This is a genomic window from Acinetobacter sp. YH12108, assembly GCF_013419055.1.
Lineage (GTDB): Bacteria > Pseudomonadota > Gammaproteobacteria > Pseudomonadales > Moraxellaceae > Acinetobacter.
Genome location: NZ_VPAW01000001.1, coordinates 170,601 through 228,271, shown reverse-complemented (window position 1 = coordinate 228,271; position 57,671 = coordinate 170,601). Strand labels below are relative to the sequence as shown.

Annotated in this window: 51 protein-coding genes, 7 tRNA genes and 1 riboswitch (2 of these 59 cut by a window edge); of the genes, 29 read left to right on the top strand and 29 right to left on the bottom strand. The window is 43.8% G+C overall.

The genetic code is table 11. From position 1 onward, the window contains the following. From cpdA to FTU46_RS01175, 4 genes are all read right to left on the bottom strand, one after another. Positions 1-408: the 5' portion of a 3',5'-cyclic-AMP phosphodiesterase gene (cpdA, locus tag FTU46_RS01190; RefSeq protein ID WP_159124361.1), read on the bottom strand. 405 nt of this gene lie to the left of the window's left edge; only the first 408 of its 813 coding nucleotides appear in the window; the start codon lies at positions 406-408; the stop codon falls past the left edge of the window. After that, a complete protein-coding gene (locus FTU46_RS01185; protein ID WP_179992202.1) occupies positions 405-1,040 on the bottom strand; it encodes an NUDIX domain-containing protein in 636 nt (211 codons plus the stop codon). Before FTU46_RS01185 ends, cpdA begins: the two co-directional genes overlap by 4 nt. A gap of 79 nt (positions 1,041-1,119) precedes the next feature. Continuing rightward, positions 1,120-3,015: a phosphomethylpyrimidine synthase ThiC gene (gene thiC, locus FTU46_RS01180; RefSeq protein ID WP_180104181.1), complete on the bottom strand. Its 1,896-nt coding sequence runs from the start codon at positions 3,013-3,015 to the stop codon at positions 1,120-1,122. Between the two features lie 88 nt (positions 3,016-3,103). Next, a riboswitch (TPP riboswitch) is annotated at positions 3,104-3,232 on the bottom strand. Between the two features lie 96 nt (positions 3,233-3,328). After that, complete coding sequence (locus FTU46_RS01175) at positions 3,329-4,366, bottom strand: hypothetical protein (RefSeq protein ID WP_179992200.1); 1,038 nt, start codon at positions 4,364-4,366, stop codon at positions 3,329-3,331. Positions 4,367-4,647: 281 nt separating this feature from the next. Here FTU46_RS01175 and FTU46_RS01170 point away from each other — a divergent pair, with 281 nt between their 5' ends. The 4 genes from FTU46_RS01170 to FTU46_RS01155 all read left to right on the top strand — a co-directional run bounded on the left by FTU46_RS01170 (position 4,648) and on the right by FTU46_RS01155 (position 9,505). Further along, on the top strand, positions 4,648-5,997 hold the full coding sequence (locus FTU46_RS01170) for a TolC family outer membrane protein (protein ID WP_180104180.1): 1,350 nt from the start codon (positions 4,648-4,650) through the stop codon (positions 5,995-5,997). Between the two features lie 98 nt (positions 5,998-6,095). Further along, entirely contained in the window at positions 6,096-6,815 is a 720-nt protein-coding gene (gene phoU, locus FTU46_RS01165; protein ID WP_180015027.1) for a phosphate signaling complex protein PhoU, read from the top strand. A gap of 402 nt (positions 6,816-7,217) precedes the next feature. Further along, positions 7,218-8,555, top strand: coding sequence for a glycosyltransferase family 2 protein (locus FTU46_RS01160; protein ID WP_257224572.1), 1,338 nt, complete (start codon positions 7,218-7,220; stop codon positions 8,553-8,555). Next, positions 8,552-9,505: a hypothetical protein gene (locus tag FTU46_RS01155; protein ID WP_180104179.1), complete on the top strand. Its 954-nt coding sequence runs from the start codon at positions 8,552-8,554 to the stop codon at positions 9,503-9,505. The genes FTU46_RS01160 and FTU46_RS01155 overlap by 4 nt, the downstream gene beginning before the upstream one ends. Before the next feature lie 75 nt (positions 9,506-9,580). On the opposite strand, the gene FTU46_RS01150 is transcribed toward FTU46_RS01155, so the two are convergent. Next, positions 9,581-11,383, bottom strand: coding sequence for an ABC transporter ATP-binding protein (locus FTU46_RS01150; protein WP_180015031.1), 1,803 nt, complete (start codon positions 11,381-11,383; stop codon positions 9,581-9,583). A 160-nt stretch (positions 11,384-11,543) separates the two neighbouring features. On the opposite strand from FTU46_RS01150, the gene FTU46_RS01145 reads away from it, so the two are divergent. After that, a complete protein-coding gene (locus FTU46_RS01145) occupies positions 11,544-12,164 on the top strand; it encodes an alpha-ketoglutarate-dependent dioxygenase AlkB (protein ID WP_180104178.1) in 621 nt (206 codons plus the stop codon). A gap of 233 nt (positions 12,165-12,397) precedes the next feature. On the opposite strand, the gene ruvX is transcribed toward FTU46_RS01145, so the two are convergent. Together ruvX and FTU46_RS01135 are read right to left on the bottom strand one after the other, a co-directional pair. Further along, complete coding sequence (ruvX, locus tag FTU46_RS01140; RefSeq protein WP_034705889.1) at positions 12,398-12,841, bottom strand: Holliday junction resolvase RuvX; 444 nt, start codon at positions 12,839-12,841, stop codon at positions 12,398-12,400. Continuing rightward, on the bottom strand, positions 12,834-13,388 hold the full coding sequence (locus FTU46_RS01135) for a YqgE/AlgH family protein (protein ID WP_180104177.1): 555 nt from the start codon (positions 13,386-13,388) through the stop codon (positions 12,834-12,836). Before FTU46_RS01135 ends, ruvX begins: the two co-directional genes overlap by 8 nt. A 644-nt stretch (positions 13,389-14,032) precedes the next feature. On the opposite strand from FTU46_RS01135, the gene FTU46_RS01130 reads away from it, so the two are divergent. The 4 genes from FTU46_RS01130 to FTU46_RS01115 are packed head-to-tail and all read left to right on the top strand — an operon-like array spanning position 14,033 to position 17,456. After that, positions 14,033-15,391 carry a COG3014 family protein gene (locus FTU46_RS01130; protein ID WP_180104176.1) on the top strand — a complete coding sequence of 453 codons (1,359 nt, stop codon included), beginning with the start codon at positions 14,033-14,035 and terminating at the stop codon, positions 15,389-15,391. A gap of 19 nt (positions 15,392-15,410) precedes the next feature. After that, positions 15,411-15,812: a YcfL family protein gene (locus FTU46_RS01125; RefSeq protein ID WP_180053818.1), complete on the top strand. Its 402-nt coding sequence runs from the start codon at positions 15,411-15,413 to the stop codon at positions 15,810-15,812. Between the two features lie 12 nt (positions 15,813-15,824). Further along, positions 15,825-16,424: a penicillin-binding protein activator LpoB gene (gene lpoB, locus FTU46_RS01120; protein ID WP_180016615.1), complete on the top strand. Its 600-nt coding sequence runs from the start codon at positions 15,825-15,827 to the stop codon at positions 16,422-16,424. A gap of 51 nt (positions 16,425-16,475) precedes the next feature. After that, positions 16,476-17,456, top strand: coding sequence for a CsgG/HfaB family protein (locus FTU46_RS01115; protein WP_180053817.1), 981 nt, complete (start codon positions 16,476-16,478; stop codon positions 17,454-17,456). A gap of 71 nt (positions 17,457-17,527) precedes the next feature. On the opposite strand, the gene recN is transcribed toward FTU46_RS01115, so the two are convergent. Then, on the bottom strand, positions 17,528-19,189 hold the full coding sequence (gene recN, locus FTU46_RS01110; RefSeq protein WP_180002783.1) for a DNA repair protein RecN: 1,662 nt from the start codon (positions 19,187-19,189) through the stop codon (positions 17,528-17,530). A gap of 436 nt (positions 19,190-19,625) precedes the next feature. On the opposite strand from recN, the gene FTU46_RS01105 reads away from it, so the two are divergent. From FTU46_RS01105 to FTU46_RS01095, 3 genes are all read left to right on the top strand, one after another. Beyond that, the gene (locus FTU46_RS01105; protein WP_004787221.1) at positions 19,626-19,949 is read left to right on the top strand and encodes a pyrimidine/purine nucleoside phosphorylase; all 324 of its coding nucleotides are present in this window, start codon (positions 19,626-19,628) and stop codon (positions 19,947-19,949) included. Between the two features lie 142 nt (positions 19,950-20,091). Continuing rightward, the gene (gene rlmB / locus FTU46_RS01100; protein WP_005233526.1) at positions 20,092-20,841 is read left to right on the top strand and encodes a 23S rRNA (guanosine(2251)-2'-O)-methyltransferase RlmB; all 750 of its coding nucleotides are present in this window, start codon (positions 20,092-20,094) and stop codon (positions 20,839-20,841) included. A 45-nt stretch (positions 20,842-20,886) separates the two neighbouring features. Further along, positions 20,887-21,804, top strand: coding sequence for a DMT family transporter (locus tag FTU46_RS01095; protein WP_180002781.1), 918 nt, complete (start codon positions 20,887-20,889; stop codon positions 21,802-21,804). 38 nt (positions 21,805-21,842) lie between these two features. On the opposite strand, the gene coaE is transcribed toward FTU46_RS01095, so the two are convergent. From coaE to pilB, 4 genes are read right to left on the bottom strand one after another with little or no spacing between them, the layout of a single operon-like run. Further along, on the bottom strand, positions 21,843-22,448 hold the full coding sequence (coaE, locus tag FTU46_RS01090; RefSeq protein WP_180104175.1) for a dephospho-CoA kinase: 606 nt from the start codon (positions 22,446-22,448) through the stop codon (positions 21,843-21,845). 1 nt (position 22,449) lies between these two features. Next, positions 22,450-23,310, bottom strand: a complete 861-nt coding sequence (locus FTU46_RS01085; RefSeq protein WP_180104174.1) for an A24 family peptidase — start codon at positions 23,308-23,310, stop codon at positions 22,450-22,452. Further along, positions 23,310-24,539, bottom strand: coding sequence for a type II secretion system F family protein (locus tag FTU46_RS01080; protein WP_180104173.1), 1,230 nt, complete (start codon positions 24,537-24,539; stop codon positions 23,310-23,312). Before FTU46_RS01080 ends, FTU46_RS01085 begins: the two co-directional genes overlap by 1 nt. A gap of 30 nt (positions 24,540-24,569) precedes the next feature. Beyond that, positions 24,570-26,279 carry a type IV-A pilus assembly ATPase PilB gene (gene pilB / locus FTU46_RS01075; RefSeq protein ID WP_180104172.1) on the bottom strand — a complete coding sequence of 570 codons (1,710 nt, stop codon included), beginning with the start codon at positions 26,277-26,279 and terminating at the stop codon, positions 24,570-24,572. 278 nt (positions 26,280-26,557) lie between these two features. Between pilB and tpiA the strand changes: the two genes are divergently transcribed. The 11 genes from tpiA (at position 26,558) to FTU46_RS01020 (ending at position 33,826) form a co-directional block, all read left to right on the top strand. After that, complete coding sequence (gene tpiA, locus FTU46_RS01070; protein WP_180104171.1) at positions 26,558-27,349, top strand: triose-phosphate isomerase; 792 nt, start codon at positions 26,558-26,560, stop codon at positions 27,347-27,349. Positions 27,350-27,362: 13 nt separating this feature from the next. Further along, positions 27,363-27,692, top strand: coding sequence for a preprotein translocase subunit SecG (gene secG / locus FTU46_RS01065; protein ID WP_159122712.1), 330 nt, complete (start codon positions 27,363-27,365; stop codon positions 27,690-27,692). 53 nt (positions 27,693-27,745) lie between these two features. Beyond that, positions 27,746-27,830: transfer RNA gene (locus FTU46_RS01060), tRNA-Leu, on the top strand. A 53-nt stretch (positions 27,831-27,883) separates the two neighbouring features. Further along, positions 27,884-27,960 (top strand) — tRNA-Met (locus FTU46_RS01055). A gap of 81 nt (positions 27,961-28,041) precedes the next feature. Continuing rightward, positions 28,042-28,118 (top strand) — tRNA-Met (locus tag FTU46_RS01050). 71 nt (positions 28,119-28,189) lie between these two features. After that, a tRNA-Met gene (locus FTU46_RS01045) sits at positions 28,190-28,266 on the top strand. 88 nt (positions 28,267-28,354) lie between these two features. Further along, a tRNA-Met gene (locus FTU46_RS01040) sits at positions 28,355-28,431 on the top strand. 224 nt (positions 28,432-28,655) lie between these two features. Continuing rightward, complete coding sequence (rimP, locus tag FTU46_RS01035; RefSeq protein ID WP_179992192.1) at positions 28,656-29,180, top strand: ribosome maturation factor RimP; 525 nt, start codon at positions 28,656-28,658, stop codon at positions 29,178-29,180. Positions 29,181-29,215: 35 nt separating this feature from the next. After that, on the top strand, positions 29,216-30,700 hold the full coding sequence (gene nusA, locus FTU46_RS01030) for a transcription termination factor NusA (RefSeq protein ID WP_004787201.1): 1,485 nt from the start codon (positions 29,216-29,218) through the stop codon (positions 30,698-30,700). 10 nt (positions 30,701-30,710) lie between these two features. Continuing rightward, positions 30,711-33,422 (top strand): translation initiation factor IF-2, encoded by a 2,712-nt coding sequence (gene infB, locus FTU46_RS01025; RefSeq protein WP_180011351.1) that lies wholly within the window; start codon positions 30,711-30,713, stop codon positions 33,420-33,422. Further along, entirely contained in the window at positions 33,422-33,826 is a 405-nt protein-coding gene (locus FTU46_RS01020; RefSeq protein WP_054580942.1) for a ribosome-binding factor A, read from the top strand. Before infB ends, FTU46_RS01020 begins: the two co-directional genes overlap by 1 nt. A gap of 80 nt (positions 33,827-33,906) precedes the next feature. Here the strand turns inward: FTU46_RS01020 and FTU46_RS01015 are convergent, their stop codons facing one another. The 11 genes from FTU46_RS01015 to FTU46_RS00965 all read right to left on the bottom strand — a co-directional run bounded on the left by FTU46_RS01015 (position 33,907) and on the right by FTU46_RS00965 (position 46,972). Continuing rightward, positions 33,907-34,305 (bottom strand): Na+/H+ antiporter subunit G, encoded by a 399-nt coding sequence (locus FTU46_RS01015; protein ID WP_005233541.1) that lies wholly within the window; start codon positions 34,303-34,305, stop codon positions 33,907-33,909. A 10-nt stretch (positions 34,306-34,315) separates the two neighbouring features. Next, positions 34,316-34,591, bottom strand: a complete 276-nt coding sequence (locus FTU46_RS01010) for a monovalent cation/H+ antiporter subunit F (protein ID WP_004787192.1) — start codon at positions 34,589-34,591, stop codon at positions 34,316-34,318. After that, on the bottom strand, positions 34,588-35,106 hold the full coding sequence (locus tag FTU46_RS01005; protein WP_180011358.1) for a Na+/H+ antiporter subunit E: 519 nt from the start codon (positions 35,104-35,106) through the stop codon (positions 34,588-34,590). The genes FTU46_RS01010 and FTU46_RS01005 overlap by 4 nt, the downstream gene beginning before the upstream one ends. Continuing rightward, positions 35,106-36,914 carry a monovalent cation/H+ antiporter subunit D gene (locus FTU46_RS01000; RefSeq protein ID WP_180104170.1) on the bottom strand — a complete coding sequence of 603 codons (1,809 nt, stop codon included), beginning with the start codon at positions 36,912-36,914 and terminating at the stop codon, positions 35,106-35,108. Before FTU46_RS01000 ends, FTU46_RS01005 begins: the two co-directional genes overlap by 1 nt. Further along, complete coding sequence (locus FTU46_RS00995; RefSeq protein WP_004787185.1) at positions 36,914-37,279, bottom strand: Na+/H+ antiporter subunit C; 366 nt, start codon at positions 37,277-37,279, stop codon at positions 36,914-36,916. Before FTU46_RS00995 ends, FTU46_RS01000 begins: the two co-directional genes overlap by 1 nt. Positions 37,280-37,283: 4 nt before the next feature. Further along, entirely contained in the window at positions 37,284-40,121 is a 2,838-nt protein-coding gene (locus tag FTU46_RS00990; RefSeq protein ID WP_180104169.1) for a monovalent cation/H+ antiporter subunit A, read from the bottom strand. 437 nt (positions 40,122-40,558) lie between these two features. Next, entirely contained in the window at positions 40,559-41,953 is a 1,395-nt protein-coding gene (locus FTU46_RS00985; protein ID WP_180104168.1) for an AAA family ATPase, read from the bottom strand. Positions 41,954-41,992: 39 nt separating this feature from the next. Further along, entirely contained in the window at positions 41,993-43,495 is a 1,503-nt protein-coding gene (locus tag FTU46_RS00980) for an AAA family ATPase (RefSeq protein ID WP_034590271.1), read from the bottom strand. 19 nt (positions 43,496-43,514) lie between these two features. Continuing rightward, positions 43,515-44,297, bottom strand: coding sequence for a bifunctional phosphoribosyl-AMP cyclohydrolase/phosphoribosyl-ATP diphosphatase HisIE (gene hisIE / locus FTU46_RS00975; protein ID WP_180104167.1), 783 nt, complete (start codon positions 44,295-44,297; stop codon positions 43,515-43,517). A gap of 215 nt (positions 44,298-44,512) precedes the next feature. Continuing rightward, positions 44,513-45,400, bottom strand: a complete 888-nt coding sequence (locus FTU46_RS00970; protein ID WP_004787173.1) for an SDR family NAD(P)-dependent oxidoreductase — start codon at positions 45,398-45,400, stop codon at positions 44,513-44,515. A gap of 294 nt (positions 45,401-45,694) precedes the next feature. After that, positions 45,695-46,972, bottom strand: a complete 1,278-nt coding sequence (locus tag FTU46_RS00965; protein WP_159122704.1) for an O-acetylhomoserine aminocarboxypropyltransferase/cysteine synthase family protein — start codon at positions 46,970-46,972, stop codon at positions 45,695-45,697. A gap of 319 nt (positions 46,973-47,291) precedes the next feature. Here FTU46_RS00965 and ettA point away from each other — a divergent pair, with 319 nt between their 5' ends. After that, positions 47,292-48,953 carry an energy-dependent translational throttle protein EttA gene (gene ettA / locus FTU46_RS00960; protein WP_005233568.1) on the top strand — a complete coding sequence of 554 codons (1,662 nt, stop codon included), beginning with the start codon at positions 47,292-47,294 and terminating at the stop codon, positions 48,951-48,953. 43 nt (positions 48,954-48,996) lie between these two features. On the opposite strand, the gene FTU46_RS00955 is transcribed toward ettA, so the two are convergent. From FTU46_RS00955 to FTU46_RS00930, 6 genes are all read right to left on the bottom strand, one after another. Next, positions 48,997-49,407 carry an SEL1-like repeat protein gene (locus FTU46_RS00955; protein WP_180104166.1) on the bottom strand — a complete coding sequence of 137 codons (411 nt, stop codon included), beginning with the start codon at positions 49,405-49,407 and terminating at the stop codon, positions 48,997-48,999. A 317-nt stretch (positions 49,408-49,724) separates the two neighbouring features. Beyond that, the gene (locus FTU46_RS00950) at positions 49,725-50,066 is read right to left on the bottom strand and encodes a hypothetical protein (protein WP_004787163.1); all 342 of its coding nucleotides are present in this window, start codon (positions 50,064-50,066) and stop codon (positions 49,725-49,727) included. A gap of 143 nt (positions 50,067-50,209) precedes the next feature. After that, positions 50,210-50,285, bottom strand: a tRNA-Glu gene (locus FTU46_RS00945). Positions 50,286-50,321: 36 nt separating this feature from the next. After that, positions 50,322-50,397, bottom strand: a tRNA-Ala gene (locus FTU46_RS00940). A gap of 57 nt (positions 50,398-50,454) precedes the next feature. Beyond that, positions 50,455-51,963: a glutamate--tRNA ligase gene (gltX, locus tag FTU46_RS00935; RefSeq protein ID WP_180104165.1), complete on the bottom strand. Its 1,509-nt coding sequence runs from the start codon at positions 51,961-51,963 to the stop codon at positions 50,455-50,457. 139 nt (positions 51,964-52,102) lie between these two features. Next, on the bottom strand, positions 52,103-52,408 hold the full coding sequence (locus FTU46_RS00930; protein WP_180104164.1) for a hypothetical protein: 306 nt from the start codon (positions 52,406-52,408) through the stop codon (positions 52,103-52,105). Between the two features lie 390 nt (positions 52,409-52,798). On the opposite strand from FTU46_RS00930, the gene FTU46_RS00925 reads away from it, so the two are divergent. From FTU46_RS00925 to ftsI, 5 genes are all read left to right on the top strand, one after another. After that, positions 52,799-53,803 (top strand): sulfate ABC transporter substrate-binding protein, encoded by a 1,005-nt coding sequence (locus FTU46_RS00925; protein WP_180104163.1) that lies wholly within the window; start codon positions 52,799-52,801, stop codon positions 53,801-53,803. 242 nt (positions 53,804-54,045) lie between these two features. Further along, on the top strand, positions 54,046-55,065 hold the full coding sequence (locus FTU46_RS00920) for a sulfate ABC transporter substrate-binding protein (protein WP_159122700.1): 1,020 nt from the start codon (positions 54,046-54,048) through the stop codon (positions 55,063-55,065). A gap of 190 nt (positions 55,066-55,255) precedes the next feature. Beyond that, positions 55,256-56,167 (top strand): 16S rRNA (cytosine(1402)-N(4))-methyltransferase RsmH, encoded by a 912-nt coding sequence (gene rsmH, locus FTU46_RS00915; protein WP_180104162.1) that lies wholly within the window; start codon positions 55,256-55,258, stop codon positions 56,165-56,167. Positions 56,168-56,177: 10 nt separating this feature from the next. Continuing rightward, positions 56,178-56,510, top strand: coding sequence for a cell division protein FtsL (gene ftsL, locus FTU46_RS00910; RefSeq protein WP_034702206.1), 333 nt, complete (start codon positions 56,178-56,180; stop codon positions 56,508-56,510). Positions 56,511-56,525: 15 nt separating this feature from the next. Then, positions 56,526-57,671 carry the 5' portion of a penicillin-binding protein PBP3 gene (gene ftsI / locus FTU46_RS00905; RefSeq protein ID WP_159122698.1) on the top strand. The gene runs 678 nt beyond the window's last position, so the window shows 1,146 of its 1,824 coding nt (coding positions 1-1,146); it begins with the start codon at positions 56,526-56,528; its stop codon lies off the right edge, out of view.

The window sequence follows — 57,671 nt, the reverse complement described above, 5'->3', positions numbered from 1 at the left end:
CTGCTCTACCCAACCATCTATCCGATCCTGGACTGCACTATTTAGTAAAATCAGGGTCCAGTTGCCAAAATGAATCGCATGAGCCTGATCTCGATCCTGATAAAAAGGAAAGACCTTGATGTCATCATGATTGCCCGGAATCTGGTAATAGGGCACCTGGCAAGACTGGATATATTTTAAATAACGTGTATAGGTTTCTGCGATCGGCACCTGTGCCAGATCACCGGTATGTACGAGTGCATCCATTTCTGGAAAATTGTGCTGAATATGCTGCATGACTTCATGGAAGCTCTGCTCGGGATTCATATTCGCGAATTCCAGATTGGGCTGATCCATCAAATGGGTGTCAGAAATCTGGATAATGGTCCATTCTTGTGTCGATGCAGGATTGAATTTTTCCGATGTCATGTCTGCCCCCTTAAACCTGACGGGACAGCCTGTTGATGCTGTTGTAGCCATTGTAAGGCCATAATCACAGGTGCATTTCTAAGGCGACCATTACTCAGCAAGGTCGGAATATCGGCATAATCCAGAATGTGCAGCTGGATATTTTCCCCTTCATCCGGCATACCAAAAATACCGCCTTTTTCAGGCAGTTCAGTCTGGGCGACATAAAGATGAAACAGTTCCGAGCAGGCACCGGCAGAAGGGTAGAAACTGAAAAGATGCTGTAAGGAATCAACAGTGCAGCCTGACTCTTCGAAAGCTTCGCGGCGAATACAGGTCTCAGGCGTTTCATCGCCATCCAGTACACCGGCAATGACTTCTAGTTGCCATGGCGTATCCTGATCATCCAGTCCGCCAATACGGAACTGTTCAATCAAGCCGAATTTTTGCTGTTGATCGTTATACAGCAGTACCCCAGCGGCTTCAGGACGATGGATGAGCTCACGCTGCAATGCAGGTGTATAAGATTCCTGATGGAAGACACGATGACTTAACGTGACTTTTTCCACCTGAATAAATCCCCGATATAAAAACTCACGGGCCTCTATCCTAAAATCTTTTTTATTATAAGAGGCTTGTTTAATAATATTCATAACTCAGAAAAGGATGAAATAACTTATTTTTTTCATCCTATCTGAGATTTTTATGAAAACAACTGTTTTTTTTACGGTTTTACACCTTGTGGTACAATTTTTGACCAGAGCTGTGGAAATCGTTTTTCATCTGGTTGAGGCCGGCTTCAATCTCTGCCTGCGTTACAGCCGGGGTTTCATCAGCAGATAACTGGCTGGCATAATCCCGCACATTCTGGGTGATTTTCATTGAACAGAACTTTGGTCCGCACATTGAGCAGAAGTGAGCCGATTTATGTGCCGCTTTGGGCATGGTTTCATCATGCATGCTGCGTGCTGTGTCCGGATCTAGACTCAAGTTAAACTGATCTTCCCAACGGAATTCAAAGCGGGCTTTGGACAGGGCATTGTCACGCGCTTGTGCTCCCGGATGACCTTTGGCCAAGTCGGCAGCATGTGCGGCAATCTTGTAGGTAATGATGCCGTCTTTCACATCTTTCTTGTTCGGCAAGCCTAAATGTTCTTTCGGTGTCACATAGCAAAGCATTGCCGTACCGTACCAGCCAATCATCGCGGCACCAATCGCCGAAGTAATGTGGTCATAACCCGGTGCGATATCTGTGGTTAACGGCCCAAGGGTATAGAAAGGGGCTTCCTTACAGACTTCCAGTTGTAGGTCCATATTTTCCTTAATCATATGCATCGGTACATGGCCAGGACCTTCGATCATCACCTGTACATCATGTTCCCAGGCACGATGCGTTAGTTCACCTAAAGTCCGTAGCTCGGCAAATTGCGCTTCGTCATTGGCATCCTGAATACAGCCCGGACGTAAGCCATCCCCAAGGCTGAAAGACACATCATAGGCTTTCATGATTTCGCAAATTTCATCGAAATGGGTATAAAGGAAGTTTTCCTGATGATGTGCCAGACACCATTGTGCCATGATCGAACCCCCACGTGACACAATACCAGTCAGACGATTCGCGGTCAGTGGTACATAACGCAATAACACACCCGCATGAATCGTAAAGTAATCCACGCCCTGTTCAGCCTGTTCAATCAGGGTATCTTTAAAAATTTCCCAAGTCAGGTCTTCGGCTACACCGTTGACTTTTTCCAGTGCCTGATAAATTGGCACGGTACCAATTGGCACTGGTGAGTTGCGAATAATCCATTCACGGGTTTCATGGATGTTTTGACCAGTCGATAGATCCATAATGGTGTCGGCACCCCAGCGGGTTGCCCAGGTCATTTTTGAAACTTCTTCTTCAATGGATGAACCCAGTGCCGAGTTACCGATGTTGGCATTAATCTTGACCAGGAAATTGCGACCAATAATCATTGGTTCCAGTTCAGGGTGATTGATATTGGCAGGAATAATGGCACGGCCTGCAGCGACTTCCTGACGGACAAATTCAGGGGTGATTTCCTGTAAATTTTTGGCACCAAAATTCTGTCCCGGATGCTGACGCATATCGGTACCTTCCAGCTGACGCAAGTTTTCCCGAATCGCGATATATTCCATTTCCGGCGTAATAATGCCCTGTTTGGCATAGTGCATCTGGGTCACATTCTGGCCAAATTTAGCCCGGCGTGGTTTCTGAATATGGGCAAAGCGGATATTGGCAGTACGGATATCACGCAGACGTTGGCGACCAAACTCAGAACTTAAATCATCCAGCATTTCTGTGTCATTACGTTGTTCAATCCAGCCTTCACGCAGATTTGGTAGGCCTTTATTCAGATCAATTTCAACATTTGGATCGGTATAAACCCCTGAAGTGTCATAGACCATCAACGGTGCATTATATTCACCGCCCAGACCAGTCGGAGTTTCGCTGAGAGAAATTTCTCGCATGGGCACCTGAATATCAGGACGTGAGCCTTGCAGATAGACTTTACGCGAAGCAGGCAGAATGCGGGTCAGATCACGCGCTTCCTGTTCGTGTGGAGTAAGGGGAGTTTCAGAAGAAAGATTCGTTAACTGGCTCATTGCAATGATCCTTATGAATGACATCAACGAATCAAGCACGACCAAAAACGTGGACAGAATTATCTGAGTAGATAAAACAAGGGTAGTCGTTTTTAGATGGCTTGATTCCTACGCAGGTATTAACCTGATCAGGTTCAACGGTACTCACTATCAAATGGCCGAAAAGGCTGATTTAAGTGATCTCAGCGAGTTATTACTCGCGCTCCGTCAAGCGAGGCTAAATCTTAGCTTAGTTGGTATTTAAAAAGTAGCTTTAAATTGGGAGGAGTTGCTGATTTTCGGCTATCTCATCGATTTTTAAGAAAAGATTGTTTTAAAGACAGATCGCATCCTTAAAGCAGTCTTTACCATAGTTCTGTGAGGGTGGGGTGACTTGAGCATAATATAAAATCTGTTCAGTGCTGGAACGGTCACGATATTCCGCAGCTAAGGCACGCTGACGCTGTTCAGGATTCATGTCCAGAAACTCTAAAAATAATTGCGCCTGTGTCGATAACTTGGATTTCTGACCACGCGCTAGACCAATAATAGTTTCCAGATGGCTGGTTTCTACTGAATAACGGTCACGATAATCCTCAGAGATTGGCGATTGCTCGCTGCCTCTGAACAGGAAATAAGTATATTGTTTCAGCAGATATTCGGCATCGCGCTGATAGCTACTTTTCGGATAAGTTTGCAGATAATCTTCCCAGAATAAAGCGCGAGCGGCAATATTGGCAGCTTCAAGCTGTAAGCGTTTTTCGACCAAGACCGGTTCCATATTCTGCTCAGCCAGATTTTCAATAAATACCTTTTCGGCAGCTGGTAAATACGGCGCAAAGATACGTACCAGATATTCCGGGCTACGACGATATTGCAACGTGCCATTGCCCTGATCTAAGAGTTCTACATAGGCCTGACCTTTATGCTTCAATAAATACTGGTCGCGTGTGGTCAACTGTTCAAAGTGGCTTTGCTGAATAGTAGGATGCTGAGCCATATCTAAGGCATATTGCTCGAAAGCACGCTGCTGAAATTCGGTACGTTCCACATGCAGGAAGCGTTGATACATTTCTGTGGAACGCTGCATCAGGTGTTTCTGCTCGGCCAGTTCCATGAGCGGCAGACACACTTTAAGGTCCTGATTAATCTGTTCCAGTGCAAAAGTGGTGCGCTGTTCATTAATCTGGGACATGTTTTTTTCAATATTTTCACACATGAGGGTGAAATCGTTCGCGGGAGATTGAACGGTTTTAACCTCGGCCTGTTCCATTTCAACTTGCGGTTCTGAGGATTGCTGGCATCCGCCTACGAAAAGCAAGCTACTGAAAACAAAACAAACTTTGAATATCGAATGAATTCGCGTTAACACTATGCTTCAGGACTCTATATAGATGAAATCAGAAATAACTGCCTTACTGGGAGCTATATTGTATAGATCTAATTCAAGTTCTATGTGTAGTATTGTGAATGGCTTTGTTAAGCTAGGATGCAGGAAGGGGAAAATAGGAGGAATATTGAATAAAATCGTGGATCTATAAGAGAAAATTAATAAAAGTCATACGTAAAAAATCAAAAGAAATCTTTAGTATTGCTGGGTTTAAAGCGCCTTAATCTGATGATTGAAATGGCTGTAGGGGTGAAAACTATAAAATGAAATTAAAACTCATCGTCAGTGCCTGTTTATTGGGTGTCAGTCCGACACTGTTTGCGCTGGATCTGCTTGAAGCTTATCAGCGTGCCCAGCAGAATGATCCGAACTGGCAGGCGAATCTGTTGCAATACCAGTCGGACCAGCTCAATCTGGGCATTGCCAGCGGAAATTTATTGCCGACTGTGACTTTATCTGGAAATGTAACCCGTAAAAACCAGTCTGCTGATAATTCATCGATAGAAGGTTTGCCTGCCGAATTTGGGGAACTACAAGGTTCGAGTACGACCACGCGTCAGATTGCAGTCACTGCACGTCAGCCTTTATTCCGCTGGGATGCCTGGCAGGGTTATAAGCAGGTCAAAACCTCGGTAGAACTCAGTGAAGTTAATTTACGTCTGCAAAAGCAGCAGCATATTTTGCAGGTGGCAGAAGCCTATTTTAATGTTTTACGTCAGCAGTCTTTAACCACAGCTTATTTACAGGAAGAGCAGGCTTTATCAGAACAGTTAAGGATGATGAATGCCAAACTTCGAGAAGGGCTCGTGGCGAGAAGTGATGTCAGTGAAGCCAATGCCCAATATCAGAGTGCGCAAGCTAACCGGATTTCTACACAGGTGCAGTTGGTTCTAGCTCAGGAACAGTTGGCTCAATTGATTGGACCTTATCAGGAAAATCTGGCGGTTCTGCGTGAGGATTTCCAGTTCCAGAAACCTGTTCCAAGTAATATCGGTTCCTGGACCGAACTGGCACAAAACCAGAATCTGGAAATTTTGCAGGCACGTTTGCAGAAACGCTATTCTGAAGATGCCAAACGGGTGGAGCAGGCTGCTCTCTATCCTCAGGTTGAAGCCGTTGGAACCTATGGCTATTTGAAGCAGACCCCTGAAACAGTGTTATCAACCAATGGGGATTTTGACCAGATTGGTGTCGAAGTTAACTGGAACCTGTTTACCGGGGGCCGAACCCAAAAAAGTATTCGTCAGGCCAGCGTAAATGTGCAGCGAAGTGAAGCCCAACTGGATGCTGCCATTCGCAAAGCCAACACCGATGTCAAACAGTCTTATCTGCAGGTAGAAACGGATGAGGCCAAACTCAATGCACGTAAAGCAGCGATGCAATCTTCAGATATTGTGTCTCAAGCTTCCAGAGCTCAATATCAGGAAGGTTTAAAAACCATGGTGGATGTATTGCTGGCGCAGCGTAATGCCTTCTCTGCTAAGACTGACTATCTGAATGCTAAATATGATTATTTGCTGCATGTATTGCAATTACAGGCTTCAGTAGGACAATTGACAGAAAAGGAACTGGCAGAGATGAATGCCTGGCTCATTGAATATGACCGTTCTTAAAGACGACTAATGAGTTGTCATCAAACTTTCATGATGGTCATGCTTTAATGACATTTCATGATGTGTTCTTGCCTTTTCCTGTTCTGGAGTAGATTTCCTTGAGTCCCAATAATCCTGTGCTCAGTCATCATATTTCTTCGCAATTCAATGAAGAATTGCAGGATGTAAATACCAAGTTCATGACCATGGGTGGCATGGTAGAACAGCAGGTAGCCAATGCCATTCATGCGCTGCTGGATACAGATGCTGCAATGGCGGTTGAGGTGCAGTTTCAGGACAACACCGTGAACCGCCTGGAAGGTGAAATTGATGAGGCGCTCACCCTGATTTTGGCTCGCCGTCATCCTGCTGCTATTGATCTGCGCATGGTGCTTGCCATGTCCAAGGCCAATACCGATCTGGAACGGATTGGAGATGAAGCATCGAAAATTGCCCGTATTGCCCAGACTTTGTGTGAAGAGGGTGGTTCACCACGCGGTTATATGGAAACCCGACATATTGGTAATCAGGTTCGAGTGATGATTCATGATGCATTGGATGCCTTTGCTCGTCTGGATGTAGACCAAGCGCTGCGCGTAATGCAGGCCGATGCTGACATTGACCGGGAATATCAGTCCGCTACCCGTACCTTAATGACTTATATGATTGAAGATCCGCGGCATATTAGTCGAGTGATCAATGTACTTTGGGTACTACGCTCACTGGAACGCATTGGAGACCATGCACGTAATATTTCGGAACAGGTTATTTATATGGTCAAGGGCCTGGATGTACGGCATAGCAGTGTTGAAGAAATTGAACAAAAATTTCAGCGTTAAGCAAACCTAAATAATGATAAAAAGCCTGCATTGTGCAGGCTTTTTTTATTTCAAAAATATATTCTTGATATTGTGAAAGCTAGACAGGATAGGCGTTCCCTAATATTACTATGAGAAAAACCACATAAATAACAATTACTAATAATCGTTATAAATTTAATTAAAATAAATGTGAACTATTTATCAAAAAACATACAAAAGTTGTATATAATTTAGCAAAATGCGGGTTGATTTATGAAAATGGAATTATTTTCAGAAAGTGAAAAGATTTTTTCATGTGCTCATCAAACCAATAGATAAGAAAGAAAAACGAAGCTCTTTTGTTATCAGTCACATACTTCTGGTCTAAACCTAACCCTGCATTAATTTACTCAGTGAAATTATATATTTAAGAGAAAATTCATGATCATTGATGAAAGTCAAAGAGAAGCTTCCCGAATTTATTTTTCTGTGCAGTTAAAGTTTATGATCGCGTTAATGGGTGCGTGTTTTTGGACCGTATTTTCCATCTGGATTGCTCAGGACTGGTTGCATGATTTGAGCACTTATGTTGGTTACTTTTGGGCTATTTTTCTGATTTATGGTATTGCCATTATTCCAGGATTTATGAACTCATTTGCGGCATTAAGCCTGATGATGGACAGACGCCCTAAACGCCAGCCATTAGCAGTTTATCCAGGGATTACCATGTTGGTGGCTGCTTACAATGAAGCCGCGTCAATTGAAGACACTTTGGTCAGTATTAACCAGCAAAAATATCCGGGAAAATTACAGGTTATTGTGATTAATGATGGCTCTCAGGATGAAACCGCAGAGATTGTTCGCAAAGCAGAATCAAGATTTCCCTGGCTGACTTTACTAGATTTAAAGCAAAATGCAGGGAAGGCGCATGCCTTAAATGAAGGCCTGAAACTTGCCGAACATGATCTGGTGATTACCGTCGATGCGGATTCTTATCTCCATCGTATTGCTCTGATTAATATTGTTGAGCGCTATGTGGCAGATCCTCCAAATACACGTGCGGTTGCAGGTAAAATTCTGGTACGTAATTCGCGTACCAATCTGCTGACCAAAACTCAGGAATGGGATTATTTTCTGGGTATCTCGGCAACCAAACGCCTGCAATCTCTTTATCAGGGAACTCTGGTAGCGCAAGGTGCTTTCTCTATTTATGACCGTAATGCCCTGATTGAAGTCGGCGGCTGGCCTGAATGTGTAGGTGAAGATATTGTACTGACCTGGGCCTTGTTAAATGCAGGTTATCGGATTGGCCATTGTGAGGATGCCTGCCTGTTTACCAATGCACCGACGACGCTTAAAGTGTTTGTTAAACAGCGTCAGCGTTGGGCTCGTGGCATGATTGAGGCATTCATTAAACATCCTAGTATTTTAATCAAGCCAAGACTCTCTACATTTTTTATTTACTGGAACCTGTTTTTCCCGTGGCTGGATATTGCCTTTACCTTTGGCTTTATTCCGGGAATCATTCTGGCATGTTTCGGACATTACTGGATTGTCGGGATCATGACTTTGGTGTTATTGCCAATGGCATTCCTGTTGGGCTTTTTAAATTATTCGATTGAACGCAGAATGTTTAATGACCTGGAGCTTAAGGTTCGCAAAAACTTCAGTGGCTTTTTATTGTACGTATTGGCCTATAGCTTCCTGCTTCAACCTGCCAGTATTTTAGGCTATATGGATGAAGTGTTGAGAACACGAAAAACCTGGGGAACAAAATGAACACTATGAAAATCAGATATGTATGTGTTCCTCTGCTCATGAGTTTGAGTACTGCCAGCCTGGCCAATGGATTAAATGAAGATCAGACATCAAGTGAACGAGCGGCTGGAACGGAATTCTTTTTAAGTGACGATAGTGAAGGCTTCCAGACTCGTAAATTATCAGCGGAATTCTTGCCCGAATATGAAGATGCCGATCATTATCTGGGTGTACGTGGCAGTGCCTATCAATATAGGACAGATGACTGGAAACGCGATGGTCAGAAAGTCTCATTTATTGGGCGTGATATTGAGTCCGCTACAGCCAATGGCTGGAACTTGGAAGCAGGGTTGTTTGAGCAAGGTGATCATACTTTATTAACCTTTGATGGCAGTTACCGTACCGCACTTGCAAAAAAGACAGCAGTAGAACTTTTTGCCAATCGTGACTGGGTCGAAACCCAGCCTGCACTTGATGCTGGAACGAACTTTACTTTTGTCGGTGCTGCACTGGATCAGGGTTTAGGTGAACATGTCACTCTCGTGGGTTTAGCAGGAACACAGTTTTTCTCGGATGATAACCGCCGTGATCATGGCCGCCTTAGACTGATTTATCAGCCTTCACTGGATCTGGGTCTAACGCTTCAGGCTCGTTATCGTATGTATCGCAGCAGTGAAGAAGATGTGGGTAGAGAGTACTTCAACCCAGAAGATTATCAAGAATCGATGCTCGCTCTTGGCTGGCGTCAGCGTTTTGCTGGCTGGTCTGCAGGCTTAACGGCAGGCTTTGGCCGAGAAAAAATCAATCAGGATCCGAGCCAGTCTACCCGGCTATTTGAGCTTAATGTACAAAGTCCTGTTCGTGGCTCGCAATTTCTGCGGATGAATGCCGGATATAACCGCAGTGCTTCTTTCTATGGTCCGAATTACGATTATCGTTATATCAGGGGTGAATGGATTATGCGGTTTTAATACTGGACGATGAATCTTGATTTTAAGCGGTCTTTAAAGACCGCTTTTATTTTTTAGGGATAGTTGAATGAAGAGCTAACTATGCGTTTCTTCCTCTGCATCATCTTCAAAAGTCTTGGCAATTTTTTCAATATTCAGGCTCTTGGCCATTGCATCAAAAATTTCCTTATACACGCCGTCCTGATGATAAAGCGCGTCATGTTCACCGTGTTCGGCAATACAACCTTCTTTCATCACATAGGTATAGTCTGCATCAATAATCTGAGACAGGCTATGCGAAATAATAATCACGGTACGGCCTTGCTTGATCTGATCCAGACTCTGTTTAATTTGTTCTGTTGCAATGGCATCTAGGCTTGCCGTTGGTTCATCCAGAAAAATAATCGGCGGGTTTTTCAGGAACATCCGTGCGATGGCAATCCGCTGTTGCTGACCGCCGGACAGTTGCAGGGCATCGGAATCATAACCATCCGGTAGCTGTAAAATCTGTTCATGAATTGAGGCTTTTTGAGCAGCTGCAATCACCTCATCCATACTGGCATTGGTTTTGCCATAACGGATATTGTCAAAAATTGTGCCCTGGAAAATATGATTTTTCTGTAATACTAATCCGATATGATCACGCAGATATTGAGTGTCATAATCTTTTAAGTCGATCCCATCCAGCTTGATCTGGCCTTCCTGTGGTTCATAAAATTTATCGAGCAGACTGATCAAGGTTGATTTACCAGCACCAGATAACCCTACCAGTGCGGTAATGGTATTGGGACGAATCTCCATATTGATATCTTTTAAAGCATGATGCCCATTTGGATAATAAAAATTCACGCCACTTAGCTCAAATCGGCCTTTAACTGGCGGTTTTTGCTGTCCGCTTTGCTCAATTTCAGCATCCGCTTCCAGAATATTAAAGAAGCTTTCTGAATAGATCATGGCATCATTCACTTCATCATAAATCCGGTGCAACGAGCGAATCGGGGCAGAGACGTTATTAAAGAGCAGCACATGGTACATGATCATGCCGATACTCATCTGGCCATCCAGTACAAAATAGGAGGTCAGAATAATAATCAGGACTATGCCGATCTGTTCAATAAAGGTTTTTAAGCCATCAAACAGGAAGCTGGTTTGCCGGGTTTTCATCTGGTTATCGGTCAGTTCACGCTGCAAGCTCAGCTGCTTGTCTGATTCAATTGATTCCCGGTTAAAGGATTTGATGACCGTAATTGAATTGATGATACTGAGAATCCCTTGGCTCTTTTTTTCCCGGCCATCTCTCAGACTACGGCGCCATCCACCAAGTTTTTGTGCCTGTTTATAGGTGAGCCAGAAGTAGATCGGTACAATCGCTGTGGCGACCAGCCCGACATAAAAATTGGCATAGTACATCAATCCGAGCGCGACAATTGCACTGGTAAATAGAGGAAAAATATCAATGAAAAAGATCTGGACCAGTCGGGTGAGGGAGCCAATTCCGCGGTCGATCCGGGTCTGCAATTTTCCGGCCTGATTATTATCCTGATTAAAAAATGCCAGCCGATACTTTAAAAACTTTTCAATAATGCCTTGAGCCAGATCTTGGGAAATAAAAATCCGCAGCTTTTCTCCATAAAACTTCTGCCCAAACTGTACCAGCGCATTCACCACTTCCTTACCGAGTAAAATGGCAGAGATAGTGATCAGGATATGCCAGCCTTCATCTAGCCCTTGTCCTTGTTCCAGCAAAGCATTGATACTGTCGACTGCATATTGCAGGGTCAGTGCATTGACCTGAGCAGTAAAGGAACCGATCAGGGTCAGAATGAGGGTCGCAATCACCAGGAGCCGATAAGGGCTGACAAAGGGACGAAGTTTTAAAAACAGCTGCCATAAATTCATAAGCAATTATTTTTATTGTCAAAGTTGAATTTAGTCTAGGCAGGAATAAAGGTACTCACAAGAGTAAATGTTGTATTTATTTGTGAAATTAGATTGTAATTTCTCTGGATAAGTCTCAATCTTTTCAGCAAGATACTGAAATTTTTAGACTGATTTTAAAATGACTTTGGACCTGTTTGCGTCAGAACCTCAAATGAATTTATTACCCTTTGATGGGGTGGTAGAGGATTATGGCCAGATTTTAAATGAGCAGCAGAGCCAGCAATATTTACAGCATTTTTTAGCTCATCTGGCCTGGCAAGCGGATGAAGTCACTTTATTTGGCAAGCATTATATTACTGGGCGAAAAGTCGTCTGGTATGGCGATGAACACTATCAATATCATTATTCCGGAAGTTCCAAACAAGCCCATATCTGGACACCGGGGCTATTTCGGTTAAAGCAGTATATTGAAAAATTAGTGGGCCATTCCTTTAATTCCTGTCTGGCCAATTTATATGAAGATGGTTCGCAAGGTCTGGGCTGGCATAGTGATGATGAAGCGGCTTTATATCAGGGAACGTCACAGGAAAATGTGATTGCATCCCTCAGTTTGGGGGCAACCCGCAAGATGAGCTTTAAACACAAAACAGAGAATGAAACAGTAGATCTGCTTTTACAAAGTGGTCAGTTGATTGTGATGCGAGGACAGACCCAACACTACTGGAAACATTGTATCCGGAAAACGACTCGGGTTTTAGAACCTAGAATTAACCTGACCTTTCGTTATTTTTTTCCTTAGTTAAATCTCTTCATAAAATAAAAAATATTAGTCCATTCGTATTTAAAGTTCTTTCTCTCAGGGAGAAATTAGGATAAGGGAGTTTCTTTGCTCATTGTTGAATAATTAAAAAATGATTGATGAAGGCACTCTATTGTTTTTAGATTAAAAGTACCCCAATGAACTAAAAAAGAGATTCTTCAATTCAAAAAAAATAGCATCTCGAAAGATGCTATTACTGATATTTAAAAAATTTAAGGTTGCAGTCCAGCCGGATGCCGATACCAGCTTTCAATCAAGAGGGCAGCAGCAATACTATCCGCAGACAATTTTTTGCCACGACCTTGTGCCTGATAATGATCCAGTTCATCCCGTGCTTCACGAGTGGTCAGGCGTTCATCCACCATCAAGGTTTCAATATTGGTCTGATGACGTAAACGGCGGGCAAATTTACGTGCCCGTGTCGACAGTTCAGATTCACTATCATCCATATTCAGTGGCAGTCCCACTAAAAATAAGCCTGGCTGATGGCTTTTTACGATTTTCAGTAACTCATCCCAGTTCGGGATCCCATCTTTCATGGGGAATAAAGGGAGGGGATTGGCACTTTCAATCAGGGATTGGCCGACTGCCATTCCCATTTTCTGTGTACCAAAATCAAACGCCATAATAGTGTTTGGCGCGTTTACATCAGGCATGTCCAATCTCGGAAGATAACCAGGTTCGGTCTACGCCCATTTTTTTATAGGCAGCATCCCAGCGGTCGTTATAAGGTAAGTTAAAAATCAGGTCCATATCGGATTCACAGATCAGCCAGTCACCCCGGGCAATCTCTTCTTCAAGCTGATGTTTGCCCCAGCTCGCATAACCCAAGGCGATCTGATAGCGGCCTACGCCTTCATTATGCGCAATCGCATCCAGAATATCTTTAGATGTGGTAATACAAACATTTTCACCCACAGCAATAGAGGAATGCCAGGTCGGCTGACCGGTATGCAGGACAAAACCAGCCTCTGGTCGCAAAGGTCCACCTTGCAACACTTCATGGGGATTGACATTATCCGCCTCAATATCCAGATCATTCAGCAATTCTTTAATTTGAATGCCAGCAGGGCGGTTAATAATAATCCCTTGAGCGCCATCTTCATCATGACGGGCCAGATAAATGACCGTATGCGCAAAAAAATCGTCATTTGCATGGGGTGGCGCAATCAGACAACGATGAGTCAGATATTGTTTAGTCACCTGAGCGGCTCTCCAAAAGTCTATATCGTTTGTGATCGTGGTAGATGATTTATCAGGGCAAAAGACTGGATTTTCAATTTGCAAATTATCTATTCCTTTATTTACTTATCCCACAAAAATGCACCACTGACAACTTAGCTTTGTAGATACTGAGTATAAAAAAACTACAAATAGGTATTTTTTTTATTTTTTCAATAAATCAATAAAATCAGTTTTATTTTATTGAATGGTAAATTCTAGAGTGCATTTATTATTGACTAAGAATATAAAATAAATTCAATAAGGGATAAGTTTATATATTTTTAATTGTTTAATAATTAAACTAAATAATTAAATAAAAGAAAATATTAAATTTTATATTTAAAGCGGAGTGCTTTATTTTTTATTAATTTTTTATAAGTTATTTTATTAATGAATACATATAATGAGTTAAACTTATATAGCAATAATAGAAAAGATTTTTCATACTTAAAAACAATTATAATTTGTAAATTTCATTCAATATTGTTTAATTTAGGTAAATATAATGTGTTTATTCAGAGTTAAATTTTACACAATATATACATAAACTACATATTGAAACAATTTGGCTTTATTTGTAAGATGCGCCGATTTTTAATCTTCTATTATTTTAACGGATCGTTATGCATCATTTTTTTAAAGGGACTTTAATTTCTGCTCTATGTTCAGCATCTATTATTTCCCATGCGGCAGTATTCAAAACATATAATGAAGAAGGTAATTTTTTTCGTAGTCATTTAAATGCAGAACTGTCTGAAAATTTAATTACAGATTTCAAGAATAAAACTAATTCAAAAGATGGGGTTTTATATCTGTTAGAACAAGCCCGTTTATTACAGGTTAATCATCAATATGATCAAAGCCAGGAATATTATAAACAGGCTTTTACTTTGCTGGATAAACAGCAAAATCGTGCGAAAGTCAGTGTATCCCGTGTGGGCTTTAAAGCTCTGGCTTTGATGAGTAATGATTCAATCGTTCCTTATCTGGTGCCACCACATGAACAGGTACTGGCACATATTTCTCAGGCAAAAAACTATATTTTTCTCAAAGATTTAGAAGCTGCATCCGTAGAAATGCGGGTCGCGCAAGGCCTGCAGCGTGAAATTGAACTGGCTCACCAGAAAGAGCTGGAAAGAAAAAAAGATAAAGTTAAAAAACCGGCTACTGAAGGAAATCCGCTTAGCGCACTGGATGAAGCGTTTATAGGTTTGGACCCTATTGCAGGCAAGATTAAAAACAGCTACCAGAATGCGTATGCGTTCTACATGGCTGCCAATTTATGGGAAACCTTGGGTGAATATAATGATGCCTTGGTAGATTATAAAAAGGCCTATGAATTACAACCAGATGCGCAGATTGCCCAAGATGTAAAACGCCTGAATCAGTTAGTAGCAAAACCAAAAAGTGGCAGTGTGCCGGTGATTGTCTTTATCGAGCAAGGCATTGTGCCACAAAAGGTTGAAAACAAGATTGATGTGCCAACACCAGGCGGTCTGGTCAATATCGCTTTTGCGACTTATGAACCAAGCACCTATGTGGCACCGAAAAGCTTAAAAGTCAAAGTTAACAATAAGCCTATGCAAGACAGCTACGTGATTAGTGATATTGGCGCTCTGGCAGTTAAAGATCTGAAAGAAAAAGTAGTAGGCAATCTGACCAGTCAAATCATGCGTGCAAGCGCCAAATATGCGGCACAAAAACAGTTGGGCAATCAGCTGGGTATTTTGGGTCAGGTGGCCGGCAATGTGCTTAATATGTCAACTGAACGTGCCGACTTGCGTGGCTGGAGTACCTTACCAAGTAATGCTCAGATTGCCCGTTTAAATCTCGCCCCAGGCAATCATAAATTACAGCTCTCTAGCGGCAGTCTTTCTAGTTCGGCTGTCAATCTAGATGTCAAAGCCAATCAAACTGTTTTTGTCTACGCACATCATGTCAATGACAAGATTACTGCCAGCGTAAGCACCATCCCACATTAATAAAATCTAAGAGAACGATATGAAACATCAATTCAGCTTTGCAGTACTTGGTTTAGGGGCACTGTTAATGGTGGGGTGTACTGCACCGAATGCCTTGTCGACCCAGACCAATTCAAGCAATGAAATCAGCATCCGTACGATCACCAATAACCCGATCCTGAGTACGGAAGTATTTGTAGAACGCGTAAATATGAGTGCGGCAGGGGATTTGAAGCGCGCATCAATTGCAATCAAAAACCGTCGTTTTAATAACAAAGATTTTAGCTACAAGATCGTGTGGGTAGATGCGCAAGGTGCGGAAGTGAATCCTGAAGGTGCCATCTGGAAGCCGATTCAGTTAACTGGCCGTGAAACCAAAGGCGTGCAATCCCTGGCGCCAAATCCATCTGCTGTCGATGTTGTTGTGTACTTGAAAAAATAAGAGAGATTAAACATGAATGCAAAATTGATTTTCGCTGTATTGGCAGCAACGACTCTGGTTAGTGGCTGTGCGTCTACTGGTGCAGTGAGTTATGGCGATGCGCAAGCAGTTGAAACTTTGACGACTGACTTCGGTTCGACTGATCTGCAAATGATCGCAGCGAAAATGGTGGATGACATGCTGATGTTCCCGCCGATCGTACAGATGACACAAAACCGTCGCCCGGTGATTGTAGTAGATCGTATTCACAATAAAACTCAGGAACATATTGATACTGAATCCATTACTGACAGCATTCAGAACAAGCTGATCAACTCTGGAAAATTCCGGTTTGTGGATATGAAGTCTGTGAATGCGATGGCGCAACAACTGGCCTATCAAAAACAGAGCGGCATGGTGAATCAGGCAACCGCTGTACGGAGCGGTGGTCATATCGGTGCTGAATATATGCTAAATGGCAACTTGTCGAGCATTGTAAAAAATGCGGGCAGCAAGAGCGATGTGTATTACAAGTTCACCTTTAAATTGCAAAACCTGCAGACTGGAATTGTCGAGTGGACTGGCGAGAAAGAAATCCGTAAAGCAGGCAAGCGTTCGACTTTCGGCCTGTAATTTAAATTAAGGTTGCTGTGCTTTGGCACAGTGACCGCAGAAGAATTCATTATGAAAAAAATATTACTTGCAGGCTTATTGTCCGGATTGCTCAGTTCACCTGCTTTTGCAGCAATTAAGGAAGTGATCAAAGAAGCCAGCGGCAGTGGTTCTACACAGCATCAGGCCATTTCTGAAGCGTTATTGGTAGCGGTTCAATCAGTAAATGGTGCTTCGGTTTCTTCGCAGATGGATTATGAAGAAACCGTTTCTTTATCAGTGAATCATCAAGGCTGGACCTATACCGGCAAGGTATCCCCGGTCTTTAGTGTAGCCAATCAGGGCTCGGGTTCAGTTACTAAATTCCAGGTGCTCAGTGTTTCTGGAGCGAAGAATAATTATCGGGCCAAAGTTCGTGCTCATGTAGTTAAATTTGAATCTGCTGTGCATGATCAGCATTTACACCGGATCGCTGTTTTACCATTCCAGATGGCAGAAAAAAATAATCGACTGGCTGGTGGGGGATCTGCCCGTGAATTTAGTCAGGAATTATCCGATACACTGGGCACTTATCTGACCCAAAGCGGACAGTTAAGTGTGGTTGATCGTCACTATATTGAGGAAATGCAGTCTGAAACTGATTTCCTGTATTGGGATGGCGCACCACAGGAACTGGCACGCATTGGTCAGAAAGTTGGCGCAGATTATTTGCTGGTTGGTCAGATTAAAGATTTATCTAGTGCCAGTGAGCAGCAGATGTATGGTCTGAATGCTGGCGCGGCTCAGGTGAGTCTAAGCTGGCGGGTGATTGAAGCAGCGACCAGTAAAGTTGTTGCAGCCGGAATCTTTAACCGTACCTTGTCTAATTTAATGACGCAGAATATTTTGACGAACGATTTAAATGACAGTACTGCAGACAAAATTGCTCAAGGTCTTAATCCAGAGATTTTACAAGGTTTGAAATTGCAGCCTGTACAAACTCGTCAAGCTTATGACCAGTCACCCGGTTATGGAATGACACCAGGTTCTAGTGATCAACCAGTCAAATGGTAATTTTTGGCTTTAACTAAAAGCTGTTAATAAAAAATCCCTGCACTAGTCAGGGATTTTTTATTAAGCATAATTCATGCTTGCTGAAACTTTAACTGTCTTAACTGACGTGCATGCTGCAAGGTGGTTTCATTAATTTCCACGCCACCCGTCATACGTGCAAGTTCCTGTACAATTTCACTTTCTTCCAAATTAATAATGGTACTGCTGGCCGGATCAGTCTGGCGTTTTTTCACTAATAAATGCTGGTCGGACTGTGCAGCCACCTGCGCCTGATGGGTAATACAAAGAATTTGTACATGCTGTGCCAGATCAGCCAATAAGCGACCCACGATTTCCGCAGTTCCGCCACTGATCCCGACGTCGATTTCATCAAAGACCAATACTTCAGCTTCGGTTTTTTCTGCATTCATCACCTGCATCACCAAGGCGATACGGGATAATTCACCGCCTGAAGCCACGCGTGCCAGAGGTTGTGCTGGTATGCCCTTGTTGGCAGTAAACAGAAGCTGAATAAAACTCAAACCTTCACTTGATGGATGTTCCAAAGGCTCAAATTTAAATTCAAAATGCGCTTCAGGTAGGGCAAGCTGTTTCACCTGTTCGGTCAGTTTTTTCGCCAGCGGTTCGGCTGCATCACGGCGAATCTGGTCCAGATGTTGAGCTTTGCTTAGAAACTCCTGATAAGAGACCTCGACCTGTTCAGCCAGAGTTTCTGGGTCTTCTAGCTGATGCAATTGTTCAAGTTCAGTCTGCCAGGCCTCATATTCTTCTTTCAGCAATTCTGGCTGGGTGCGGTATTTGCGTGCTAAACGGTGAAACACTTCCAGTTTGGAATTCAGTTCTTCCATACGTTCCGGATCAAAGCTTTGCCGATCCATAAACTGGCGTAAGGTCGCCGTCGCATCTTCGAGTTCGCTTTGGGCATTCAGTAAAGAGGTATAAATCTGGGAAAGCTGCTCGCTACGACCGGCATGCGATTCCATACGGCGTAAAATTGAAGCCAGTTCCTGCGAAATATTCTGTTCACCTTCATCCAGGCCATTCAGGCTATAGACACAATCCTGCATGATGGCTTCATGATGTGAAAGGCGGTCAAATTCCTGCTCAATTTCCTGATAATCCGTCTGGACGACTTCTTCCAGTTCTTCAAGTTGCAGCTCCAGAGTTTCCATACGTTGCTTACGGGTTGCTTGTGCATCCAGCGCGGCCTGATGCTGGCGAATATTTTTATGCCAGGTGCTATAAGCGTCACGTACTTCCTGAGCTGGTGCATAAAAATTGCTATAGCGATCCAGCCAGTGTTTGGGATAAGGTGGTTCTAGAAGTTGCTGCTGACTATGCTGGCTATAAAGCTGAACCAGTAGTCGGCCAATTTCTTTCAGTTCAGACAGACTACTGGGACGACCATTGATCCAGGCCTTACTGCGGCCAGTGGCAAAGATCACCCGGCGTAAATGAATCTCCCCCGACTCATCATCCAGTTCATGCTCTTTTAACCAGCTCGCTTCAGGGCTGTCTTCCTGATAACTAAAGGTTGCTGTTACATCCGCTTTTTCGGTGCCATAACGCACATAATTGGTATCGGTTCGCTCCCCCAGACAGGCAGACAGAGCATCCAGTAACAGGGATTTACCTGCACCGGTTTCACCAGTAAGAACGTTAAAACCTTTATCAATATCAATAGCAAGATGCTCGGCCAAAGCAAAATTGATCAGAGTTAAATGTGTCAGCATAAACGCATCCGGGCTGCGAAAAGTTTGAATGAAATAGCATGTCAGTTGCTTCAGTCTAGCAACGCGGCTGTTATTATAAATCAGGATAAATCGATTTCATTCTATCTTAAATTTCAGGGATTAATACACGCTTATTTGAATGTTGTGTCACAAGAACCAAGATCAGGCCACCGAAGTTACAAAAGATATTTTCATTTTTCTGACATGCTTGAAATTTAAATTAAATCAGGTCGGAATATATTTTGCTTATAAATGGCGAGAAAAATCACGGCATTTTCCAGGATCTGCCGAAATCACTCAAACAGGCTGGAATCAAGGCAAGCAGGGCACCCAATAAATTCATTCAAGTCCGATAAACTTCGATTGATTAGTTGCGGGTGCACATTTAAACTACAGCAATCAAAATATTACAAAATGCTTTATCTGGAGAAATGGCATGTCAGCTCAGTTTGATCATGTATCAGTACTTAAAAAATCGAATGTGTATTTTGGCGGGTTATGCATCAGCCATGTGGTGCAATTTGAAGATGGCACTAAAAAAACCTTAGGGGTAATTTTACCTTCAGAAAATGCATTAACTTTTGAAACACATGTGCCTGAGCGTATGGAAATCATCTCAGGTGAATGCCGTGTGCAAATCGCTGACAGCGAAGAAAAAGAACTGTTCCGTGCTGGTCAGTCGTTCTATGTGCCAGGCAATAGCCGTTTCAAAATCGAAACTGATGATGTGCTGGACTATGTTTGCCATTTTGAAGGCTAAACAGACCTACAGATGAGCTGTAACCGATCAAGAAATTTTGTTCTGAATCGGTTAAACTAAGCTTAATACAGAATCCTGTGAAGTTGGCTTTGCAGGATTTTTCTTTTGCTGCCTATTTCCCAATTTATTTTCGAGGTCGTTCATGGCTAAACCTGAGTATTATTATGGCGTCCATTCAGTAGAATCACTGCTGGAGCTTGAGCCTGAACGTGTCTTGACTCTTTTTACCCTGAAAGGCCGTGATGATCAGCGCCTGAAACGTGTGCTGGAATTGGCTGAGCCTTTTGGCATTAGTGTCCAGCAGGCTAGTCGTGACAAGCTGGAAAAACTGGCTGGTTTGCCTTTTCACCAAGGCGTTGTGGCGGCAGTTCGTCCGCATCCAACCTTAAATGAAAAGGATCTGGAAGATCTATTGAAGCAAGATTCTCAAGTACTTCTATTAGCACTCGATCAGGTAACTGATCCGCATAATCTGGGTGCTTGTATTCGTACTGCCGCAGCGATGGGGGTAGCGGCTGTGATTGTGCCGCGTGACCGTTCAGCAAGCCTGACGCCGACTGCACGTAAAGTGGCAGCAGGTGGTGCAGAAAAAGTAAAGTTTATTCAGGTGACCAATCTGGCGCGTACTTTGGGTCAAATCAAAGATGAATTTAATGTACGTGTGGTTGGTACGATGCTGGATGAAAAAGCTTTACCTATCCAGAAATTTGATTTTACTGGTACAGGTGTATGCGTGGTGATGGGTGCGGAAGATACCGGTTTGCGTCCAATTACCCAAAGCCAATGTGATCAGACGGTTTATATTCCGATGGCAGGCAATCTGCAAAGTCTGAATGTGAGCGTGGCCACAGGTATGGCTCTTTATGAAGCCTGTCGTCAGCGTCAAGCTTAAGTCCTTTTTATTGTTTATTCATAAATACTGTTAAAGAAGAAGTCTATGTCTCCCCGAACGCAAGGTTATGCCTTTGTCTTAATTACCATGTGTATTTGGGGAGGTTTTACCTTAAGCACGCGTTTAAGTGCTCAGTGGGGGATTAGTGCCTGGGATCTGGTTGGATTACGTTTTCTATTGGCTTTTCTGATTCTGATGCCAGTCCTGATTTATAAGAAGGACACAGCTTTTTTATGGAGTAAGGAATCCTTTCTCTTAGCCATGATTGGCGGGGTGGGGTATTGCCTGACTGCCTATACGGCTTTCCATTATGCACCTGCAGCTCATGCCGCCGTATTTCTGAATGGCTGTATTCCACTTTGTACCGCAGTGGCTGCTTTTGTATTATTTAAACAGGGATTTGACCGACATACCTGGATCAGTATGGCGATTATGCTACTTGCGATTGGCAGTATGAGCTGGCTAATGTTCCGGGAGTCCGGTGTGGCCTTGGGACTAGGCGATCTGCTGTTTTTCATCAGTGCGATGTGGTGGGGGGTGTTTACTGTACTGCTACGTCAATGGAAACTCTCTGCCTGGCATTCTATGGCCAGTGTGGCGATCTGGTCAGCCATCGTTTATGTGCCAATTTATCTAATATTCTTCCCCAAACATCTGGATGCTGCTGAACCCTGGCAAATGGCTTCTCAAGTGCTCTTTCACGGTATTTTTGTGGTGATTGTAGCGACACTAACTTATGTGGAAGCAATTAAACGTTTAGGTGCTTTTAAAGCGGGCAGTATTGTGACTCTCGCACCATTTATTGCTGCCATACTTGCCGTACCGCTTCTAGATGAACCTCTAAGTCTCGCGATTGTCTCTGGCTTAGTGGGTATGGCAATCGGTGCCATACAGCCTTGGCGCTGGCTGATGCATCAAGACAGTCTCAGCCAAAAACTGGAACAACAAAAAAAGCAGTCCTAACAGGGCTGCTTTTTATTTTAACTCTGACTGAGTTCGGGTTAATGATTTTGAGCAGTCATCTGAAGATACTTTTCATGTAAAGGCGTGAGATGGGCATAAAGATGTTCCAGCTCACCATCATTCAGTACAATATCATCAGCCATAGCGCGTTTTTGTTCACGCGGCATTTGTGCGGCAATGATCTTCTGAATTTGCTCTACATTTTGTCCATCGCGCTGTGAAGCCCGTTGAATTTGCAGTTCAATAGCAGCATCAATTAATAACGTATGTTGTGTTAGTTCATGCTGATTTGTTTCAAACAATAAAGGAGAAACTAAAATCGCATAAGGACTTTGTGCTGCATGTAACTGTTGAATAATTGAATTGCGAATAGCAGGGTGGGTGATATTTTCCAGCGTTTTGCGTGCTTCAGGAGACTGGAAAATATGTTCACGTAAAGCACGGCGATTCAATGAACCATTCTCAAGCAAAACCCAATCGCCGAAAGCTTGCTGAATCTGCTGTAGGGCTGGTTGACCGATATCAACGACTTCACGGGCGACAATATCCGCATCTACGACAGCAATCCCTTGAGCTTCAAACCATTGGCTGGCAGCAGACTTGCCACTACCAATTCCACCAGTTAAACCGAGTACAAATTTCACTTTACTGACCTAAATAGATTTTCATGATCTGCTCACCCCATAAAAAGGCAATCCAGCCGGCAATGGCAATATAAGGACCAAAGGCAAAGGGCTGGTTTTCTTTACGGACTTTAAGCAGGATAATCCCAATAATCGCACCCACTAATGATGACAATAATACAATGAGTGGTAGGAGCATAGGACCCATCCAGGCACCTAAGGCAGCTAGTAATTTGAAATCTCCATAGCCCATACCTTCCTTGCCGGTCACCAGCTTAAATAGATAATACACTACCCATAAGCACAAGAAGCCAATGATATAGCCCCAGATGGCAGAACTAGGGGTAGTATAAATCCCATAACTATTAATACCCAGGCCGAGTGCAGCCAGCGGCAGGGTATAGCGATCAGGTAATAACTGGGTGTCGAAATCAATAAAGGTGAGGGCAATCAGGACATAGGTAAAAACCAGACCAAACAGCATCTGTATTGTAGGCCCGAATACTGCCACCACTATCAGTGCACAAGCAGCTGTCAAAAGCTCAATAAATGGATAGCGGATACTGATAGGATTTTGACAGTTACCGCATTTACCACGTAATAAGATCCAGCTAATCACCGGAATATTCTGATACCAGCGAATAGGAGTCTGACATTTCGGGCAGGTTGAAGCTGGTTTGCTTAAAGTAATTTTGCTCTCATCAATAATGGGCTGATCTGGATGCAAGAACAGCTGGCAATCTGTACGCCATTCCTGTTCCATCATTTTAGGGGTACGGTAAATGACAACGTTTAAAAAGCTACCAATACAGAGACTAAAAAGCCCAACTGCGAGATAAAGCGCAGTTGGGTTTTGACTGAAATATAAAATAAAATCTTGCATTAAACCACGGAACCCATTTGGAAAATTGGAAGGTACATTGCGATAACAAGGCCACCAACAAGGACACCAAGAATTGCCATAATCAAGGGCTCCATCATGGAAGTTAAACCATCAACCGCATTGTCGACTTCATTTTCATAATGGGTTGCGACTTTATCCAGCATGGCATCCAATGCACCTGATTCTTCACCAATTGCAACCATTTGTACGGCCATAGAGGGGAATTTATCGGTGACACGCATGGCAAATTGAAGCTGTTGACCTGTCGCAACATCTTCCTTGATTTTTAATACCGCCTCCTCATAGACCACGTTATTGGTTGCACCAGCAGTCGATTCAAGCGCATCAATTAATGGCACACCGGCAGCAAAGGTGGTCGCAAGGGTACGGCTATAACGGGCAATGATTGCTTTATAAACAAGGTCACCAAAGATTGGAGCCTTCAGTGCAGCTTTATCAAGTAAATCACGAAACTTTTTACTACGCTTTTTGGTTTCCAATAAAATTGTAATAACAATACCAATTGCAATAATTAAGATAAACCAATATTTTTGCATCCATTCGGACATATTGACTACCATTTTGGTAAATGCGGGTAGGTCTGCTCCAAAAGAAGAAAAGACATCCTGAAATACAGGAACAACTTTCACCATCAGAATAATCGTCACAATCAAGGCAACTACAATCACCGTGGCTGGATATTTCATGGCTTTTTTAATCTTTTGCTTTAACAGCTCACTTTTTTCTTTATAAATCGCGACACGATCCAGCATGGTTTCTAGAGCACCAGATTGTTCGCCAGATTCGACCAAAGAGCAGAATAGATTATCGAAATATTGTGGGTATTTTCGTAATGCTCCCGCAAAAGTATTTCCCCCTTCAACTTCGCCTTTAATTCCAAGCACAACCTCGCGCATAGATGGATTTTCTAAACCTTCTGCAACAATTTCAAAGCCTTGTACTAAAGGCACCCCGGCTTTCATCATAGTGGCGAGCTGACGGGTGAAGATGGTGATATCCAGTGTGGAAACTTTTTTCTTCATCAAACCTTCAAGAATATTTTTTTTCTTTTCTCGAATAGTTTTGATCGTGATGCCTTGTTTGCGCAAGTTCACTTTTGCCAAGGCCATATTTCGTGCCGGCAATTCCCCCTTGATCTTGGCGCCTTTGCGATCAACCCCTTCATAACTGAAGATCGGTGTCATCTGGCCTTTTTTTACTGCTGCCATAGCTTTATCCTTATTTTATATTCAGCACGATCATTCGCTGGTTACACGATTGACTTCCTGTAAAGAAGTCACCCCCTGCATAACCTTCACTAACCCTGATCGGCGTAAATTGTTAAATCCTGCACGTGCGGAAGCTTCAGCAATTTCAATGGCATTGCCATCTTCCATAATAATTCTTGAAATCTCAGGTGTTACCTTCATAACTTCATAAATACCGACCCGGCCCTTATAACCTTCACGACATTCATTACAGCCGACTGGCTCATAAATCTGAAATTCAGGGCTTTGTAAATCTGCTTCGGTAAAGCCCATCTCCAGTAAGCTTTGCTTTGGAATGTCAGCCGGTTTTTTACATTGTGAACACAAGCGACGGGCCAGACGCTGCGCAATCACCAGATTGACTGAAGTCGCGATATTGAAAGAAGGTACGCCCATATTACGTAAACGGGTCAAAGTTTCCGGAGCACTGTTGGTGTGCAGAGTTGACATCACCATATGACCTGTTTGCGCTGCTTTGATTGCAATTTCAGCTGTTTCCAGATCACGGATCTCACCGACCATGACAATATCAGGATCCTGACGCAGAAAGGATTTTAAAGCAGCTGCAAACGTCAGGCCAACTTTATTATTGACGTTCACCTGATTAATCCCTTGCAGGTTAATCTCGACTGGGTCTTCCGCAGTAGAAATATTGGTATCTTCACGATTTAAGATGTTTAAGCCCGTATAAAGGGATACTGTTTTACCGGAACCAGTAGGACCGGTAATCAGTAACATCCCTTGCGGTTTATCTAAGGCTTCCATAAATAATTCTTTCTGCTCAGGTTCATAACCTAAAGCATCAATTCCCAGCATGGCACTAGACGGATCTAAAATACGTAGAACCAGTTTTTCGCCAAACAGGGTAGGGAGCGAGTTAACACGGAAGTCGATGGCTTTGTTTTTTGAGAGCTTTAATTTAATACGGCCGTCTTGAGGCACGCGTTTCTCAGAAATGTCCATCTGCGACATGACTTTCAAACGCGACGCCAAACGGTTTGCTAGTTGTAGGGGCGGGGTTGCAATCTGACGTAAAACCCCATCGACACGATAGCGCACCCGATACATTTTTTCATAAGGTTCAAAATGTAGATCTGATGCCCCCATACGAATGGCATCAATCAGTAATTTATTAATATATTTAACAATCGGGGCTTCTTCACCCTTGTCTTTTTCATCTTCTTCTTTCGTCGGATCGGTTGTGTCGACATCGACATCCAGATCGAAATCATCATCAAAATCAAAAGTACTTTCTTCAGTAAAGTTTTGCTCAATCAGTTTTTCAAGTTTATTGTGTTCAACAATAACAGTTTCGATATTCAGTTTGGTTGCAAAGCGGATGGCATCCGTTGCTTCGATATTGGTCGGATTGCTCGTGGCGACATAAAGAATATTGGCGTTTTTATAAATTGGCAGAATACGATGCTTGGTAATCAGCTTTTCATCAATATCTTCACGCAGGATTTGTCCCGGATCATAAGCACCAATATCAAATAGAGGCTCACCAAATTCTACTGAGATCGTTTCAGCAATGGTAGTAGGGGAAAGATTATGATGACTGACCAAATAGGCCACGATATCTGTTTTTTCCTGTTTGGCATTGGCTAAAGCAGTCCGCATATCTTCAGCTGATAATACCCCTTCATCGACCAGGCGACGAATAAACCCCGTAAATCTTGGTGACCCCTGCAATGCTGTCATGCTTCAAATGCCTATCAATTCAATTTTTTTAATTTGCTATTCTAAAATTATACGTTTGTTATACAAAAATACCATAGCTGAGAATGCTGCAATCTTCGTGATATTCAGTAAAAGCTTGAACTGGTCGGAAGAACCGGGCATTTTTTTCAGTGATAACAAAAAATAACCATTTTGAATAGTCTAAACTGAGAAATAGGATGAATAAAACTATTCTTTAAATTTTACAATTCCGTGTAGAATGTGCCCAATTCAAGATATGTCAGTGAAATAGGTTATTTATGTCGGTTTCGACGATTACCCCTTGGGTGGTGGGCAACTGGAAAATGAATCCAATGCAGGCAGATGCCCAAGCTTTGGTTCAGAATTTAAAAGACTTGCTTGAGTCTGCACCAGTTTCAACAGAGAAATGTCATTTGGGTGTGGCGCCGACAACCCTTGCCTTAACTCAAATTCAAACTGCATTTGCTTCTGCTAATCGCCCTGTATATACCGTAGCACAAGATGTATCACGTATTGCAGGGACAGGCGCTTATACTGGGGAAGTGAGTGCTGAATTATTGGCTGATAGCCAGATTCACTATGTATTGATTGGACACTCTGAACGTCGTGAAATTTTTGCTGAAAGTTCGCAGATTCTAAATGCTAAAATCAAGAATGCCTTAAATGCCGGTTTAACCGTAATTTACTGCGTGGGCGAAAGTCTGGAACAGCGTGAAGCAGGGCAGGCGGAAGCAGTGGTTCTCCAACAGATTTGCGATATCGCGGCTGTGGTAGAAGATGAACAGTGGAAAAATATCGTGATAGCCTATGAGCCAATCTGGGCCATTGGCACCGGTAAAACAGCTTCTCCAGAAGATGCGCAGGCCATGCATGCCAAGATCCGTCAGGGTTTGAGACAGATTACAGGTTATGCTACGACTATGGCAATCTTATATGGTGGTAGTGTAAAACCGGAAAATGCAGTAGAGTTAGCAGCCTGTCCTGACATTAACGGGGCATTGGTGGGTGGTGCATCACTCAATGCTGAGTCGTTCCATCAAATTGCTCAAGCATTTGCAAATACACAATAATTAGGAGTTCAGCATGCAAACTTTTGTGCTGGTAGTACATATTATCTTAGCGATTTTGATGATTGTCTTGATTTTAGTTCAGCATGGTAAAGGTGCGGATGCAGGTGCATCATTTGGCGGCGGCGGTGCGGCAACGATCTTTGGTGCCTCAGGTTCGGGTAATTTCATGACCCGTTTGACGGCAGTTTTTACCGCATTGTTCTTTGTGACCAGTATTACTTTGGCGATTCTTGCCAAGAAACAAACCACGAATGCGTACAGTTTATCGTCAATTCAATCAGCACCAACTGCGCCTGCGCAACCGGTTGAAACTTCACCAACTGCACCACAAACGACCGAATAATTTTAATTAAACCTTTCTTTTTTTCAGTGATGCGACTAGAATGCGTCACAGCTGCGGTGGTGGTGGAATTGGTAGACACGCTACCTTGAGGTGGTAGTGCTTTCGGGCGTGGGGGTTCAAGTCCCCCCTTCCGCACCAACTTATAATCCAGAATATAAGTTGGTGTATGCAGCTAAAAAAACTTCTGTTGATGCGGGATGGAGCAGTCTGGTAGCTCGTCGGGCTCATAACCCGAAGGTCGTTGGTTCAAATCCAGCTCCCGCTACCAATCAATCCTTTTTTAAAGACGCAAACTTTTAAAAGGCAGCTTAAATCTGATTTAAGTTGAGAAGAATTATTTGCATGTTGTTGCGGGGTGGAGCAGTCTGGTAGCTCGTCGGGCTCATAACCCGAAGGTCGTTGGTTCAAATCCAGCCCCCGCTACCAATCCTTTAAAGCTGCAAACTTTAAAGGCAGTTTAGTGTAAAATATTAAGCTGAATGTTATTTGTATGCTGATGCGGGATGGAGCAGTCTGGTAGCTCGTCGGGCTCATAACCCGAAGGTCGTTGGTTCAAATCCAGCTCCCGCTACCAATTTTTCAGTAACAGATAACAAATATGCAGAATGATGTGGTTGTGATTGAAAAGTTCGCATCTTTTGTATATAATTTTTGCACGTTGATGCGGGATGGAGCAGTCTGGTAGCTCGTCGGGCTCATAACCCGAAGGTCGTTGGTTCAAATCCAGCTCCCGCTACCAAGTTTCTTAAAAGAGGCTCACAACTATGGTGGGCCTTTTTGCACAGTGGGATTTGAAAAAAGTTCAAATTGTGCATTAATTGGGGCGATTTACGCCCTTTTTTATTGGCTATCGTGTAGTGTCGACAATATTTGGTCAAATCTCCATGTTTCACTACTACTATAGTTTGTATTGGTTTGTAGTGGTCAAATAGATCATAAAATCGCACCAGATGACGAGAGTAAATGAAGCTATCAAATAAAACTCAAGCACTTCAGGACTTGATTGCACCAGCAGTTGAAGCCTGTGATGTAAATCTGTGGGGGATTGAATTCCTGCCACAAGGCAAACGTTCATTATTACGGATCTATATCGACAAACCGGTCGATGAAAATGCAGCACCTGTTGTCAATGAAGACGGCGAAGAAGAGCAGGGTCGTGGTATTGGGGTTCAGGACTGTGTACGTGTCACACAGCAAGTCGGCGCGATCCTGGATGTACATGATCCAATCTCAGGTGAATATTCGCTTGAAGTGTCTTCACCAGGTTGGGATCGTCCATTCTTCCAGCTGGAGCAGATGGCTCATTATATCGGACAAACGGTTGCGCTGCGTTTGATCAGTGCCGTCGATAACCGTCGTAAATTTCAGGCAAAACTGGTTGCAGTCGACCTTGAAAATGAAATGATTCAAGTTGAAGTAGAAAAGCAACAGATTTTGGATATCGACAGTCACAATATCGATAAAGCAAACTTGGTCTATCAAGATTAATTCAATTAATAAGAATCTGAACGAATAGGTGACTTATGGCACGTGAAATTCTTACCGTCGTTGAAACGGTTAGTAACGAAAAAGGTGTAAGTCGTGAAGCAATTTTTGAAGCGCTAGAACAAGCTTTGGTTGCAGCGACTAAGAAGAAATTCTACGAGGGGACTCACTCGGAAGAAGCTCGTCTTCGTGTAGAAATTGACCGTAAAACTGGTGATTATCGTACTTTCCGTCAATGGGAAGTGGTGGCTGATGAAGATCATGAAATGCCTGCCTGTCAGGATGCGATCTCTGATGTGGATCCGGCACAATGGTCGATTGGCGATATCCGTGAACTGGAAGTAGAATCAATCGATTTCGGTCGTATTGCTGCCCAGATCGCGAAACAGGTGATTGTACAGAAGATCCGTGAAGCAGAACGTGCACTGGTTGCTGATGCTTATGAATCTAAAGTCGGTGAGCTGATCTATGGTGAAGTGAAAAAACAAACCAAAGATGGCTTTATCATTGACTTGGGTGACAACGCAGAAGCGTATCTGGCACGTGAAGAGATGATTCCGAAGGAAATCCTTCGTCCGAAACAACGCGTAAATGCGATTCTATATAGCGTTAACCGTGAAGGCCGTGGTGCACAGTTATTGTTGTCACGTGCTAAACCGGAAATGCTGATTGCATTGATGAAAAAAGAAATTCCTGAAATTTCTGAAGAAATCATTGAAATTAAGGCCGCAGCTCGTCAACCGGGTGTTCGTGCTAAAATTGCAGTGAAAACCAATGACCACCGTATTGACCCGGTGGGTGCTTGTATTGGTATGCGTGGTACCCGTATCCAGGCTGTACAGCAAGAGCTCAATGGCGAGCGTATTGATGTGGTGGTTTGGTCGGATGATCCTGCGCAATATATCGCAAGTGCATTAGAACCAGCAGATGTATCTAGTATTGTCATCGATGAAGATGCACGTACTGCAGACATCATTTTCGCGACTAGTGATCAGCTAGCTCGCGCAATTGGTTCACAAGGTCAAAACGTTCGTCTGGCATCTGAACTGACTGGCTATAAGCTGGACATGATGCTGGAAGAAGAGTACTACGCACGTCAGCAAAGCGAAGCACAAAAATACCTGGATATGTTTGTTACACGTCTGGATATTGCTGAAGATTTGGCGATGGCGTTAGTAGAAATGGGCTTCACCTCGCTTGAAGAAATTGCTTACGTACCGCCAGAAACGTTTGATGAAATCGAACTGGATGCGGAACTGGTTGAACTACTGCAAAGCCGTGCGAAAGAAATTGCACTTGCTGATGCATTACAACAGCAAGAAAACGTACAAGCGCCAAGTGAAGAACTTGTTGCAATGGAAGGCATGACAGCAGAGATCGCGCAAGCTCTCGCAGCTCGTGGTGTGGTAACCGTAGATGACTTAGCTGACCAAGCGACTGATGATATCGAAGATATCGAAGGTCTCGGTGCTGAGAAGGCCGGTCAACTTATTATGAAAGCGCGCGAATCATGGTTTAACTAGGAGGTAGTATATGACGGACAAGTCGATTAAAGAGTTAGCACTCAGCGTGGGTCGCCATGTTGATAAGCTCCTAGAGCAGGTTCGTGAGGCAGGTTTACCACAGCGTAAAGCTGACGATATTATTACCACCGAACAACAAGATCGCTTAATGAATCATGTGAAAAAGACACAAGGTTCAGATGGCCATGCAGGACAAATCACGTTGAAACGTAAAACGACCAGTACTGCTAAAGTGGCAAGTACTTCAGGTAAGGCGAAAACGATTAATGTAGAAGTTCGCAAGAAACATACATTCGTCAAGCCAGACCCGGAACAAATTAAAGCAGAAGCTTTAGCGAAGGCTCAAGCTGAACAGCAAGCGAAAGCAGAAGCTGAACAGAAGTCAGCACCAGCTAAAAAACCTGCTGATGCACCTAAATCAGGTACAAACAATGCAAGCAAAGCGCTAGAAGCAATGCGTGCAGCTCAGAAACAAGAAACTGAGAAACAGGAAACACCTAAAGCAGCTGTTGTGGTAAAACGCAAATCAACTAATAAACCGATTGTGAAAGCAGCGGTTAAACAAGTTGAAACAGCAGAACAGAAAAAAGCGCGTGAAGCTCAAGCCGCTCAATTAAAAGCAGCTGAAGAAGCAGCACGTCGTAAGGCAGCTGAAGAAGCACAACAACGTACCCTTGAGCAAATGCGCAAGATGGCATCTAAGTATTCTTCTGAAGATACCACTGCAACCATTCGTGTGATTGATGATTCTCCACTTGCTGCTGGTCTAGTTGGCCAGGCATATGAAGACTCATTTGCGAAAGAAGACCGCGAAATTAAACGTGGTACTAACACTTCAAATACACGTTCACCGAAGAAAGGTGGTCGTCGTGGTGAAGAGCAGTCTTTCCGTGATAACTCACACAAACGCGGTTTGAAATCTAGCCAAGCGAACAAGCATGGTTTTGAAAAACCAGTGAAAAAACAGGTTTATGACGTTGAAATCGGTGAAACGATTGTCGTTGCTGACCTGGCTGCGAAAATGGCAGTTAAGGTTCGTGAAGTGATCAAGTCACTGATGAAAATGGGTGAACTGGTTACTCAAAACCAGGCGATCGATCAGGAAATCGCGGCTCTTGTGGTTGAAGAAATGGGCCATAACCCAGTACTGGTTTCTGAAACTGCAGTTGAAGATAACCTGCTTGAACAGGCTGAAGAAGCTCGTGGTGCGCAAACCACTCGTGCGCCAGTTGTTACGATCATGGGTCACGTTGACCATGGTAAAACATCGCTTCTAGACCGTATTCGTCGTGCCAAAGTGGCGCAAGGCGAAGCAGGTGGTATTACCCAGCATATCGGTGCTTATCATGTAACAACTGATAAAGGTATTATCACCTTCTTGGATACTCCGGGACACGCAGCGTTTACTGCAATGCGTTCACGCGGTGCCAAAGCGACTGATATCGTAGTCCTGGTTGTTGCAGCAGATGATGGTGTGATGCCACAAACTGCAGAAGCAATCGATCACGCACGTGCAGCGGGTACGCCAATCATTGTTGCAATCAACAAGATGGATAAAGACTCAGCTGATCCAGATCGCGTATTGAACGAATTGACCACCAAAGAAATCGTACCTGAAGAATGGGGCGGTGACGTTCCTGTAGCGAAAGTATCTGCACATACTGGTGCCGGTATTGATGAACTTCTTGACCTGATTTTAATTCAGTCTGAATTGCTTGAATTGAAGGCGTCTGAAGAAGGTGCGGCACAAGGTGTTGTGATTGAAGCGCGTGTTGATAAAGGCCGCGGTGCAGTGACTTCTATTCTGGTTCAAAACGGTACGCTGAAAGTGGGTGACCTGGTACTTGCTGGTTCATCTTATGGCCGCGTTCGTGCCATGACCGATGAAAACGGTAAGCGTATCAAGTCTGCAGGTCCTTCGATTCCAGTCGAAATTCTGGGTCTTCCAGAAGCACCGATGGCAGGTGACGAAGTTCTTGTTGTGAATGACGAGAAGAAAGCACGTGAAGTTGCCGATGCGCGTATGGATCGTGAACGTCAAAAACGTCTTGAACGTCAATCTGCAATGCGTCTTGAAAACATCATGGCGTCTATGGGCAAAAAAGATGTGCCAATCGTCAATGTGGTATTGAAAACTGATGTACGCGGTACATTGGAAGCACTGCATGTTGCATTGGCTGAGCTTTCAACGGATGAAGTAAAAGTACGTATCATCGGTTCGGGTGTAGGTGCGATTACTGAATCTGACGTCACACTTGCTGAATCTTCAGAAGCGGTTCTTCTTGGCTTTAACGTACGTGCCGACAATACTGCACGTCAGAAAGCAGATGCAGACAGTATCGACATTCGTTACTACTCAGTGATCTATCAATTGATTGATGACGTGAAAGCAGCGATGAGTGGTAAGCTTGCTCCTGAACACCGTGAAACCATCTTGGGTGTTGCTCAAGTGCGTGAAGTGTTCCACTCAAGCAAATTCGGTGCTGCAGCAGGCTGTATGGTGCTTGAAGGCGTATTACACCGTAACAAACCGATTCGCGTATTACGTGATGACGTGGTGATCTTCCAGGGCGAGCTAGAATCTCTTCGTCGCTACAAAGAAGTGGTGGAAGAAGTTCGTGCCGGTATGGAATGTGGTCTTGCGGTGAAAGGCTATAAAGACATCAAACCTCTCGACAAGATCGAAGTGTATGATGTGCAATTGATTAAACGGAGTCTTTAATGGCGGGTAGTCAACGTCTGAAGCGTATGGCGGATACGGTACAACGCGAGTTGTCTGAACTGATCCGTCAGGAGCTGAAAGATCCACGTCTGGGTGGTCTGGTGACCATCTCAGCCGTGAAGGTGAGCCCAGACTTAGGATATGCAGAAGTTTATGTCACAGTAATGGGTCGTGAACTTGGTGATGAGCAAAGTGAAGCGGCAAATAAAGAAACACTCGATGTCCTGAATAAGGCATCTGGGTTCCTGCGCCATGAACTGGGCCGTCGGATCAAGACACGTATTACGCCTCGTCTACGTTTCCATTATGACAAAACCAATGCATATGGTAACTATATGTTTGGTCTGATTGCTGAAGCAGTGAAGGATTTACCTCCTGCTGAAGACAAGAAAGATGAAGAATAAGCTTTTATAAAGCTCAATAAAAAAGCCACCTTAGGGTGGCTTTTTTATTGCTAAACTTTTTAAGTAAAACTGGCTAACTATTACTTTGAATCTTGATCATTCATTTTCTTTTCATAAAATGCACGACGGCGGGTTTTCTGCCAAGGCAATGGACGTTCTAGTGTTTCTGGCACTTCACCACTCATCGAGCGCAAACGTAAATGCAAGGCCGCTTGCGCCATCAGGTTGGCAGATACCGGTGCAGTAATGAAGGCAAACAGGGTAATCAGTACTTCAGCAAAACCTAAACGACCATAGATAGCCGAAAAAATAATAGAAGCGATCAGAAAGCTTCCCAGGCCTAAGGTACTGGATTTAGTCGGTGCATGCAGACGCATAAAAAGGTCGGGTAGACGTATCATCCCAATGCCACCCACCAGCATAAAAAACGCGCCAATCAATAAAAAAATCGAAACTAGTATTTCTAAAATTAAAGGCATTTAAAAACTCCTAGTCGATGACATGTCCAGTGGTGAAATAGCGGGCAAGGGCAGCGGTAGAAACAAAGCCCAGCATGGCCACCAGTAGGGCACCTTCAAACATGAAAGTGCTGCTCCAGTAGATTCCCAGAATCACCACCAGACAGGTTGCATTTAAAAATAGGGTATCCAGTGCCAGCAGACGGTCAACGATTGATGGGCCCATAACCAGCCGGATCAGACACAGTAACATGGAGATCGTGACAGCACCCAGACAAATCAGCAATGCATATGGCAGAATGGTCATGCTTCAGCTCCTGATTGTGCGCTAAAAATTTTAATCAATGGTTGTTCATAGCGCTGTTTAATAGTTTCAATTTCGGCCTCTTCATCATCCGTGCTTAAGGCATGGACCAGAATATCGCCACGGTCCTGATCAATCCCCGCAGAGACTGTACCTGGTGTCGTGGTAATAATCATTGCCAGCAACGTATTCACTTCTTCATGTTCGGTATCCAGCGGTACCCGAAACCATTTGGGATGCAGATTTTTGGTCGGTCCCAGCACCAGAATCGCTACCTTAATGTTTGCGACAATGATGTCCCAAACAACGATCCAAAACAGGCGCATCGCCGGGATCCACCGGATATTCGGTGTGTAATCAATGAAAGGGGCGACCATTCTCGGAATCAAGATCGCCAGAAATATTGACATAAGGAGTGTGCCGGCTTCCATATTATGGGCCAGCATGATCCAGCTCATCGCCACAATGACCGAAACGAAAGGATGTGGGAACCAGCGTTGAAGTAATGATTCAGCCATTAAAGTCCCTCCGCCGGTTTAAGTTGATTGTCGTCGTATTTGTTCTGTTCAATATACTGCTTATCAATCTGACGCTGTTTAAATTCAGAAATATGATCGCCATTTAAGGTATTTTCTGAAATGACATAAGGAATCAGGTGCGCATTTGGATCAGGCGTTTCACCACCGTATTTGGTTTCTGGTAAATAACCCGGATCAAATGGCTGTACACTGATGAACTTGCCTTCAGCATCACGTTTTAACAGTGCTGCTTCATAAATCGGATTGGTTTTAATCTGTGCTGCGGCCTGATAATTATATTGATAAATCGGTGCAGCAAAAACAACGTAGGCTGTCAGACTGAGCAATAATAGATAAATAACCCGGTCATTCCGTGCTGGTGCCTTGCTGGGCAAGGATTCATATTTGCTGAATTCTTCAGAATTTTCATCCTGTTCTGGTCGGCTTGAACGCCAGAACAGAATAAAACCGACCCGGGTAAAAGCCAGAATACTCAGTAAGCTGACCAGTAGAACCGTGAAGATAATCAGCATTTGATGCTCAGACTGTCCTGAAGCTTGCAGGATAAACACTTTACCGAAGAAGCCACTGAAAGGCGGCAAGCCGGCCATCATCAAGGCAATGATGAAATACACAATAGAAACCAGCTTATTCTGTTTCATCTGTGGGGCAATTTTAAAGTGATCTTTAAATTCACCGCGTTGTGAAGTAATCCAGCCACACAGGATATAAAACGCTGCGCCAATCAGGGTACTGTGCACCATATAATACAAGGCACCTGCCCAGGCTTGGGTACTGTTCATGGCAATCGCAATCAGAATGGTGCCGACTGAAGACAGGATCATAAAGCCGACAAAACGGCGTAGACGTTCAGTCCCAATGGCACCAAATGCGCCATACAGTGAAGTAATCACCCCAATGACCAGCAGACAGTTCATCAGGATCTGATGACTGTATTCATCATCAAATACAGTACCATTGACCCGGATAATCGCGTAGATCCCGACTTTGGTCATGATGGTAAACAGGGCAGCCACCGGAGTAGTGGCAACAGCATACGTTTTAGGAAGCCACAGGCCTACCGGTAACATGGCTGCCTTGATCCCGAACACCACAAATAGCATCAGTCCGCCCGCAACGGCCAGCTTATGCTCATCTCCTGCCAGAGTTGGCATTAGGCGGGCAACATCAGCCATATTCAGGCTGCCGACACTGCCATAAATCATGCCGAGCCCGATCAGGAACATGGCAGAAGCGAGCAGGTTAATAGCCACATAATGTACACCGAGCTGGAAGCGTGCCTTGCCTTGCCCATGCAAAAGTAAGACATAGGATGCCATTAACAGGATCTCGAAGAACACGAACAGGTTAAACAAGTCACCGGTCAGGAAGGCACCACTAAGCCCCATTAATAGAAAATGGACCATGGCATGGAAATAACGCCCGCGAATATCCCATTCTTTGCTGGCATACCAAACGATGGGCAAAGCGAGTGTATAGGTCAATACCAGCATCAAGGCAGAGAGCTGGTCCAGGACCAGCACAATACCAAAAGGGGCAGCCCATTCACTTAAAGTGTAGACACTGATCTGTCCTTGGCTGCTATTGATCAGATAGCCAATCGCCATAATCAAACCCAATAGGGTCGAAATATGACTCACGCCACGACGCCAAGGCTGACGCCAGTCGGTAATCAGAGAACCGGAACCTGGGTTACCTAACAGTACTAAAATAAAGGCAGTAAACGCCGGTAAAAGAATACTGAAAATAGGGGTGTGTTGATTCAAGAAGTTGAGAAGATCAGTCATTACGGCTCATCCTCACGTGGGTCATGTTGCGGTATCTCTTCTTTGGAATCAACGTGGTCTGTTCCTGATTCATAACGGCTACGTAAGGCCAGCTGTACAATAAAGGCGGTGGTAGCAAAACCGATTACAATGGCGGTCAGCACTAGCGCCTGAGGTAAAGGATCGGTGACCTGCGTGGCTTCGGTAAGCACTGCAGGCGAATTCATCTGAATACGGCCCATGGCAAATAAAAACAGGTTCACTGCATAACCAATCATGGCCAGTCCAAGGACGACCGGAAAGGTACGTGCCCGCAGAATCAGATAGATCCCGGTGGCAGTAAGTAGGCCAATTGCTGAGGCTAATAAAAGTTCTAAACTAATCATTCTATTATCCTCTTGGTACTGGGCCAGTCATACTGGAGTGACGGGAGTCACCCAGAACGGAAATCATCAGCATGGTTGCACCGACTACGGTGACATAGACACCGACATCAAATAGTGCAGCCGAAGCTAAATGCATATCGCCAAGTAATGGCGGATGGACATGAATATGGGCACTGGTCAGGAATGGACGTGACCAGAACCAGGCTGCGATACCGGTTAGGCCTGCAATAGTCAGGCCGACACCAATCCAGATTTCATAGAGACGTCCAGATTTAGCTCCCAGCATTTTTTCTGCATGATCCTGACCAATGGCAACGTATTGAATGATCAAGGCCAATGAGGTGACCAGACCGGCAATAAAACCGCCACCCGGAAGATTATGGCCGCGCATAAAGATATACAGACTCACCACCAGTGCTACCGGTAAAATCCATGATGCAGTAATTCGTAGCATCAAAGGGGAGGGGTTAAAACGGTAAGTCAGGCCTTGGGTAATAGTGGTGCCATGAGCACGCATACCGTCCATCAGACTCAGTACCCCAATGGCAGCAATCCCGAGTACAGTAATCTCGCCGAAGGTATCGAAACCACGGAAATCGACCAGAATTACATTGACGACGTTTGTACCGCCACCAAGCGGAATCGATTGTTGGATGAAGAACCAGGAAATTGAATTATGGTCACGTGTCATAACTAGCCAGGCAACTGTTGCAATTCCTAGACCTCCGCAGACTGCAATCACTGCATCTCGCCAGCGTCGGGTCGGGCTGGATTCATAAGGCGTTAATTGTGGCAGGAGTGACAGGCTCATTAGTAGCAGAACCGTCGTTACTACATCGACTGTAATCTGGGTCAAAGCCAGATCGGGTGCTGAAAAACCAATGAAAACCATGGTGACGACCAGACCGACCGCACCGCTGATCAGGATGGCTTTAATCCGTTCATGATGGAACCACAGCATCATCCAGCAGGCTGAGAACAGCAGTAACCATAGAACGATGGCCAGAACTGGTGCATGGGTCAGTTCGCGGCTACCGGTGTCGATCCCATTGACGACGAGTGGATAGCCCACCAGACCAATGGTAAACAGCACCGTCCACAAAATATAACTTTGCAGTTTGCCATTTTCAGTCGCACGGCGGAAACGTCTTGAATTCAGTAACAGATTTTTCAGGAACAGATCAAACAGTACACGACCTTGCATTTTGCCCAATTTCGGATCCAGATCAATTTCCCGAATTGCGCCGCCTTTGGCCAGTGCAAAATAGAAAATTGCACCGCCGAATATCGCGATGATACTCATCACCAAAGGCAGATTAATACCGTGCCAGAGGGCGAGGTGAGTTCCTTCAAAGGCGAAATTCTGGGTTGACGCTTGTGTGGTGCTATTTACAATCTTTTCGACCAGCAATCCTGGTAACAGACCAACTGCAATACACAGAAAAGCCAGTAAGATAGCCGGTGCACGCATACCAAATGGCGGCTCATGCGCATCTTTATTTGGGACTTGCTGGCCTAACGGACCATCAAAAAACACGCCATGTACCAGGCGAATCGAATAGGCGACAGCGAAAATCCCGGCCAGTGTTCCTGCAATAGCAGCACCGACCATGACTGGGCCACTTAAGTTTGCGACCAGTTCGGTAAAGAACATTTCCTTGGACAAGAAACCATTGGTTAATGGAATACCAGCCATGGAGGCGGCGGTGATCATAGTCAGTGTTGCGGTAAAAGGCAGCATTTGCCAAAGACCAGACAATTTTCGCAGATCACGAGTACCGGATTCATGGTCAATGATCCCGGCAATCATGAATAGGGCAGCTTTAAAGGTTGCATGGTTAATGATATGGAAAATTGCTGCTGCCACGGCCAGTGGTGAGCCAATACCCAGCAAACACATGATCAGGCCCAAGTGGCTAATAGTTGAATAGGCCAACAGACCTTTCAGATCTTCTTTAAAGATGGCAAAGAACGCTGCCACACACAGGGTAAATAACCCGATAAAAGTAACAATATTATGGAACAGTGCCGCGCCTGCAAAAATCGGCAATAAACGTGCGACTAAAAACAGGCCCGCTTTGACCATGGTGGCAGAGTGCAGATAGGCAGACACCGGCGTCGGTGCTGCCATGGCATTTGGTAACCAGAAGTGAAACGGGAACTGCGCACTTTTGGTAAAAGCACCGAGTAAAATTAATAATAATGTCGGTACAAATAGGGCATGCGCCTGAATCTGTTCGCCCATCATCAGAATCTGGTCAATCTGATAGGTACCCGTCATCTGTCCGAGCAGAATAAAGCCACCCAGCATAGATAAGCCGCCCATCCCGGTAATGGTTAGAGCCATGCGTGAGCCGCGTTGGGCCGCTTCGTAATTGCTCCAGTAACCAACCAGCAGAAAGGAAGAAATACTGGTGAGTTCCCAAAAGATCAGGAGAATCAGAAGATTATTAGACAATGAAATGCCGAGCATCGCTGCCATAAACAGCATCAGCAGGAAATACAGTTTACTCAGGGAGTTTTTAGGGCTGAGATAGTAATAGGCATAGATATAAATCAGGGTACCAATCCCACTAATCAGCAGAGCAAACAGCATGCCCAAAGCATCCAGCCGGAAACTGAAATCGATTCCAAGCTGGGGTAGCCAGGACCAGGTCTGGGTAATTACCGTTCCATTAAATACAGCAGGCGCCTGACTCAACAGTAATAAGAAACTGCTGAGGCTGACGGCAATTGCTCCTAAAGCCGTTACCCCGCGTGAAAATTGCTTCAGCCACGAGACAAGGGTTGTGCCTAATACTAACGGTAACAATATAATAATTGGCAGCACACTCGTATCCATTGTCGTGATATAGGTTAAGGTCAACCTAGGGTGAATCTTTATCTTTCAAGGATTACAGGACCGCAAAGAGCGACCCAAAACTTCTCGATCTTGAAAGCCAGAATGATATTCAAACAGAATAAAACAGTTGTATTGCGCAACTTATAAACGATAGCAAATTCCGATTTTACAACGAAAATTGCAAGTAAAACCGATCATATTACAGGATAACCACAACATCAATGTTTTTATGTAGAACTTGTAGATTATACGTAAGCTTGGTTTTGATATGGGGTGCATGCTTGAACATCTCGTACAAATTTGACCGAAAATAAAGATCAAACTCCCTGCATTTATTGATAAAAATTTATAACTTCTTGATCAGAAATGCAGAAAATCAAAACCTATTCTTGCATCCTGATTTTAATTTTTAAATTGCATTATCGTTTCAGCACTAGTTAAGAAGATTGAGGCAGGCTTTGTGAATTATCCTGACTCAATAGCTGTAGAAGTTCCTGTTGCTGTTCTGCGCTTAACTGATCCTGAATTAGTTGCAGAACAGACTGAGTCGTCAGGTTGACTGTTTCTGGTTCCTGAAGTGCATCTTCAACTTTTTCTATATCTGAATGATTTTGGCTCATCTCAAGCGGCAACTCTGCATAGAAATGATCATACTGAACCTGCATTGGATTCAGATGGATAGGATGCAGCTGTTTATTTTCCAGTTTTAAACACTGAAAATCCTGAGCCTGTTCCAGCAATTCCGGCCGATTTCCAGTCACAATAATCTGCAAGTTAGGAAACGCCTGATGCAGACGCGATAAAATGACGGCGGCCATATCTTGATCCAGTTGATGGTCAATTTCATCAATCAGTAAAATGCCAGTACCTTCCTGACAGGGAAATAAGCTGTGCGGATTAAGCAGACAAAGACGCCGTACAACATCTCCCACCAGTGCAATCCAGTTCCGGATACTGCTCGACAACTGCTGAAAGCTAAAGGTGTGATCCTGATAACGCACCATCAATTGCAGCTTGGGCTGGTAGTCCAGATAAATCTGGCTAAGTTCTGGTAGTACAATGGATAAAGCTTCACGCAAGGCAGTCAGGCTCGGTGTATGCATATGTGCTTTAGCTTTTTCAATTTGCTGGACCAGCTGATCTGCCTGTATATCATCCGATTGCTGTAGCGCCTGATCTAGAATCTGGTCAATGATCTTGGCACTTTGTGCATTTTCAATATCACTGATTTCACGAAACCATTCAAAGAAACGTGCAAAAGTCGTAAAAGGGATAGCAGTAATTTCATAGGCATGCGCAGTCTGAAAAATGGCCTGATTATTTTTGCTGAGTAAATTGATTTCATTGACGAAGCGTTCAGCCGGATAATAGGCGACCATAGGCAGACCGAGCAAAGGGTCATGTTGTCTTGCCTTTTGATAGAGATTCACCATGGCATCGAGTTGCTGGGTTTCCGCTTTGGCAAAGCCAATTCCCTGACTATTTAAGGTTTTGTATAACTGCCAGGAACAGGATTGGGCAGGGGCTGCTTCTCCCTGTGCTGATTCAGGCAATGATCCTAAATCATCATGAAAACGCACCTGGATATCAATTTTGGATTGCAGGCGGTTTTGCAGGATATCCTGATCCAGCATGCTTAAACCTGCGGTACGCAAGTCACGAAAACGTGCAGAAAACCAGGTCAAAGCCTGATAACTTAAGCGCAGCAAGGTGGTTTTACCCGAACCCTGATCACCCAGAATTAAAGTCACAGGTGATTTTTGCAAATCAAAATCGAGCTGGATATTGGAAAAGTGCAGAGCATGTTTGAGTTGTATTTTTTCGATGTGCATGGATCACCTGTAGCGTGATTTTTACATCTATGTTTTACCTTAGCCGACGGCTTGGCGCAGTGACTGTGGCATCCTGATTTTCAGTTGTTGAATGAGGTCATAAATGTGATGAATATTTAAGCTTACTTTAGCACGAGTACAGGCCACGTACAGCAGACGTAACTCTTCGTCACTAATTTTATGGTCTTTCTCATTCAGCTTGAACTGGTAGTCATCTTCAATATGAACGCGATCCCATTCCAGACCTTTGGCCTTATGCGCGGTAGAGATGATGTAGTCCGCTTGTCCGATTGGGGTGATTTTGGCGAGGGCAGTTTTCAGGGGATCAGTGCCATGTTCATCGACCAGTTTGACTAAAGGCTTGATATCACTGCCTTCATTGGTCTCACAGTATTCGTGTACATCATGCCATGAGTTAAACCAGGCCAGTTCAGGCACATCAACTACACGCTTGCCCTGTTTCAGCATCGCAGCGGCATCAACAAAACGGTTCAGTTTGACATGATCCGCTTGCAGGCTGACTTTATCGCCACGTACTAAACCGGCAAGTAATAGTTCCATAGCACGCGCATTGGTCCGGCATAGAATCGCATCGCGTAATTTAGTGTGCGGTTTATTGACCACTTTGGAATTTAAGTGCGGATTGCCGAGTAGGGGCACGGTTTCATTCAATGCTCCTAAAATCGCATTAGCATTCAGCGCAATTTCAGGCCCGAAACGGAAGGAAGTGGTCAGACGAGATTCGGGTAGCGGCAGCTGCTGCATGGCATTCACTGCGCCACGCCAGGCATAAATCTGCTGGTGCGCATCGCCGACATAGATGACCTGAGTGCTACGCTGTTTTAGCAAAATTCCCAGCATCAGTGGGTCGGCATCCTGTGCTTCATCAAACAGCACATAGTCGGCAGGAATATTGGGCTCAGACAATGCCCAAAGTTTCAGGTAAATATCATGCCCAATCCCGGCCTGATGATTGGGATCAATTGACTCTAACCAACGCCGTTCAACTGCTGGATAAAGTTTCTTTTGCAATGCTTCAATATCATCTGGGTGTAGCCAGCTCGGTGCCTGAATATGTCGCGGGGCGGGATATTGCGAACTGGTCGAGCAGAAATAGCCGACTGCGTTCGCAACCAGACTGGCCAGACGCGAAGGCATCAGTACATATTTTTCATAACGTCCGCCCATCATCCGGCGCAAGGTCATCGGTTCAAGGCGATATTCTTTGGCAATAAAGCTTGGACTTAAACGCGGTAGGCGTAGTTTATCCGTGACTCCACGTGGAACACTGCGAAAAGCCAGGGAGTGAAACGTACGGCAGTCGACACCACGATGAAACTTGTTTTGTGCTTCTGAGGCAATGGATTTATTAAACGCCAGATACATGCCGCGCCGTTCCGGCATGGCATCACTGATCATTTGCAGGGTCGTAGTTTTACCTGTGCCCGCATAGGCAATGACTTTAAAAGATTTTCCCAGACGTGCGTTATCAATGGCAGTGGCCTGCTCATAGGTCGCTTTGGGTTTTTGCAGATCAGACACAGGTAGATTCATTCACGACTTAATGTTGACGATTGGCTTTTTCAACCAGACCGGATAGACCCTGACGGCGTGCCAGTTCATTCAGGACCAGTTGTGGATCAAGGTCAAAATAACCAAGCATGACAATGGTATGGAACCACAGATCAGCTACTTCATAGATCAGGTCATTCTTGTTGTCTTCAGAGGCTTCAGTTTTGAAATCTTTAGCCGCGATCACGGTTTCAAAGCTTTCTTCACCGACTTTTTCCAGAATCTTGTTTAAACCTTTATGGTACAGCTTGGCCACATAAGAGGATTCCGGATCAGCTTTCTTACGCTCTGCCATCATCTCGCCCAAGTATGATAATACTTCAACCTGTTCAGACTGAGCAGTTGAGGCATTCATAGCAAGGGTATGTGGATTTGTTGATTTTTCACCGTAAATTGCAGCAGGATCTTTGATTTGTACATCCACAATTTCCCAGCCATTTGGGGTTAATTTACGGTAGAAACATGATTCACGACCAGTATGGCAGGCAATACCACCATGCTGTTCAATCTGTAAAATAATTACGTCCGCATCACAGTCCAGACGGATTTCATGCACAGTCTGGAAATGGCCAGATTCTTCGCCCTTATGCCATAACTTATTGCGTGAGCGGGAGAAATATACTGCCTGATTTCTTTCGGCAGTTAAAGCCAGCGCTTCACGATTCATCCAGGCGACCATCAATACACGACCAGTTTGATGGTGCTGGGCAATGGCAGGGATCAGACCTTGTTCGTTAAATTTTACTTCATCGAGCCATTGCACGTTGTTCATAAGGGTTTCCATTAATTGAATCAGAATATAAAAAGATGGATAGGAAATATCCGTCCATAGTGTACGTGATCTCGTCGCATTTGCGGCAAAAATCTGTGCCTGAAAAGACAGGATGTGTCGTTGGGTGTATTCAGATTATAAACCTGAGCAATTGAATCTCTAAAGTACAGAAATAAAATAGCCGCCCTTAGGCGGCCAGAATATTCTTGACGAAATTACCAGTGCTCACCCGGGAAGATTCGCGCATAGGCCTTTTGTACCCAGTTCAGTTTTTGTGGCTGACCCACTGATGCTGAAGAGCTTGGGAACAGGTTATAACCGATCGACATCAGGACATTATTGATGTCTGGTGCAATCGCATAGGTAATCGAAGCCAGACGTCCCAAATTGGTTGCGACTTTCTTCGGACGTTTCACAATCGCATAAGCAACCAGTTCAGCTGCCTGTTCCGGAGACAGGGTAGGCACATATTTATAGATCTTGGTCGGTGCGATCATTGGTGTACGAACCAAAGGCATATAAATTGAAGTGATTGCAATTTTATGTGAATGGACTTCTGCAGACAGACAGCGGCTGAAAGCATCCAGTGCGGCTTTAGATGCGACATAAGCCGAAAAGCGGGTGGCATTCGCCAATACACCAATCGAGCTGATATTGATGATATGACCTGCACGGCGAATCATCATTTGCGGCAGGATATTCATCACCAGACGTACTGCACCAAAATAATTCAGCTGCATGGTACGTTCAAAATCATGAAAACGATCCACTGATTCATGCACCGCACGGCGAATCGAGCGACCCGCATTGTTAATCAGGATATCGATATGGTCGACTGAAGCAATAATCTGTTTGGACACTTCATCAATGGATTCCATGTTGTTGAGATCACATGGAAATACTGAAGCTTTACCGCCCTTGGATTCAATTTCTTTTTTTACTTGTTCTAGGGTGTCTTTGGTACGCGCGACCAGTAAAACATGTGCGCCAGCATCTGCCAACTGATGTGCCGTCGTTAAACCTATACCACTGGATGCGCCTGTAATGAGAACAGTTTTACCTGCAATACGTTTTTCCAATTGTTTCTGTAGTCTAGTTTTCACGTTTGTTATCCCTAATTTGAAGACTGCGTTCAAATTATTTTTATTAAAAATCAAAGATGGCTCTAACAGAGATAAGAGCGAAGATGAGTACTAATATGATAACTAATTATTTAAGAAAATCTATACATTAAACTATTGAAAATAAAATAAAAATTAGAGTAATTGCTCTATTTGTGTTCGCCGTTTCAATTGATTTTTATCATGAAAATAAATCACAAAGCAAGTGATTGTATTCAAAAAATAAATAAAAAAACTCCAGCATTTTTGCTGGAGTTTTCTGCTTTAAAATGAGGCTTAAACTGCTGCGAGAGAGTGTTCCAGATCCGCAATCAGGTCATCAATGTGTTCAATTCCGATCGATAAGCGAACCATATCTTCACTCACACCTGCTGATTTAAGCTCTTCAGGATTGAGCTGGCGGTGGGTGGTGGTTGCCGGGTGGCAGGCCAGACTCTTGGCATCCCCAATATTGACCAGACGGGTGAATAGTTGCAGGGCATCGATAAAACGGGCACCGCCTTCACGACCACCTTCTACACCAAAAGTCAGAATGGCAGACGGTTTACCTTTCACATATTTTTGTGCCAAAGCATGCTGCGGGTGATCTTTCAGACCGGCATAATTGACCCATTTTACTTTTGGATGTTGTTGCAAATATTCTGCAACCTTCAGCGCATTTTCGGTATGACGTTCCATACGCAGGCTCAAAGTTTCCAAGCCTTGCAGAATTAAAAATACATTTTGCGGGCTGATCGCTGCCCCGGTATTACGCAGAGGTACGACACGAGCACGCGCGATATACGCCGCTTCACCTAAAGCTTCAACATAATTAACACCGTGATAACTCGGATCAGGTGTATTCAGAGCAGGGAAACGCTCGGCATGTTGACCCCATGGGAATTTACCGCTATCCACGATAATGCCGCCAATCGAATTCCCATGACCACCAATATATTTGGTCAGTGAATGCACCACGATGTCGGCACCGAAATCAAAAGATTTTTGTAGGACTGGGGTGGCAACCGTATTATCAACGATGACTGGTACGCCATATTCATGCGCAATCTTGGAAATCGCTTCGAGGTCAATAATATTACCCAGCGGGTTACCAATTGATTCCACAAAAACCAGTTTGGTCTTGTCATCAATTAGGCCACGTAATGCTTCCGGGTCTTGATAATCAAAGAAGCGAACTTCGATCCCTTGTTTAGGCAGCGTATGCGCAAACAGGTTATAGGTGCCACCATATAAAGTGGACACCGAAGCAATATTGTCACCCGCTTCAGCAATGGTCTGAATCGCATAGGTAATCGCAGCCATACCCGAAGCCAATGCCAGCGCACCAATCCCGCCTTCCAGAGCTGCAATACGTTGTTCTAGCACCGCTGTGGTAGGGTTCATAATGCGGGTATAAATATTGCCCTGAACTTTCAGGTCAAACAGATCGGCACCGTGCTGAGTATTGTCAAAGGCATATGAGGTGGTTTGATAAATTGGCACTGCTACAGCTTTAGTAGTAGGTTCCGGGCTATAGCCTGCGTGAATCGCTAAAGTTTCTGCTTTATGAGTCATGATCGTTGGTCTTCTTGTGTTTTTAGCTGTAATGAAACTGCTCAAATATTAGCACTTGAAATATGAAGAAAAGTGCATATTTATTCAAATGAATATCTTAATTAACGATATAGCATCAATAAAATAATGCAAGTTTAGGTGTCAGAAATGCTGTTTGAAAAATAAACAGGATTAAACTTGTAACAAGGCATTAACTTCACGTGAATGGCTTATGTTTTGAAGACTTTCTGCGTATAATAGCCGATTATTTTTTCGCTCATGATTGAGCAGGGGGAGTTTGTTTCTTCCCCCATTTGGTTTTTCAATTGAGGAGTCCTACGTGGCCCAATATATTTATACGATGAACCGAGTGTCCAAGATGGTTCCGCCAAAGCGCGAAATCCTCAAGGATATCTCCTTATCATTTTTCCCAGGCGCAAAAATTGGTGTGCTTGGTCTGAACGGTGCAGGTAAATCTACTTTGCTTCGTATTATGGCGGGCGTAGATAAAGATTTCTCTGGTGAAGCACGTGCGCAACCGGGTATCAAAATTGGTTACCTCGAGCAAGAACCACCACTTGATCCAACCAAAGACGTTCGTGGCAACGTTGAAGACGGCGTACGTGAAGCACTTGATGCATTAGAGCGCCTTGATCAGGTATTTGCAGACTATGCAGATCCAGATGCAGACTTCGATGCACTAGCAAAAGAGCAGGAAAAACTGGAAGCAATTATCCAGACTTGGGATGCGCATAACCTGAATAACCAGCTGGAACAGGCTGCAGCAGCATTAAATCTGCCTGCATGGGATGCAGATGTAACCATGCTTTCAGGTGGTGAACGCCGTCGTGTTGCATTGTGCCGTTTGCTGCTGTCTAAACCAGACATGTTGCTTCTTGACGAACCAACCAACCACTTGGATGCAGAATCTGTATCTTGGCTGGAACGCTTCCTGAAAGACTTCCCGGGCACTATCGTGGCGATTACGCACGACCGTTACTTCCTGGATAACGTGGCCGAGTGGATTCTGGAGCTTGACCGTGGACATGGTATTCCTTACCAAGGTAACTATTCTTCTTGGCTGGAACAGAAAAATGCGCGTTTAGAACAAGAGAACAAGCAGGAAGAATCGTTTGCTAAAGCATTGAAAAAAGAGCTTGAATGGGTTCGTTCAAATGCGAAAGGCCAGCAGAAGAAAAACAAAGCACGTATGGAACGCTTCGAAGAGCTTAACTCTCGTGAATTCCAGCAACGTAACGAAACTTCTGAAATTTACATACCACCTGGTCCACGTCTGGGCAACAAGGTGGTTGAGGTTGAAGGGATCAGCAAATCCTTTGGTGACAAACTGTTGTATAAAGACTTGTCTTTCACAGTACCACCAACAGCGATTGTCGGTATCGTAGGTCCAAACGGTGCAGGTAAAACTACACTGTTCCGTATGATGACGGGCGAACAGCAACCCGATACTGGTACAGTGACTTTGGGTGATTCTGTAAAAGTTGCTTATGTGGGTCAGATTCGTGACACCCTGGATGACAATAAAACCGTTTGGGAAGAAGTGTCTGGCGGTCTGGATATCCTGAAAGTGGGCGATTACGAAATTGCATCTCGTGCTTATATTGGGCGCTTTAACTTTAAAGGCCAAGATCAGCAAAAACGTGTAGGTGAATTGTCAGGTGGTGAGCGTAACCGTTTACAACTTGCGAAAATCCTGCAACAAGGTGCGAACGTAATCCTGCTCGATGAACCATCAAACGACTTGGACGTAGAAACTTTACGTGCGTTAGAAGATGCAATTCTGGTCTTCCCGGGCTGTGTGATGGTGGTATCGCATGACCGCTGGTTCCTGGACCGTATTGCGACTCACATCTTGTCATTTGAAGATGAGACTCCAGAATTCTTCACCGGTAACTATACCGAGTTTGAAGAGTATCGCCGTAAGAAATATGGCGATGATCTGGCAGCGAAGCGTCAGAAATACCGAAAAATTGGTGCTTAATCAAAGCGCATAAAAAAACCGGCCTTTGGGCTGGTTTTTTTCTTTAATATTGGACACTCATTTGGCTATAAGTATTTGATAACAGCCGCGCAGCTTTTAAATGACCTTGCTGTTTAGCCTTATTCAGCCATTCTTCAGCATGAAAATAATTCTGATCTAAACCTAGACTACCTTTAAGAAAGTGTTTACCCAGTCTATATTGCGCTTCGGCGTGTCCACGCGTGGCTGCACTTAAGTAGTTCCAGAAAGCATTGCGTTGATAATTTTCTTGCTGCTCTAGCTGCGCAATTTGAAAATGTTCAGCTTGGCGTTGCTTTAAAACATGGCAAAGCTTTTCAAACTGTACAGCTTCCAGATAATAGGTGTCTGCTTCAGAAATATAATTTTCCATTTCTGAACCCGTAGGCTTGTCATGAGAAAACAGAAAATGTATGACTTTTTTAAGTTTAAGCATTTTTATTCCTCACCTTTGCCATTATTAACAATTAATTAAACTATCCACTAAAGACTACAATATAAAGCGGTTTTATTTCGGTAATGAATTACATACTTTTAGTCTCATGTTGATATTTTTGTGTATTTAATGAGCAAAAACAAGCAGTAGAAATAAAAAAACTTCATTTTAAAAGTGAAGTAAATTAGAAAAAATATGAATTTATTGCTCTAGTCGACACTTTAATATTGGGTGGTAGAAAATTTAGTTTTACTAATAAAAAAATCTTGCATAAGCATGCAAGATTTTTAGCTTTGAAAATGAGTGAACTATAGAAATCAGATTTCCCACTCATGATTGCATTCACGGCATTTCCATTTCTTTTGGCTTTGCATGAAAGCCTGCATAGAAATTTTAAAATCAGGCAAATCTTTATAGAACATGAAGCCTGCGATCAGACAGATAATAAACACGATCACAGTGGCGGTCTGTAAAGTCGTACCTGCACCATCTCCAAAAATCCACATCGCGATGCTAATGATGACCAATAGCAATAATACAAACAGGGCAGGCACCAGCATGATCAGGCTTTTAGGCACGACAGGACGCGCCGCTGGTTGACCTGGCTGAGCCACAGGCATGATTTTTGGGCTTTGACATTTAGGGCAACGATATTGCATTACAACTCCAAAATTCTAAATTACTGATTATTTTATCGGAAGATACGCAAAAACCGAAATACCGCCAATATAAAACAGACAGACAATAAAAAACCCAAGTCACAATGCTTGGGTTTTTTATTAAGATGTTGCCATCTTGAATATGGCGTCCCTACGGGGATTCGAACCCCGGTTACCGCCGTGAAAGGGCGATGTCCTAGGCCTCTAGACGATAGGGACAAATGAGGCAAATACACAGGTAAAGCAAGACTTATTTGGTGGAGTCAAGGAGGATCGAACTCCTGACCTCTACAATGCCATTGTAGCGCTCTACCAACTGAGCTATGACCCCAGTCTGTGTGAGCGCTATATTATGGATATAACGCTTAGACGTCAACTAAAAAATAAATTAAGCTTGATCAACTGCTTCATTTTTCGGCAGTTTCAGACTCTCATTCAGTTTTTCCCAAGCTTTTACTTCTTTCTTGCTAGGAGCACCGACCACTTCCAGCGCGTGGCGCAGACGGGCAAAAGTTAGATCCGGACCAATAGTGACCATGGTCTGCATGACTGGGGTAGAAGCGGTTGAACCGGCAATCGCAATAAAGAACGCTGGCATAAAGTCACGTAATTTAATGCCCATCTGATTCGCCAAATCCATCAACGTTTGGCTAACAGTGTCATTGTTCCAGGTGAACAGGCTTTCCAGACGCCAGATCGCAAATTGCAGGCTTTGACGCACTTGTTCTTCAGAAAGTTTTTTGCTTTCGAACTGTTCTTTAGTCAAAGTCGGGAAATGGTTGAAATAATGCGCTGACCAGTTCACTGCTTCAGACAGCAGATTGATCCGTGGTTGAATTGCAGCAGCGATTTCTTCCAGTTTGGCACGGTCTGCTTTCCAGGCCAGTAAGGTATCTAACAGTTCAGCAGGAGAGAGGGCTTTAATCCATTGACCATTCAACCAGTTGAGTTTTTCAACATCAAAGATTGGACCACCTAGAGAGACACGGTTAATATCAAAGTGTTCAATCATTTCAGCCAAAGTGAATTTTTCACGCTCATCTGGCATTGACCAGCCCATACGGCCCAGATAGTTCAACAACGCTTCTGGCAATACACCGATGTCTTTATAGTAATTGATTGAAGTTGGGTTCTTACGTTTAGACAGTTTTGATTTGTCCGGGTTACGCAGTAGAGGCATGTGGCACAGGACTGGCATGTCCCAACCAAAGTATTTATACAGCAACTGATGTTTTGGTGCAGATGGAATCCATTCTTCACCACGAATCACATGGGTAATTTGCATCAGGTGATCATCAACCACGTTTGCCAGATGGTAAGTTGGCAGACCATCCGTTTTTAGCAGAATTTGCATGTCGACTTGCGCCCATGGAATTTCTACTTCACCGCGCAGCATGTCATTAAAGGTACATACCCCTTCAGTCGGCACTTTCATGCGGATCACGTGCGGTTCACCAGCTGCCAGACGACGTGCCACTTCTTCTTTAGACAGTTTTAGACCGCGGCCATCGTAGCGTGGAGTTTCGCCACGAGCCTGCTGTTCAGCACGCATTTCATCCAGTTCTTGCGCTGTTGCAAAACAGTAGAAAGCATGACCTTTATCTACCAGTTCTTCTGCGTATTTTTTATAGATGCTCATTCGTTCTGACTGACGGTACGGTGCATGTGGACCACCGACATCTGGGCCTTCTGACCAGTTCAGGCCTAACCAGCGTAGGGAGTCCAGAATCATTTTTTCAGATTCAGGAGTAGAACGCAGCTGATCCGTATCTTCAATACGAAGAATGAATTCGCCACCGTGCTGTTTGGCAAAACACAGGTTGAACAGGGCAATATAGGCAGTTCCCACATGCGGGAAACCGGTAGGAGAAGGTGCAATACGAGTACGAACAGTCATAACCGGATCTAATCTTAAATATAAAATTGCAGCTATTATAACGAAAAAGCCACATCACTTAATGCTTTATTCAACATTGAATGATGCGGCTTTTCAGGATGAGCAAAATATAACGAATGTGGAGAACTAAAACTAAGTCTTATGAATTGCTCGGAGAAAAGATACTTTGCACAAAGCGGGTAAAGCGCAGGTTTTGAGCTGCAAAAAAGCTTTGAGTCGGATTTGATTTGAACGCAGTCAGCGCTTTAAGTTCATCCTCAGTATGAAAAGCATTTTTATCAGCTTTATGTTGCTGAATTGCTTTTTCAATTGGTGAGGTTTTCACTTCAATTGCAGTTACAGAGGCTTTAGGTAGCTCTGTTTTCACAACTACGGCATGACCAAGTTGAATCGAGAACAGCGTGATAAGACTTAGGATGCTGGCTGTAAATATTTTAAATTTCATATCCAAACTTCCTCCTTGGCTCTGGTTAATCTTGTTTTGTTAAAAATGTTGTTATAATACTGGCTACAATCTAATCACATTCAGATATGAAAAAGTAGAACCAAGTCACATTTTTTACAAAAAACTAATATTTCTCTGTGGAAAATTACTAAATCTCAGGATTTCCACATTTAAGTTGCCTATTTGTAACAGATAACTGTGTAGAGATCGTGAAGAACTGTCTTATATTGTAGCAGGATATTAAATTTTTAGGGGAAAATGTATCCGAAATGAATTGTGAGCATATATATCAAAAATAGAATATGATTGGATAAAATATTATAAACACATGATTGTTAAGTAATTTTTTTGTTTATATAGTGCTGGGTAAATTAGCAATGAGTGCCCATCATGAAAAAGATAATAACTTCTACTATTTTAGTATTACTTGGCGGAAGTGCCATTCCTGGCTATGCTGCTAAAGACTTTCTCAATGTTTCCTATGATCCGACCCGTGAATTCTATCAGGAATATAACGAAGAGTTTGGTAAGTTCTGGAAACAGAAAACCGGGCAAGCGGTCAATTTCAAACAGTCGCATGGGGGTTCAGGCAAACAGGCACGCTCTGTGGTGGATGGTTTGCAGGCCGATGTAGTCACTTTGGCGCTGGCCAATGACATCGAAGAAATCGTCAATGCAGGCTTAATCAAAAAGGGCTGGCAGAAAGAGTTCCCAAGTAATTCGGCTCCTTATACCTCTACGATTGTATTTCTGGTTCGTAAAGGCAATCCAAAACAGATTAAAGACTGGAATGACCTAACCAAACCAGGCGTTGAAATTATTACGCCAAACCCAAAAACTGGGGGTGCACCGCGCTGGATTTATTTGTCGGCTTGGGGTTATGCCTTGAAACAGCCGGGTGGTAATGATGCCAAAGCCAAAGAACTGGTGAAAAAACTCTATGCCAATGTCAAAGTACTGGATTCAGGTGCGCGTGGTTCCTTAACGACCTTTGCTGAACGCGGAATCGGCGATGTATTGCTCTCTTGGGAAAATGAAGCGTTATTGGCTACGCAAGGTCTGGGTAAAGATAAATATGAAATTGTTTATCCTTCAATTTCTATTCTGGCTGAGCCTTCAGTGGCGATTGTCGACAAGACCGTAGATAAAAACGGCAACCGCAATTTGGCTAAAGGTTATTTAAACTATTTATATTCACCAAAAGGGCAGGAGCTGGCAGCGAAATACTACTTCCGTCCACGTGATGCCAAAGCAGCAGCAAAATATGCGGCGCAATTCCCAAAAATCCAGACTTTTACTATTGATAAAGTCTTTGGCGGCTGGGCAAAAGCGCAGAAAACCCATTTTGTGAATGGAGCCATCTACGATCAAATCTCTGCGGAAAACCGTAAATAATTCTAATTACTGAACCATAAGTAGAAAGCGGATAATTTATTATCCGTTTTTTTTATATCTAAAGCATAAAATGCTATAAAAATAGAATAAGCCTTTAATCTAGATATTTTTATTATATAAAACATGAAATTAAAACAAAAAATAACTAAATATTACCCTGTATGCACTTTGTTTGCTCAATTGCGAAAAATAATTTTATTTCATATAGTTATATCTAATGAAGATAATCTCCCGATGCTCTTATGAAAACTCAATTAAAATCACTGGTTAGTGCTGCTTTATTGGCAACAGGTCTGACATTTACTGCAACTGCAAGCCAAGCTGCGGATCGTGAATTCCTGAACGTTTCTTATGATGCGACTCGCGAATTCTATGATGAATTTAACAAATCTTTTGGGGCCTACTGGAAAAAACGAACCGGTATTGATGTGAACTTTAAACAGTCACACGGCGGTTCAGGTAAACAGGCGCGTTCTGTGGTCGACGGTTTAAAAGGTGATGTGGTGACCTTGGCATTGGCAAACGATATTGAAGAGATCGTAAGATCTGGTCAGATTCAGCCAGGCTGGCAAAAAGAGTTCCCGCATAATTCTGCACCTTATACTTCAACGATTGTCTTCATGGTGCGTAAGGATAACCCCAAAGGAATTAAAGACTGGAAAGATCTGACTAAACCGGGTGTAGAAATTATTACACCAAATCCGAAAACTGGTGGTTTGCCACGTTGGGTCTATCTGTCAGCTTGGGGTTATGCAGAGAAACAGCCGGGTGGTAGCAAAGCCAAAGCCCAAGAATTTGTCGGCAAGCTTTATAAAAACGTAAAAGTGATGGACTCTGCTGCACGTGCATCGATGACCACATTTGCTGAACGTAATATTGGTGATGTGTTGTTAACTTGGGAAAATGAAGCCCTAGTAACACAAAAAACTCTCGGTAAAAATAAGTTTGATATCGTTTATCCATCTTTGACCATTCTGACTGAACCCTCTGTAGCCATCGTAGATCGTACAGTGGATAAAAATGGCAATAAATGGTTAGCTAAAGGTTATATCAACTATCTTTACTCTCCACTTGGTCAGGACATGGCAGCACGACATTTCTACCGTCCACGTAATGAGAAAGTATTAGCCAAATATTCATCACAGTTCCCAAAAATTAAAACCTTTACCATTGATGAAGTATTCGGTGGCTGGGCCAATGCACAGAAAACTCACTTTGTGAATGGCGCAATCTTCGACCAGATCTATAACTCGAAGCGTTAATCTGTTGATTAGAAAATAAATTTAAAATATAAAAAAGCTTCCTCGATGGAGGCTTTTTTATCGGCTGTCGAAAAATAAAAACGGTTTTCTCTATAGAAATTAATATTTATCTACAAAAAGTCGTTTGGAGCTTTAGCTAAACAGAGTGATAATGTGCAGTTAAATTTTTCGCCCTATTGATTGAGTTTTTATGTCACATATTTCTGTATTACTTCACGAAACGATTGATGCCTTATTGGCTGGTCGCAATACGGGAATTTATGTGGATGGAACCTTTGGCCGCGGTGGGCATACACGTTTATTGCTTTCCAAATTGGATGAAAATGCACGCGTCTACGCTTTCGATAAAGACCCGCAAGCATTGGCTGTTGCCGCAGAACTGGAACAGGAAGATTCACGTTTTAAAATTATCCATGCCAGCTTCGCTGATTTAAAACAGGCACTAGCTGAGCAGGGTATTGAAAGTGTAGATGGTGTGATGGCTGACTTAGGGGTGTCTTCACCGCAGCTGGATCAGGCAGAACGCGGTTTCAGCTTTATGAAAGATGGCCCGCTGGATATGCGTATGGACAACTCGCAAGGTCCGACTGCAGCAGAATGGCTGGTGGATATTGAAGAAGAAGCACTGGCCAATGTGATTTTTCAGTATGGTGAAGAGCGTTATAGTCGTCGTATAGCCAAAGCGATCAAGGCTGCCGGATATATTGATACCACAGCCAAACTGGCGGAAATTGTGAAAGTTGCCCATCCAAAATGGGAAAAAAATAAACATGCTGCCACCCGAACTTTCCAGGCAATTCGTATTGCTATTAATAAAGAATTAGAAGATATTGAAACTTTCCTCCCTCAAGCGGTTGAGATTTTAAAACCAGAGGGACGTTTGGCTGTGATCAGCTTTCATTCATTAGAAGACCGGTTGATTAAACAGTTTATTCAAAAAGAATCAACGCTTGAAGAAGATTCAGGCTGGGGAATGCCGCAACAACAAAAGGATACGCGACGTTTAAAGAAAATCGCCCGGGTCAAGGCAAGTGATGAGGAAGTTAAAGCCAATCCTCGTTCACGTAGCGCATGGCTGCGCGTGGCAGAACGTTTAGCTTAATAGGCACATCATGAAAACTGAAGTGGTTGATAAAAAAACAGAAAAGTTATGGCTGAAAAAAGTCATTGTTTACCTCATATTGATATTGATGGTCTTTATCAGTGCGGTATTTGTCGTCTTCCAGGTCTTTGAATACCGTCAGGATAACCGCAAACTAAGTACCTATCTGCGTGAACGGGATGATTTGAATGCAGAGTGGGGACGTTTGCTGATTGAACAGCAGACCTTTGGTGCGACCGCGCAGATTGGTACCCGTGCAGTGACCCAGTTAAGGATGTATTCACCTCCGATTTCACAGAGTGTCGTGATTTCCTTACCACAACCTTCAGATGAGAAAAAATAAGGCTAGCGCTCGAACATGGTAGACAAGAGAAAGAAGCAACCGGTACGTAAAAAGCAGTCCGTCACCGAGAAAAATGCCTTAAATGTTTATATCAACCGTTTTTACATCATGTGGGCCGTGGTGCTGCTGTGTTTTGTGACACTGATCGGCCGAGCTTTCTATGTGCAGATTATCAATAAAGACTTTCTGCAAAATAAAGCCAATGCCAATATTTTACGAACCAATACCATCAAGGCCATGCGTGGCGTAATTTATGATCGTAATGGTATTCCGCTGGCGATCAGTACGCCGATTATGAAAATCGTGATTGACCCACGTGACTATTTTGATAATAAAAAACTCTATGATGAAACCATGCTGGCACTACAGAAAGAGCCGAATAGCCGTAAACTAAAACGCCAGCTCCCAGATAAAAACCTGAATCTGGATGAGCTGGCTGATGCAGTGGGCATGGATCGTGCTGAATTGCGCAAAAAGATGGAAGAGCGTCCACGTTCACGTTATCTGATCCTGAAAAAAGAAGTGCCGCCACAACAGGCGGAACTGATCATGAAGCGTAATTTCCAAGGTGTGTATACCGAGAAAAACTATAAGCGCTATTATCCTCAGCCCCAGCCAAACTCCCAGATTATTGGTCTGACCAATAGTGAGGGAATTGGGATCGAAGGTCTGGAGATGCAGCTGAATACCCGTCTTGCCGGTCAGGATGGTGAACAGCAGATTATCCGTGACAAAAAAGGCAACCGCGTTAAAGAACCGGAAGTGATTAAAGAAGTTGAGCCAGGTGAAAACATTACCCTGAGTATCGACTCACGTTTACAGTACATTATGTATCGTGAACTGACTGCAGCAGGCGTCGCCAATAATGCCCGCTCCGCAACAGCGATTGCAGTCGACGTTAAAACCGGTGAAATTCTGGCAATGTCTTCTTGGCCCTCTTATAACCCGAATGACAAGAATGGCTTATTAAATAAAGACGCAATGCGTAATCGTGGCGCTGTCGATTCCTTCGAGCCGGGTTCAACCATGAAGCCGCTAACTGTGGCGATGGCTCTAGAGAGCGGGAAATATACGGCCAATTCGGTCATCAATACGAGTCCAGGTAGTATGCGGGTCGGAAACCACACTATTCGTGATACGCATAACTATGGTCAGTTGACG

Excerpts from the sequence above, each read along its gene's own strand:
- FTU46_RS01185 (WP_179992202.1), bottom strand. The coding sequence starts at position 1,040 with ATGAATATTATTAAACAAGCCTCTTATAATAAAAAAGATTTTAGGATA.
- thiC (WP_180104181.1), bottom strand. The coding sequence starts at position 3,015 with ATGAGCCAGTTAACGAATCTTTCTTCTGAAACTCCCCTTACTCCACAC.
- FTU46_RS01170 (WP_180104180.1), top strand. The coding sequence starts at position 4,648 with ATGAAATTAAAACTCATCGTCAGTGCCTGTTTATTGGGTGTCAGTCCG.
- FTU46_RS01160 (WP_257224572.1), top strand. The coding sequence starts at position 7,218 with ATGATCATTGATGAAAGTCAAAGAGAAGCTTCCCGAATTTATTTTTCT.
- FTU46_RS01155 (WP_180104179.1), top strand. The coding sequence starts at position 8,552 with ATGAACACTATGAAAATCAGATATGTATGTGTTCCTCTGCTCATGAGT.
- FTU46_RS01150 (WP_180015031.1), bottom strand. The coding sequence starts at position 11,383 with ATGAATTTATGGCAGCTGTTTTTAAAACTTCGTCCCTTTGTCAGCCCT.
- FTU46_RS01145 (WP_180104178.1), top strand. The coding sequence starts at position 11,544 with ATGACTTTGGACCTGTTTGCGTCAGAACCTCAAATGAATTTATTACCC.
- ruvX (WP_034705889.1), bottom strand. The coding sequence starts at position 12,841 with ATGCCTGATGTAAACGCGCCAAACACTATTATGGCGTTTGATTTTGGT.
- FTU46_RS01130 (WP_180104176.1), top strand. The coding sequence starts at position 14,033 with ATGCATCATTTTTTTAAAGGGACTTTAATTTCTGCTCTATGTTCAGCA.
- FTU46_RS01125 (WP_180053818.1), top strand. The coding sequence starts at position 15,411 with ATGAAACATCAATTCAGCTTTGCAGTACTTGGTTTAGGGGCACTGTTA.
- lpoB (WP_180016615.1), top strand. The coding sequence starts at position 15,825 with ATGAATGCAAAATTGATTTTCGCTGTATTGGCAGCAACGACTCTGGTT.
- FTU46_RS01115 (WP_180053817.1), top strand. The coding sequence starts at position 16,476 with ATGAAAAAAATATTACTTGCAGGCTTATTGTCCGGATTGCTCAGTTCA.
- recN (WP_180002783.1), bottom strand. The coding sequence starts at position 19,189 with ATGCTGACACATTTAACTCTGATCAATTTTGCTTTGGCCGAGCATCTT.
- FTU46_RS01105 (WP_004787221.1), top strand. The coding sequence starts at position 19,626 with ATGTCAGCTCAGTTTGATCATGTATCAGTACTTAAAAAATCGAATGTG.
- rlmB (WP_005233526.1), top strand. The coding sequence starts at position 20,092 with ATGGCTAAACCTGAGTATTATTATGGCGTCCATTCAGTAGAATCACTG.
- FTU46_RS01095 (WP_180002781.1), top strand. The coding sequence starts at position 20,887 with ATGTCTCCCCGAACGCAAGGTTATGCCTTTGTCTTAATTACCATGTGT.
- FTU46_RS01085 (WP_180104174.1), bottom strand. The coding sequence starts at position 23,310 with ATGCAAGATTTTATTTTATATTTCAGTCAAAACCCAACTGCGCTTTAT.
- FTU46_RS01080 (WP_180104173.1), bottom strand. The coding sequence starts at position 24,539 with ATGGCAGCAGTAAAAAAAGGCCAGATGACACCGATCTTCAGTTATGAA.
- pilB (WP_180104172.1), bottom strand. The coding sequence starts at position 26,279 with ATGACAGCATTGCAGGGGTCACCAAGATTTACGGGGTTTATTCGTCGC.
- tpiA (WP_180104171.1), top strand. The coding sequence starts at position 26,558 with ATGTCGGTTTCGACGATTACCCCTTGGGTGGTGGGCAACTGGAAAATG.
- secG (WP_159122712.1), top strand. The coding sequence starts at position 27,363 with ATGCAAACTTTTGTGCTGGTAGTACATATTATCTTAGCGATTTTGATG.
- rimP (WP_179992192.1), top strand. The coding sequence starts at position 28,656 with ATGAAGCTATCAAATAAAACTCAAGCACTTCAGGACTTGATTGCACCA.
- nusA (WP_004787201.1), top strand. The coding sequence starts at position 29,216 with ATGGCACGTGAAATTCTTACCGTCGTTGAAACGGTTAGTAACGAAAAA.
- infB (WP_180011351.1), top strand. The coding sequence starts at position 30,711 with ATGACGGACAAGTCGATTAAAGAGTTAGCACTCAGCGTGGGTCGCCAT.
- FTU46_RS01020 (WP_054580942.1), top strand. The coding sequence starts at position 33,422 with ATGGCGGGTAGTCAACGTCTGAAGCGTATGGCGGATACGGTACAACGC.
- FTU46_RS01015 (WP_005233541.1), bottom strand. The coding sequence starts at position 34,305 with ATGCCTTTAATTTTAGAAATACTAGTTTCGATTTTTTTATTGATTGGC.
- FTU46_RS01010 (WP_004787192.1), bottom strand. The coding sequence starts at position 34,591 with ATGACCATTCTGCCATATGCATTGCTGATTTGTCTGGGTGCTGTCACG.
- FTU46_RS01005 (WP_180011358.1), bottom strand. The coding sequence starts at position 35,106 with ATGGCTGAATCATTACTTCAACGCTGGTTCCCACATCCTTTCGTTTCG.
- FTU46_RS01000 (WP_180104170.1), bottom strand. The coding sequence starts at position 36,914 with ATGACTGATCTTCTCAACTTCTTGAATCAACACACCCCTATTTTCAGT.
- FTU46_RS00995 (WP_004787185.1), bottom strand. The coding sequence starts at position 37,279 with ATGATTAGTTTAGAACTTTTATTAGCCTCAGCAATTGGCCTACTTACT.
- FTU46_RS00990 (WP_180104169.1), bottom strand. The coding sequence starts at position 40,121 with ATGGATACGAGTGTGCTGCCAATTATTATATTGTTACCGTTAGTATTA.
- FTU46_RS00985 (WP_180104168.1), bottom strand. The coding sequence starts at position 41,953 with ATGCACATCGAAAAAATACAACTCAAACATGCTCTGCACTTTTCCAAT.
- hisIE (WP_180104167.1), bottom strand. The coding sequence starts at position 44,297 with ATGAACAACGTGCAATGGCTCGATGAAGTAAAATTTAACGAACAAGGT.
- FTU46_RS00965 (WP_159122704.1), bottom strand. The coding sequence starts at position 46,972 with ATGACTCATAAAGCAGAAACTTTAGCGATTCACGCAGGCTATAGCCCG.
- FTU46_RS00955 (WP_180104166.1), bottom strand. The coding sequence starts at position 49,407 with ATGCTTAAACTTAAAAAAGTCATACATTTTCTGTTTTCTCATGACAAG.
- FTU46_RS00950 (WP_004787163.1), bottom strand. The coding sequence starts at position 50,066 with ATGCAATATCGTTGCCCTAAATGTCAAAGCCCAAAAATCATGCCTGTG.
- gltX (WP_180104165.1), bottom strand. The coding sequence starts at position 51,963 with ATGACTGTTCGTACTCGTATTGCACCTTCTCCTACCGGTTTCCCGCAT.
- FTU46_RS00930 (WP_180104164.1), bottom strand. The coding sequence starts at position 52,408 with ATGAAATTTAAAATATTTACAGCCAGCATCCTAAGTCTTATCACGCTG.
- FTU46_RS00925 (WP_180104163.1), top strand. The coding sequence starts at position 52,799 with ATGAAAAAGATAATAACTTCTACTATTTTAGTATTACTTGGCGGAAGT.
- FTU46_RS00920 (WP_159122700.1), top strand. The coding sequence starts at position 54,046 with ATGAAAACTCAATTAAAATCACTGGTTAGTGCTGCTTTATTGGCAACA.
- rsmH (WP_180104162.1), top strand. The coding sequence starts at position 55,256 with ATGTCACATATTTCTGTATTACTTCACGAAACGATTGATGCCTTATTG.
- ftsL (WP_034702206.1), top strand. The coding sequence starts at position 56,178 with ATGAAAACTGAAGTGGTTGATAAAAAAACAGAAAAGTTATGGCTGAAA.